This is a genomic window from Kribbella sp. NPDC050281 (genome assembly GCF_040655855.1).
GTDB lineage: Bacteria > Actinomycetota > Actinomycetes > Propionibacteriales > Kribbellaceae > Kribbella.
In genome coordinates this window covers 109809-159434 of the sequence record NZ_JBFAKS010000018.1, presented here as the reverse complement: position 1 = coordinate 159434, position 49626 = coordinate 109809, and the positions used below count along the sequence as shown (strand labels likewise).

General features: G+C 68.5%; 49 protein-coding genes (1 of these 49 cut by a window edge). 17 read left to right on the top strand and 32 right to left on the bottom strand.

What is annotated here, in order from left to right; all coding sequences use genetic code 11:
* On the top strand, nucleotides 1–86 hold an 86-nt coding region (locus AB0I34_RS21230; protein ID WP_360447391.1), incomplete at its 5' end, for an integrase core domain-containing protein.
* Nucleotides 87–256: 170 nt separating this feature from the next.
* Here AB0I34_RS21230 and recO read toward each other — a convergent pair.
* From recO to AB0I34_RS21215, 3 genes are read right to left on the bottom strand one after another with little or no spacing between them, the layout of a single operon-like run.
* The gene (gene recO, locus AB0I34_RS21225; protein WP_360447381.1) at nucleotides 257–1024 is read right to left on the bottom strand and encodes a DNA repair protein RecO; all 768 of its coding nucleotides are present in this window, start codon (nucleotides 1022–1024) and stop codon (nucleotides 257–259) included.
* A gap of 12 nt (nucleotides 1025–1036) precedes the next feature.
* Nucleotides 1037–1864, bottom strand: coding sequence for an SDR family oxidoreductase (locus AB0I34_RS21220; RefSeq protein WP_360447379.1), 828 nt, complete (start codon nucleotides 1862–1864; stop codon nucleotides 1037–1039).
* Nucleotides 1861–2850, bottom strand: a complete 990-nt coding sequence (locus tag AB0I34_RS21215) for an aldo/keto reductase (protein ID WP_360447377.1) — start codon at nucleotides 2848–2850, stop codon at nucleotides 1861–1863. The genes AB0I34_RS21220 and AB0I34_RS21215 overlap by 4 nt, the downstream gene beginning before the upstream one ends.
* 188 nt (nucleotides 2851–3038) lie before the next feature.
* Between AB0I34_RS21215 and AB0I34_RS21210 the strand changes: the two genes are divergently transcribed.
* Genes AB0I34_RS21210 through AB0I34_RS21200 form a run of 3 tightly spaced genes read left to right on the top strand, consistent with a single transcriptional unit; the run spans nucleotide 3039 to nucleotide 7632 of the window.
* Nucleotides 3039–6140 carry an FtsX-like permease family protein gene (locus AB0I34_RS21210; protein WP_360447375.1) on the top strand — a complete coding sequence of 1034 codons (3102 nt, stop codon included), beginning with the start codon at nucleotides 3039–3041 and terminating at the stop codon, nucleotides 6138–6140.
* Nucleotides 6137–6973 (top strand): ATP-binding cassette domain-containing protein, encoded by an 837-nt coding sequence (locus AB0I34_RS21205; RefSeq protein ID WP_360447373.1) that lies wholly within the window; start codon nucleotides 6137–6139, stop codon nucleotides 6971–6973. Before AB0I34_RS21210 ends, AB0I34_RS21205 begins: the two co-directional genes overlap by 4 nt.
* Complete coding sequence (locus AB0I34_RS21200; RefSeq protein WP_360447371.1) at nucleotides 6970–7632, top strand: ATP-binding cassette domain-containing protein; 663 nt, start codon at nucleotides 6970–6972, stop codon at nucleotides 7630–7632. The genes AB0I34_RS21205 and AB0I34_RS21200 overlap by 4 nt, the downstream gene beginning before the upstream one ends.
* Here AB0I34_RS21200 and AB0I34_RS21195 read toward each other — a convergent pair.
* The 9 genes from AB0I34_RS21195 to leuA form a co-directional block, all read right to left on the bottom strand.
* Nucleotides 7591–7845: an SAV_915 family protein gene (locus AB0I34_RS21195; protein WP_360447369.1), complete on the bottom strand. Its 255-nt coding sequence runs from the start codon at nucleotides 7843–7845 to the stop codon at nucleotides 7591–7593. The two genes, AB0I34_RS21200 and AB0I34_RS21195, sit on opposite strands and share 42 nt — an antisense overlap.
* A gap of 120 nt (nucleotides 7846–7965) precedes the next feature.
* A complete protein-coding gene (locus AB0I34_RS21190; protein ID WP_360447367.1) occupies nucleotides 7966–9423 on the bottom strand; it encodes a GNAT family N-acetyltransferase in 1458 nt (485 codons plus the stop codon).
* Between the two features lie 49 nt (nucleotides 9424–9472).
* Nucleotides 9473–11329 carry an ABC transporter substrate-binding protein gene (locus AB0I34_RS21185; protein ID WP_360447365.1) on the bottom strand — a complete coding sequence of 619 codons (1857 nt, stop codon included), beginning with the start codon at nucleotides 11327–11329 and terminating at the stop codon, nucleotides 9473–9475.
* Between the two features lie 64 nt (nucleotides 11330–11393).
* Complete coding sequence (locus AB0I34_RS21180) at nucleotides 11394–11597, bottom strand: hypothetical protein (protein WP_360447363.1); 204 nt, start codon at nucleotides 11595–11597, stop codon at nucleotides 11394–11396.
* A complete protein-coding gene (locus AB0I34_RS21175) occupies nucleotides 11597–12655 on the bottom strand; it encodes an ABC transporter ATP-binding protein (RefSeq protein WP_360447361.1) in 1059 nt (352 codons plus the stop codon). Before AB0I34_RS21175 ends, AB0I34_RS21180 begins: the two co-directional genes overlap by 1 nt.
* On the bottom strand, nucleotides 12652–13785 hold the full coding sequence (locus tag AB0I34_RS21170; RefSeq protein WP_360447359.1) for an ABC transporter ATP-binding protein: 1134 nt from the start codon (nucleotides 13783–13785) through the stop codon (nucleotides 12652–12654). The genes AB0I34_RS21175 and AB0I34_RS21170 overlap by 4 nt, the downstream gene beginning before the upstream one ends.
* A 2-nt stretch (nucleotides 13786–13787) precedes the next feature.
* On the bottom strand, nucleotides 13788–14693 hold the full coding sequence (locus tag AB0I34_RS21165) for an ABC transporter permease (RefSeq protein ID WP_360447357.1): 906 nt from the start codon (nucleotides 14691–14693) through the stop codon (nucleotides 13788–13790).
* Nucleotides 14694–14695: 2 nt separating this feature from the next.
* The gene (locus AB0I34_RS21160; protein WP_360447355.1) at nucleotides 14696–15796 is read right to left on the bottom strand and encodes an ABC transporter permease; all 1101 of its coding nucleotides are present in this window, start codon (nucleotides 15794–15796) and stop codon (nucleotides 14696–14698) included.
* Nucleotides 15797–16127: 331 nt separating this feature from the next.
* On the bottom strand, nucleotides 16128–17801 hold the full coding sequence (leuA, locus tag AB0I34_RS21155; RefSeq protein WP_360447389.1) for a 2-isopropylmalate synthase: 1674 nt from the start codon (nucleotides 17799–17801) through the stop codon (nucleotides 16128–16130).
* A 343-nt stretch (nucleotides 17802–18144) separates the two neighbouring features.
* On the opposite strand from leuA, the gene AB0I34_RS21150 reads away from it, so the two are divergent.
* Nucleotides 18145–18813, top strand: coding sequence for a response regulator transcription factor (locus tag AB0I34_RS21150; protein WP_360447353.1), 669 nt, complete (start codon nucleotides 18145–18147; stop codon nucleotides 18811–18813).
* A complete protein-coding gene (locus tag AB0I34_RS21145; protein WP_360447351.1) occupies nucleotides 18810–20102 on the top strand; it encodes a HAMP domain-containing sensor histidine kinase in 1293 nt (430 codons plus the stop codon). The genes AB0I34_RS21150 and AB0I34_RS21145 overlap by 4 nt, the downstream gene beginning before the upstream one ends.
* Here AB0I34_RS21145 and AB0I34_RS21140 read toward each other — a convergent pair.
* The gene (locus tag AB0I34_RS21140) at nucleotides 20088–21338 is read right to left on the bottom strand and encodes a DUF1501 domain-containing protein (protein WP_360447349.1); all 1251 of its coding nucleotides are present in this window, start codon (nucleotides 21336–21338) and stop codon (nucleotides 20088–20090) included. The two genes, AB0I34_RS21145 and AB0I34_RS21140, sit on opposite strands and share 15 nt — an antisense overlap.
* A gap of 17 nt (nucleotides 21339–21355) precedes the next feature.
* Nucleotides 21356–22666 (bottom strand): DUF1800 domain-containing protein, encoded by a 1311-nt coding sequence (locus AB0I34_RS21135; protein ID WP_360447347.1) that lies wholly within the window; start codon nucleotides 22664–22666, stop codon nucleotides 21356–21358.
* Nucleotides 22667–22779: 113 nt separating this feature from the next.
* On the opposite strand from AB0I34_RS21135, the gene AB0I34_RS21130 reads away from it, so the two are divergent.
* From AB0I34_RS21130 to AB0I34_RS21120, 3 genes are all read left to right on the top strand, one after another.
* Nucleotides 22780–23610, top strand: coding sequence for an EamA family transporter (locus tag AB0I34_RS21130; RefSeq protein ID WP_360447345.1), 831 nt, complete (start codon nucleotides 22780–22782; stop codon nucleotides 23608–23610).
* A gap of 54 nt (nucleotides 23611–23664) precedes the next feature.
* A complete protein-coding gene (locus AB0I34_RS21125) occupies nucleotides 23665–24081 on the top strand; it encodes a PPOX class F420-dependent oxidoreductase (RefSeq protein ID WP_360447343.1) in 417 nt (138 codons plus the stop codon).
* Nucleotides 24082–24147: 66 nt separating this feature from the next.
* A complete protein-coding gene (locus tag AB0I34_RS21120; protein WP_360447341.1) occupies nucleotides 24148–25137 on the top strand; it encodes a GNAT family N-acetyltransferase in 990 nt (329 codons plus the stop codon).
* Between the two features lies 1 nt (nucleotide 25138).
* Here the strand turns inward: AB0I34_RS21120 and AB0I34_RS21115 are convergent, their stop codons facing one another.
* The 7 genes from AB0I34_RS21115 to AB0I34_RS21085 are packed head-to-tail and all read right to left on the bottom strand — an operon-like array spanning nucleotide 25139 to nucleotide 30127.
* Nucleotides 25139–25441, bottom strand: a complete 303-nt coding sequence (locus AB0I34_RS21115; protein ID WP_360447339.1) for a hypothetical protein — start codon at nucleotides 25439–25441, stop codon at nucleotides 25139–25141.
* Nucleotides 25438–26103, bottom strand: a complete 666-nt coding sequence (locus AB0I34_RS21110; protein WP_360447337.1) for a GNAT family N-acetyltransferase — start codon at nucleotides 26101–26103, stop codon at nucleotides 25438–25440. Before AB0I34_RS21110 ends, AB0I34_RS21115 begins: the two co-directional genes overlap by 4 nt.
* A 25-nt stretch (nucleotides 26104–26128) precedes the next feature.
* On the bottom strand, nucleotides 26129–27058 hold the full coding sequence (era, locus tag AB0I34_RS21105) for a GTPase Era (protein ID WP_360447335.1): 930 nt from the start codon (nucleotides 27056–27058) through the stop codon (nucleotides 26129–26131).
* Complete coding sequence (locus AB0I34_RS21100) at nucleotides 27042–27377, bottom strand: cytidine deaminase (protein ID WP_131350068.1); 336 nt, start codon at nucleotides 27375–27377, stop codon at nucleotides 27042–27044. Before AB0I34_RS21100 ends, era begins: the two co-directional genes overlap by 17 nt.
* 29 nt (nucleotides 27378–27406) lie before the next feature.
* Nucleotides 27407–28711 (bottom strand): hemolysin family protein, encoded by a 1305-nt coding sequence (locus AB0I34_RS21095; RefSeq protein ID WP_360447333.1) that lies wholly within the window; start codon nucleotides 28709–28711, stop codon nucleotides 27407–27409.
* A 7-nt stretch (nucleotides 28712–28718) separates the two neighbouring features.
* Complete coding sequence (gene ybeY, locus AB0I34_RS21090) at nucleotides 28719–29204, bottom strand: rRNA maturation RNase YbeY (protein ID WP_360447331.1); 486 nt, start codon at nucleotides 29202–29204, stop codon at nucleotides 28719–28721.
* A complete protein-coding gene (locus tag AB0I34_RS21085; protein WP_360447387.1) occupies nucleotides 29201–30127 on the bottom strand; it encodes a PhoH family protein in 927 nt (308 codons plus the stop codon). The genes ybeY and AB0I34_RS21085 overlap by 4 nt, the downstream gene beginning before the upstream one ends.
* Here AB0I34_RS21085 and AB0I34_RS21080 point away from each other — a divergent pair.
* The 3 genes from AB0I34_RS21080 to AB0I34_RS21070 all read left to right on the top strand — a co-directional run bounded on the left by AB0I34_RS21080 (nucleotide 30126) and on the right by AB0I34_RS21070 (nucleotide 32108).
* The gene (locus tag AB0I34_RS21080; RefSeq protein WP_360447329.1) at nucleotides 30126–30290 is read left to right on the top strand and encodes a hypothetical protein; all 165 of its coding nucleotides are present in this window, start codon (nucleotides 30126–30128) and stop codon (nucleotides 30288–30290) included. The genes AB0I34_RS21085 and AB0I34_RS21080 overlap by 2 nt on opposite strands.
* A 172-nt stretch (nucleotides 30291–30462) precedes the next feature.
* Nucleotides 30463–30972, top strand: coding sequence for a SigE family RNA polymerase sigma factor (locus AB0I34_RS21075; protein ID WP_360447327.1), 510 nt, complete (start codon nucleotides 30463–30465; stop codon nucleotides 30970–30972).
* Nucleotides 30969–32108 (top strand): Gmad2 immunoglobulin-like domain-containing protein, encoded by a 1140-nt coding sequence (locus AB0I34_RS21070; RefSeq protein WP_360447325.1) that lies wholly within the window; start codon nucleotides 30969–30971, stop codon nucleotides 32106–32108. The genes AB0I34_RS21075 and AB0I34_RS21070 overlap by 4 nt, the downstream gene beginning before the upstream one ends.
* 71 nt (nucleotides 32109–32179) lie before the next feature.
* On the opposite strand, the gene AB0I34_RS21065 is transcribed toward AB0I34_RS21070, so the two are convergent.
* The 5 genes from AB0I34_RS21065 to AB0I34_RS21045 all read right to left on the bottom strand — a co-directional run bounded on the left by AB0I34_RS21065 (nucleotide 32180) and on the right by AB0I34_RS21045 (nucleotide 36987).
* Complete coding sequence (locus AB0I34_RS21065; RefSeq protein WP_360447323.1) at nucleotides 32180–32896, bottom strand: 16S rRNA (uracil(1498)-N(3))-methyltransferase; 717 nt, start codon at nucleotides 32894–32896, stop codon at nucleotides 32180–32182.
* A 47-nt stretch (nucleotides 32897–32943) separates the two neighbouring features.
* Nucleotides 32944–34086 (bottom strand): molecular chaperone DnaJ, encoded by a 1143-nt coding sequence (dnaJ, locus tag AB0I34_RS21060; RefSeq protein WP_360447321.1) that lies wholly within the window; start codon nucleotides 34084–34086, stop codon nucleotides 32944–32946.
* A 29-nt stretch (nucleotides 34087–34115) separates the two neighbouring features.
* Nucleotides 34116–35138, bottom strand: a complete 1023-nt coding sequence (hrcA, locus tag AB0I34_RS21055) for a heat-inducible transcriptional repressor HrcA (protein WP_360447385.1) — start codon at nucleotides 35136–35138, stop codon at nucleotides 34116–34118.
* A gap of 119 nt (nucleotides 35139–35257) precedes the next feature.
* Nucleotides 35258–36361: a Gfo/Idh/MocA family oxidoreductase gene (locus tag AB0I34_RS21050; protein ID WP_360447319.1), complete on the bottom strand. Its 1104-nt coding sequence runs from the start codon at nucleotides 36359–36361 to the stop codon at nucleotides 35258–35260.
* Nucleotides 36346–36987 carry a ThuA domain-containing protein gene (locus AB0I34_RS21045; protein WP_360447317.1) on the bottom strand — a complete coding sequence of 214 codons (642 nt, stop codon included), beginning with the start codon at nucleotides 36985–36987 and terminating at the stop codon, nucleotides 36346–36348. Before AB0I34_RS21045 ends, AB0I34_RS21050 begins: the two co-directional genes overlap by 16 nt.
* A 162-nt stretch (nucleotides 36988–37149) precedes the next feature.
* Here AB0I34_RS21045 and AB0I34_RS21040 point away from each other — a divergent pair, with 162 nt between their 5' ends.
* From AB0I34_RS21040 to AB0I34_RS21030, 3 genes are all read left to right on the top strand, one after another.
* On the top strand, nucleotides 37150–37920 hold the full coding sequence (locus AB0I34_RS21040; protein ID WP_360447315.1) for an MBL fold metallo-hydrolase: 771 nt from the start codon (nucleotides 37150–37152) through the stop codon (nucleotides 37918–37920).
* 117 nt (nucleotides 37921–38037) lie between these two features.
* Complete coding sequence (locus AB0I34_RS21035) at nucleotides 38038–39573, top strand: NCS1 family nucleobase:cation symporter-1 (protein WP_360447313.1); 1536 nt, start codon at nucleotides 38038–38040, stop codon at nucleotides 39571–39573.
* Between the two features lie 304 nt (nucleotides 39574–39877).
* Nucleotides 39878–40702 (top strand): DUF3097 domain-containing protein, encoded by an 825-nt coding sequence (locus AB0I34_RS21030; protein WP_360447311.1) that lies wholly within the window; start codon nucleotides 39878–39880, stop codon nucleotides 40700–40702.
* Here AB0I34_RS21030 and AB0I34_RS21025 read toward each other — a convergent pair.
* From AB0I34_RS21025 to hemW, 4 genes are all read right to left on the bottom strand, one after another.
* On the bottom strand, nucleotides 40677–43259 hold the full coding sequence (locus AB0I34_RS21025; protein WP_360447309.1) for a DUF3376 domain-containing protein: 2583 nt from the start codon (nucleotides 43257–43259) through the stop codon (nucleotides 40677–40679). The two genes, AB0I34_RS21030 and AB0I34_RS21025, sit on opposite strands and share 26 nt — an antisense overlap.
* 102 nt (nucleotides 43260–43361) lie before the next feature.
* A complete protein-coding gene (locus AB0I34_RS21020) occupies nucleotides 43362–44369 on the bottom strand; it encodes a LacI family DNA-binding transcriptional regulator (RefSeq protein WP_360447307.1) in 1008 nt (335 codons plus the stop codon).
* Nucleotides 44370–44450: 81 nt separating this feature from the next.
* On the bottom strand, nucleotides 44451–45779 hold the full coding sequence (locus tag AB0I34_RS21015) for an extracellular solute-binding protein (RefSeq protein WP_360447305.1): 1329 nt from the start codon (nucleotides 45777–45779) through the stop codon (nucleotides 44451–44453).
* A gap of 207 nt (nucleotides 45780–45986) precedes the next feature.
* Nucleotides 45987–47192 carry a radical SAM family heme chaperone HemW gene (hemW, locus tag AB0I34_RS21010; RefSeq protein ID WP_360447303.1) on the bottom strand — a complete coding sequence of 402 codons (1206 nt, stop codon included), beginning with the start codon at nucleotides 47190–47192 and terminating at the stop codon, nucleotides 45987–45989.
* Between the two features lie 83 nt (nucleotides 47193–47275).
* Between hemW and AB0I34_RS21005 the strand changes: the two genes are divergently transcribed.
* Nucleotides 47276–47431, top strand: coding sequence for a hypothetical protein (locus tag AB0I34_RS21005; protein WP_360447301.1), 156 nt, complete (start codon nucleotides 47276–47278; stop codon nucleotides 47429–47431).
* Here the strand turns inward: AB0I34_RS21005 and AB0I34_RS21000 are convergent.
* On the bottom strand, nucleotides 47422–48177 hold the full coding sequence (locus tag AB0I34_RS21000) for an inositol monophosphatase (protein ID WP_360447299.1): 756 nt from the start codon (nucleotides 48175–48177) through the stop codon (nucleotides 47422–47424). The genes AB0I34_RS21005 and AB0I34_RS21000 overlap by 10 nt on opposite strands.
* Nucleotides 48178–48418: 241 nt before the next feature.
* On the opposite strand from AB0I34_RS21000, the gene AB0I34_RS20995 reads away from it, so the two are divergent.
* Complete coding sequence (locus tag AB0I34_RS20995) at nucleotides 48419–49225, top strand: hypothetical protein (RefSeq protein ID WP_360447297.1); 807 nt, start codon at nucleotides 48419–48421, stop codon at nucleotides 49223–49225.
* Here the strand turns inward: AB0I34_RS20995 and AB0I34_RS20990 are convergent.
* A protein-coding gene (locus AB0I34_RS20990) for a SulP family inorganic anion transporter (RefSeq protein ID WP_360447295.1) crosses the window boundary here: on the bottom strand, nucleotides 49222–49626 show its end. The gene runs 1122 nt beyond the window's last position; only the last 405 of its 1527 coding nucleotides appear in the window; its start codon lies off the right edge, out of view; it ends in the stop codon at nucleotides 49222–49224. The two genes, AB0I34_RS20995 and AB0I34_RS20990, sit on opposite strands and share 4 nt — an antisense overlap.

The window sequence follows — 49626 nt, the reverse complement described above, 5'->3', positions numbered from 1 at the left end:
CCTGGCTCAACCACTACAACACTCAACGCCCACACACCGCACTCGGCGGCCGACCACCCATCACCAGACTGCAACCAACCTCATGACCGGGTACAGCTAGACCGGCAGGCGGAGTTGGATGTCAAGCGGGCCATTGCTCATGCGTGGGCCGGGCAGCAGCCGTTGAGGAGTTCGCGGCCGCTTGGCGTTGGCGGGCGGAGGAGCGGTTCTCCAAGCGAGGCGCCGGGCCGGCGGCCGATCGGGGCGCGGAGTGGGCCTACTGGGTGGCCGGGGTGGGAGCGCTAGGGCGGTTAGGGGTGAGGTCTAGGTGGGGGAGGGAGCGGAGTTGGTGGTCTTGGTGGTAGGTGAAGAAGGCGGCTATGAGGCCGGTGGCTTCTCGGCGGGTTCGCGGGTCGGCTTGGAGGGCGGTGGGCCAGTCGCCGGTGAGAAGGGCGGACAGGTGGGTGACGGTGGTGGGGGCCGGCATGGCTGAGGCCGGCGGGCGGCAGGAGGAGCAGACCATGCCGCCGGAGGCTGGGTTGAAGGCTCGGTGGGGCCCTGGTTCGCCGCAGCGGGCGCAGTCGGCGAAGGACGGCGCGTAGCCGGAGATCGCCAGGGAGCGGAGGAGGAAGGAGTCGAGGACGAGGCCTGGTTCGCGTTCGCCGGTGGAGAGGACGCGGAGGGCGCCGGCGAGCAGCAGGTGCTGCTGAGTGGCGGGTTCCTTCTCCTCGACCACGAGGCGGTCGGCGGTCTCAAGGAGGACGGTGCCGGTGGTGTACCGGGCGTAGTCGCCGACGATTCCCTCGCCGTACGCCGCGATCGAGACGGCCTGGGTGACGACGTCGAGGGTGCGGCCGGTGGCGAGTTGGAGGTCGACGTGGCTGAACGGTTCAAGGCGGGCACCGAAGCGGGAGGAGGTACGGCGGACTCCCTTGGCGACCGCGCGGATCTTGCCGCGGCCGCGAGTCAGCAGCGTCGCGATCCGGTCCGCCTCACCCAGTTTCTGGGTGCGCAGCACGATCGCCTCATCCCGATAGAGCGGCACGCGGTCAGTGTCTCATCCGGGGGCGACAATCTCCTCGAGGCCCATGGGTGCCCGCCCGGTGATGTCTTGGACGGCGGTGGAGACGTGACTGAGTTCGCCGCTGGCGATAGCGGCGTACGACGTGACCCAGCCGGCTACCTCCCAGGCGGGGGCGCCGTAGCACTCGCGTGAGCGGTAGGCCTCGTCCAAGGTCTCGGGCTCATAGCGGACCTTCCGGCCCAGCGCATCGGACAGTACGCCCGCTGCCTCGGCCAGCGTGAAGGCGGAAGGCCCCGTCAGCTCGTACGTCGCCCCAGCATGCGCCGAGTCCGCAAGGACCCGGGCCGCAACAGCAGCCACGTCGTCGCGGGCGACCGCCGCGACCCGGCCGTCCCCCGCCGGCCCCCGGATCACTCCGTCCTCACCGACGAACCCCGGCACGAAGTCCAGGTACAGGTTGTCCCGCAGGAACGTGAACTCCACGTCCAGCGACCGGATGTGCTGCTCGGTGTGCCAGTGGTCGCGGGCGAAGGTGAACGTCGCCCCCGGTGCGGCTCCGGCGAACGACGTGTACACGATCCGTCGTACGCCGGCCGCCACCGCCGCATCGACCGTTGCCTTGTGCAACGCCACCCGGTCCGCCGACTCCGTTGCGCTGAGCAACATCAGGGTGTCGACCCCGTCCAGCGCGTTCAGCAGTGCCGCGTGCTCGCCGTACGCCGCCTGCGCCACCTCGGCACCGGGCAGCGAAGGAGCCCGCGCCGGATCCCGCACGAGCAGCCGCTGGGGTACGCCGGAATCCGCCAGCAGCCCGGCGATCCGGGAACCGAGCTGCCCGGTGGATCCGGTGACGCCGATCACTTGCCCACCAGGTCCATCCCGCCGTCGGTATAACGCTGCCCGGTCGCCGCATCAGCCGGGAACGCCGCGTCCAGCGCGGCGAGCTCATCAGCCGTCAGCGTGATGTCGGCGGCACCGAGGTTCTCGGCCAGGTACTTGCGCCGCTTCGTCCCCGGGATCGGCGCAACGTTGTTGCCCTGAGCAAGCAGCCACGCCAGCGCGAGCTGACCGGCGGTCACACCCTTGGCCGCCGCCAGCTCCCGGACCTTCTCCACCAGGTCCAGGTTGCGCTGGAAGTTCTCGCCCATGAACCGCGGCAGCCCCCGCCGCATGTCGTCCGGCTCGAAGTCGTCCGGCGACTTCAGTTGCCCGGTGAGGAATCCTCGCCCGAGCGGGCTGAACGGCACGAACCCGATCCCGAGCTCGCGCAGCGTCGGCAGTACGACGGTCTCCGGGTCGCGCGTCCACAGCGACCACTCGCTCTGGACGGCGCTGATCGGGTGCACCGCGTGCGCGGCCCGCACCGTGTCGCCGTTGACCTCGGACAGGCCGAGGTACCGCACCTTGCCCGCCTCCACCATCGAGGCCATCGCGCCGACGGTCTCCTCGATCGGGATCTGCGGGTCCTTGCGGTGCAGGTACCAGAGGTCGACGTGGTCCACGCCGAGCCGCCGCAGCGACGCATCGATCGCCTGCCGCGCGTACTCGGGCGACCCGTCGACGACGTTCGGGAGAGCCGTGCCGCTCGCGGGCTTCTTGAAGCCGAACTTGGTCGCCAGCACCACCTGGTCGCGGCGGCCGGCCAGCCCGCGGCCGACGAGTTCCTCGTTCGCGCCGTCGCCGTACACGTCGGCGGTGTCGATGAAGGTGCAGCCGGCGTCGACGGCGGCGTGCAGGGTAGCGATGGACTCCGCCTCGTCCGTGGTCGCACCGTAGGACTGGGACATCCCCATGCAGCCGAGGCCGAGGCAGGAAACGGTCAGGTCACCGAGCTGGGATTCACGCATGTGCCGAACCTACCGTCGTCACCGGTTGCGTAGGGCAACACCCTCGGGCGATCACCGTCCGTGATCGCGTTCCTGCCTAGACAACAACTCTGTGACATTTCGCCACGGTCAGGCACACCCGCCGCCGCGTTCCGTATCTTCGGGCGCGAGCGAGGCGGGCGAGCGAAACACTGGGGGTGGCTGAACACATGTTTCTCCGGAGGGCGCTGCGGTATCGCTGGTCCCAGGCGCTGGTGCTGGCCGGCGTCAGCCTGCTGATCGGGACCTGCGCCGTGTTCGCGCCCTGGTACGCCCGGGCCGTCGAGCAGACCGTGACGACCGAGACCCTGACCGCGCAGCGCCTGACCGCGGCGTGGCAGATCGAGGGAGCCCCCCGCGGCCGGGCCCAAGGCCCCGGCACCGACCGGCCGGAGAGCCTCGACCAGTTGGTTCCGTCCGACCTCAAGCCGCTGTTCTCGCCGCCCGTGCACGGCATCCACACCGACATCGGCTGGCGAGTCCAGCCGGCCGACGACGCGGTCGCGGGCCGGCTGATCTGGCGCGACGGGTACTGCGAGCAGCTCGTGCTGGCCGAGGGCGGCTGCCCGACCGCCCCTAACGAGGTGATCGCCTCGACCGCGGACACCGGCACCTGGCAGTTCAAGGTCGGCACCGTTCTCACCGGCAAGTCGTCGGACGCCGGAGCCGAAGGGGACCAGAAACTCACAGTCGTCGGCCTGTACAAGCCGAAGCAACCTCGGGGCGACTACTGGTTCGGCGCCTACCCGACCGGGCACTCCCGCAAGCCCGGCACCAAGGATCCGGGCTCCTCGGACTTCCTGTTCACTCCGCGTACGACGTTCGACGGGGACCAATGGTCGCCGCGGATGACCGCCGACACCGCGCCGATCCCCGGCGTGGCGCGGATCAACGACCTGCCCCGATTGCAGAACGCCACGGCCACGGTGAACGGCAACGCGGTGGAGCAAGGCGTCTACGCGGAAACCACGTCCGGACTCGCCTCACTGGTCGACCGGATCCAGAGTGAACGGAAACAGGCCACCACGATCATTCCGCTGATCATGGTGCAGGTCGCCCTGTTCGGTGTGGTGGTGCTGGCGCTGGCGCTCGGGGCTGTGGTCGACCAGCGGCGGCCGGAAATCGCTCTCGCACGTCTGCGAGGGTCGTCTGCCCGCCGTACTGCACGCTCGTTGTCCGCCGAGCTTGGGCTGCCTGTGCTGGTCGGCGGGCTAACAGGTGCTCTCGGTGGTTTCGGACTGCTGCTGATCGTCCGGGCGACCTGGCTGCGCCACGGCTCCCCTCTCGAGTTGCCGTGGACAGTGCCGGTGGCGCTGGCCGTTGCCGTCGTCCTCTCGCTGATCGTGGTGGCGCTGCAGGTTCGCGGCGGCGTACGGCAGCCGATCTCGAGCCTGCTGCGTCGAGTGGTCCCGCGACGGCGTGGCAGGGCGATCGGGGTGCTCGACCTGTGCGTCATCGTCTTCGCGGTGGCTGGTCTGGCGGCCGCGCTTACCGGAGACGGCCGTGGGCCGCTACCCGTTCTTACTCCTGCCCTGCTGGCGCTGGCGGTCGGGCTGACGTTCGCTCACCTCCTGCTGCCGATGGCAGGTCTGATCAGTCGGCAAGCCGCGCGACGCGGACGGCTGGGACTCGCACTCGGCGCACTGCAGGTCTCCCGTCGGCCCGCGGTCACTCGCATCGTCGCAGCGGTCGCGGTGGCCGGCGGACTGGTCGCGTTCGCCGGCCAGGCCGCGTCGGTCGGCGACCACAACCGGGACACCCGGGCGGGCTACGAGACCGGGGCCGAAGCGGTACTGCGGATGAATGCCTTGTACCTGAACGAGTTCACCCGAGCGGTCGACCAGATCGATCCGGACCGGCACTGGATGACCCCGGTGGTCACGTCGCGACCGCCCGCACCCGACTCGCTGAAGTCGATGATGATCGAGCCGGACAGCTTCCGGCGGATCGCGTTCCGCGGCGATCTGATGACCGATGCGGAGGGCTGGCAGACGCTGAAGGCACCCGCCGGGCTGAAGCCGATCGAGTTCCGCAGCTCTCAGCTCACCGTCACCGCCTCGACCGGTCCGATGAAGCCGCTCGCCGCGCAGACAGCGAACGGCACGCAGACGGCGACCGAGCCGCCGAAGTCGGTCGTTCTGCGGGCGAATGTGGTGAGTCTGCGCAACGGGGGCCGCTACCTGGTCACCTTCCCGCCGATGCCGCTGGTCCCGGGCAAACCGCTCCGGTTGCGTGCGGCGGTCGACTGCCTGGGTGGCTGCCAGTTGCTCCAGCTCGGCATTGGTCGCGAACCACTCGACCAGGCCGGCGTCCAGGGCGTCGTGACCATCAGCAACATCTCCAGCGACGACCACCCGTCCATCCCGATCGGATCGCCGGACACCTGGCAACCGGTCCGGCAACTCGGCTCCGACCAAGGATCCGTCACCGCCAAGGCAGGCGGATTGTTGACAATCGCCGTGAAGAGTCTGGGCAACGACCAGTTCCTGCAGTACGCGACGGTGCCCCCGGTGATCCCGGCGCTGGTGACGTCGGAGTTCCCGTTCGACGACGGCGCGAGCACGAGCCCCGCGATCGACGGCACACCGCTGACACTGGCCAAGGTCGACCGGCTGACGGGCCCGGTGGATCGCTACCCCGATCGCACCGCGGTGGTCGATCTCGAGACGGTACGGCGGCTGGCCGGGAGCGTCGACGAGGGCGGGACGGACTACGAGCTCTGGCTGAACGCGGACGGCCTGGCGAACGTCGACACGATCACTCAGAAGCTCAGCCAGGCAGGGTTCGCGGCCGAACTCGTCGACCGCCGGGCCGACCGGATCGCCTCGTACGGGCGGTCGGCGAGTGCACTCGCGCTGCAACTGACGCCGGTTGTCGGCATCGCGGGGTGGGCGCTGGCGCTCGTCGTACTGCTGCTGACCGTGGTGACGTCGTGGCGGTCGCGGGCGCAGGATTACGCGAGCCTGCGGATCACCGGCGTACCGTCCAACACCACAGGTCGAGCTGCCAGGTGGGAGCAAACCGGTCCGGTCGCACTGGCTGTACTGCTCGGGTCGTTGTGTGGAGTGGTCGGCGCGCAGATCGCACTGCCGCTCATACCCCTGTTCGCTGACACCGGTGGGCCGATACCTCTGGAGCTCGCGACCAACTGGCCCGTCGCGCTGGTGCTGTGGATCGCCGGTACCGCAGTCCTCGCCGCAGCCACCCTTCTGCTCGGCACCGGGGTCAACCGACGCGCCGGCTACAGCCGGATCCGGGAGGAGTTGACGTGACAGGTCTGGCGATCAGTACGACGGGCTTGGTGCACATCTACCGTGCGCACGGGCATGACGTCGCGGCGTTGTCCGGCATCGGGATCACGGTCCGCCCTGGTGAGCTGGTGGGACTCCTCGGCCCGTCTGGTGCCGGCAAGTCGACGCTGCTGCAACTGTGCGGCGGTCTGCTGACTCCGAGCGCCGGCCGGCTACAGATCGGTGAGCACAACGTCGCCACGATGACCGAGACCGAGCTGGACCGGATGCGCGCCGCCGACGTCGGCATCGTGCTGCAAGGCGCCGGCCGGAACCTCATCCCCTACCTGACGCCCACCGACAACATCCGCTACGCACAACGCGCCGCACCGCGCGGCCACGAGCTGCCGCAGCCGGACGACGTACTGCACATGGTGGGACTGCGCGACCACGCCAGTACGCCGTTGACGTCGCTGACTCCTGGGCAGATCCAGCTGTGCGCGGTCGCGGTCGGGATCGCGACGATGCCCGGCCTGCTGCTGGCCGACGAGCCGACCAGCCAGCTGGATCACCAAGCCCGCGACGAGGTGCTCGCGGCGATCCGGACGATCAACGCCGAGACCGGGATGACCGTGCTGCTGATCACGCACGACCCGGAGGTGGCGGCGACGCTGCCGCGGACCATCACGATCCGGGACGGGCGGATCGCGTCCGAAGGCCGGTCCGGTGAGGAGTACGCCGTGGTGGCAACCGACGGCTCGCTGCCACTCCCCCCGCACGTGGCCGAACTGCTGCCGGCCGGGACGCTGGTGCAGGTGACCACCGATGACGGCGAGATCCGCCTCACCCCGATCGAGCAGGAGGGCCCACGGTGATCAACGTCGACAATGTGACAGTCGCGTACGGCGACTTGGTCGCGGTGGTGGACGTGTCGTTCACGGTTCCGCCCGGGTTCGTGCTCGCCGTCAGCGGGCCGTCCGGCGCCGGCAAGAGCTCGTTGCTGTGGGCAATCGCCGGCGCGGTGCCGGTGAAGTCCGGCCAGGTCGAGGTCGACGGGCTCGTCATCACCGACCGGCCGAAGGCTGCCGCGCACGGCGTCGTACTGATCCCGCAGGGCAACGGGCTCGCGCGGGTGCTGACCGCGCGCGAGAACCTGACCATCCCACTGCTGGCCGACCGCAAGCCGAGCGGCGACGCGGAGCTCGAGGAGGTCGACCGGGCGATCACGTCCGCACTCGAGTCCGTCGGGCTCGCGGACAGCGGTGATCACCTGGTCGAGGAGCTGTCCGGTGGCGAGCAGCAGCGGGTCGCGGTTGCGCGCGGGATCGCCCAGCAGGGCAAGGTGATCCTGGCCGACGAGTCCACCAGCGAGCTGGACAGCACCAACCGCGAACGCGTCCTCGACCTGCTACGGGCTCAGGCCGACCGCGGCGCCGCCGTCATCATCGCCACCCACGACCCGAGTGTCGCCGACAGCGCCGACGGCCACGCGCTAATGGACGAAGGCCGACTGAGCTGGGTACGACGGCTGTGAGCTCCCGACGTCGGGACCGACGAGTACCGGGTCGAGCTGGATCCTGGTGACACCGAGCGGCGCGAGCACCTCGTGCAGCGTCTCCTCGTCCATCCGCAGCCACTCCTGCCGCGGTCCGGTCGCGGCCCGCAGTTGCGCCAGCGTCGTGAACGCGATGCCCACCCGCGGCCCCTCCGGCAACCGGCCGGTCTGCAGCGTCGCCGCCGCGCCCACCGACCGAACAGGAACAAACCAGTCATCACTATGTCGAGACTTCACACCTAGAAACTAGGCCGACCACAACCCCCGAATCCCGTGTCCTCACACGCTTCCCACAACTTCCGAACGTCGCTCTCACACGCCGAGCGCCAGCGGGATGGTGGGCGGGCCGTTGCGCAACACCGACTCCACCAGGCTGGGGAGTGATCGGGGGGCGAAGCGGTCCTCGGCGGACTGGAGTTCGGAGAGGGTCCACCAGCGGTGGCCGTGGAGATTCTCGGCCTGGAGCTCGGCTTCGGTGAGGGTCCCGCCAACTGTGAACGGTCCGGTGCGGATCAGGAAGACGTCATTGAGGACACCGTCGTACCCGGTAGCGTGGCCCTCGGCAACTACCTCCTGGTGCCAGAGATGCGGCGGGTCGTCCGGAGTCTCGAGACCGATCTCCTCCCGCAGCTCGCGGCGCAGCCCTTCGATGAGCGTCTCGTCCGCCTCGAGGCCACCGCCGGGGGTCGCCCACAACGGCCCGTCGTCGAACTCGAAGCGGACCAGGAGGATGCGGTCGTCCGGGTCGACGACGAGAGCGCGGGCGGCCGGTCGCAGCCGCGGACAGGTGAGCTCGAGCTCGCGGTGCTGCTCGACCGAGCGGAAACCGAAGCGCGCGTTGACCTTCTGCATGGGGGCGTTCGACACTGCCGTCCATGTGTGCAGGAAGCGCTGGGTGGTGCGATGTTTCGCCAGCTGGTCGAGGTTCGCCAGCTTCAGGTGCGTGCCCAGATTGTGCCCGCGGTGCTCCCGCAGTACCAGGGTGTCGTCCTGCTGGGCATGCTCGGCATCGGCCCGCGGCAGGTACATGAGCGTGTAGCCGGCCGGCGCACCGGACAGCGTGTGCGCCATCGTCACCAGCGCCAGGTAGCTCCGATCGACCCGCTGCTCGCTTGTCTGCAGCTTCTCGACCGTCCACGGCACGACCTCGCGCGTCATCCCGCCGGTCGGCACGTCCTCGTCCATCGCGGTGTGCAGATCGGCGTACGCCTGCTGATGTTCCGGCGGGCACACTCCCGCCCACGAGGTGAGCCGATAGCCGTCCAGCGTCCCGGCGGACCACCGCAGCTCGTCCAGGCGGGCCTCGTCGTACGGCAGCGGTACGACGAGATGGTCCTCGACATGCTCGACGGTGAACCCGAGTCGGTCGGCGAACGCGCTGCCCGGCGACGACTCGCCCGGCACCCCGATCTCGGACTGGAAGATGGTCCGCCCGAGCTGCGCCGCGCGCGTCACGGCCCACTGCCACAGGGCCGTCCCGATCCCCCGCCGCCGATGCTGCGGCGGTACGTCGATCTCGACCTCGACGATGTCGAGGTTGTCGGTCAACCGGTACTCGAACAGCATCGCGCCGAGCACCCGGTCGTCCTCGAAGGCGCCGACCGCGATCCGGCGCTTCAGCGGGCCCGGAGTGCGCAGCGAGAAGCCGAGCGCCTCCTGCCCGACCACGAGCGCGGCCTCGCGTCCCGCGACCACACCGGCCCGCAGGGCGTCGTACCACTCGTCGAACAGTGCCAGGTCGGCCGGGTCGATCTCGCGAACGATGATCACCCGGCCGACCCAACCAAACGAACGGGTCAGGCGCTAGTCATTAACCGACTCAGACCGGGGCGACCTTGCCCTGGTACATGTACATGATCACGAAGTTGTCGGCGTACGGCGCGTTCTTCAGGATCGGGTCGTCGTCCGCCGGGAACTTGGCGACCCGGGTTCCCTCCAGCGCCGGGTTGTTACCGTAGCGCTCCCACAGCGGGATGATCGGGAGCAGTTCGTTGAACGCCATCGCCGCGGCGGTGATGTTCTTCTTCTGCTCGTCGACGTTCAGGCCCTGGGCCGACTTGTCCACCACGGCCTGCAGGTCGATCGGACCCGCCGACGTGGTCTGCTTGAGCGGGAAGTTCATTCCCTTGCCGCCCTGGTTCGCCGCGATCACGTAGTTGAACGTGTACAGGTCCTGGACGAACGCGAAGTACGGGTGCGGGTGGTTCGAGGCGCCCCAGCCCTGGATGGCGATGTCGAACTTGCCGGCCAGGACGTCGGGGTTCAGCTGGGTGAAGGTGATGCCCCGCTTGGTGATGTTGAACCCGAACTTGTTCAGCTGGTCGGCCGCGTTGGTGGCGGCCGGGTTCCAGTCGGCGAACTCGGTCGGGAACTTGATGTCGTACGCGGCCGGCTTGCCGGCCGGCGTCTGCCACTTGTCACCGGACTTCTTCCAGCCGGCCTGCTGGAGCAGCTGGGTGGCCTTGTCGAGGTCCTTCTCGTAGGCCTGGAGCTTCTGCTGGTCGGCGTCGGTGATCCAGTCGGGGACGAGGATGTCGGAGAACCCGGCCATGAACTTGCAGGGCTTGCCCGAGTCGCCGAGCGCGACGGTGCCGTTCTCGTTGCGGTCGAGGACGTAGGCGATCGCCTGCCGGACCCGGGCGTCGGAGAACTCCGGGCGAGTGGTGTAGTTGAACACCAGCGAGGGACCCGAGTACACCGGCGGGCGGAGGATCCGGAAGCCGTTCTGCTGGAACGTCTTCTCGCTGGCCACGGCGAAACCGTGGGTGGCGTAGTCGACGTCCTTGTTCATCACGACCGGAGTGATGTCGGAGGTCTCACCGTTGTACAGGACGACCTTGCTGAACCCGATCTTGTCGGCGAACAGGCCCTTGTCGTTCTTCACCAACGTCATCTGGGCGTTGGTCATGGTCTTCGGGTCGTAGTTGAACGGTCCCGACACGACCGGGTTCTCCGGCCGGAACTTCTGGAAGTCGGCGTTGACCTGCTTGCCCTCGCCGCTGTCCAGGCTGCCGTTGGCCTTGCGGAGCGTCTCGGCCTTGGACGCCCAGTCCTTGTAGACCGAGTCCGGCAGGATCGGCGCGCGGAGGATGAAGCGCTCGAGGACCGTGGACGGCGTGCCGATGGTGAACACGACGGTGGTGTCGTCCTGCGCCTTGACGTCGGACAGGAACGTCCAGTCCTGCTGACGCATCAGCCAGCGCAGGTTGAACGTCGAGACGACGTCCTTGGCGGTGAGCGGCGAGCCGTCGCTCCAGGTCAGGCCGGACCGGAGCTTCATCGTGTAGGTCTTGGCCGTTTCGTCCAGCGTGTTGGACTCGGCCAGCAGGTACTCCCACTTCTTGTCGGCCCAGTAGTACATGCCGGCACTCGGGTAGATCAGGTCGAGGTACGGGCTCTGCTGCTGGATGCCGTCGAGGACGCCGGCGCCGAGGTTGAAGTGGCCCTTGGGCGGCAACTGGTAGGGGTACGCGCCGTGGAACTCCCCGGACTTCTTGGCGTCGTTTCCAGCGTCGTCCGGACTGCTCGGCGAACACGCCTCCAGCGACCCGATGCCGGCGATGCCGACCCCGGCGATGCCGAACAGCTGGAGCACATGCCGGCGGGAGACTGCGTTGGTCACGGCGCGCGCGCCGGACTCGTTGGTGCCGGGATCGTTGGTGCCGGTGGGACTCATCCTTCGTCCTTTCTGATCTGACCGCACGCCCATGTGGGTCAGGCACTACTGGTTTGGGGTACTGCTAACCGTCCTCGCGTTTTTCCCGTCGCCGCAGCAGAAGGACCGCGGCGACGACGATGAGGCCCAGTAGCAGGCCCAAACACAAGGTGAACAGGGTGACGACGAACTCCGGTGTACCGGGCGTCAGCGTGAGTAACAGAACCGCACTGGCCAGTACCAGGAACGCCGCCCAGCCGAGCGCCAGCCGGCCGATCTGCGGTGCCATCAGGCCACCGGCTCATCGCGGACCTCGGCATCTCCGGCTCCGTCGCGCGCCACCACGTGGCACGCGGTCGACTGACCGGGACGTACGGCGACCAGCTGGGGTACCGCACCGTCGCACAGGCCGCTCTCGAACTGCGGGCAGCGCGGATGGAACGAACACCCGACCGGCAGGTGGGCGAGACTCGGAATCTCCAGGCTGCGCAGCAATCCTGCGCCCTTGGTCTTGGTCAGGTCCGGATCCGGCTCGGGGATCGCGTCGATGAGCGCGCGGGTGTACGGATGCGTCGGAGCGTTGATGATCTGCGGTGTCGGGCCGAACTCGACGATCCGGCCCAGGTACATCACGGCGGTCTTGCCGTGCCAGCCGAAGTACTTCGCGATCGCCAGGTCGTGGGTGATGAACAGGAACCCGACTCCGAGGTCGTCGCGCAGCCGGCCGAGCATCGCCAGCACGCTGATCCGGATCGACACATCCAGCATCGACGTGGACTCGTCCGCGATGATGATCTTCGGGTCCAGGGTCAGCGCCCGGGCCACCGAGATCCGCTGCCGCTGACCACCGGACAACTGGTGCGGGTACTTCGGCAGGAAGCTCTCCGGTGGGGTCATGTCGACCTTGGCCAGCAGCTCGGCGGCTCGCTCGGCGGCGGCCTTCGCTCCCTTGACCACGCCGTGCTTGAGCAGCGGCGCCGTCATCGTCTGCTGAATGGTCCGGGTCGGGTTCAGCGAGGCGTACGGATCCTGGTGGACGTACTGCACGCTGCGCCGGAAGTCACGGAAGCCGTTCCGGTTCATCGACCAGATGTCGGTGCCGTCGAAGGCCACCCGGCCGTCGGTCGGCCTGGACAGGCCGGCCGCCATCCGCGCCGCGGTGGTCTTGCCGGAGCCGCTCTCGCCGACCAGGCAGAGCACCTCGCCAGGGTTGATCGACAGGTTGACCTGGTCGACCGCGCGGATCGGCCCGGCCTTGGTGTTGAACACCTGGCTGACCCCGTCCAGCGTCATCAACGGCGTACGCCCCTCGGCCGTCGCCGGCCGGCTTGTCTCCGTCGCGGTCATGACGCTGTCCCCAAGTCGTCCTGCACTCTGTTGTCCTGCACTCTGTCGTCCTGCACTCTGCGTTCGAGATGCACGTCTTTGGAATGGATGCAGGCGACCTCGTGCCCTGAGCCCGGCTCATCGGTCACCGGGATCAGTGGCGGGTCGGCCTCCTTGCACTCCGCGGTGACGAACCCGCACCGCGGGTTGAACTTGCAGCCCGGCGGCAGGTCGGCCAGGCTCGGCGGTCCGCCCGGGATCGACTCGAGATCCGGCAGGTCGCCGACGATCGGCGGCACCGCCTTGATCAGGCCGAGCGTGTACGGATGCCGCGGCCGGTAGAACATGTCCCGGACGCCACCGGTCTCGACGATGCGACCGGCGTACATGGTGGCGACCCGGTCGGCGAGCTCGGCGGCCAGCGACAGGTCGTGGGAGATGAAGATCATCGAGAAGCCGAGCCGTTCGCGGACCTCGTGCAGTACGTCGACGATCGAGCGCTGGGTGAGGATGTCGAGTGCCGTGGTCGGCTCGTCCAGGATCAGGACCTCCGGCTCGAGCAGCAGGCTCATCGCGATCAGCACCCGCTGCCGCATTCCGCCGGACAGCTCGTGCGGGTAGGAGTCCATCACCCGATCCGGCTCCAGCCGCACCAGCCGCAGCAGTTCGGCGGCTCGCTCCTCGATCTCCCGTTTGGTGGCCTTGGTGTGCGCCCGCATCGTGTCGTACATGTGGCCGCGGATCTTCATCACCGGGTTGAACGCGTTCATCGCGCCCTGGAAGACCATCGCCGCGTCCCGCCAGCGGAACTGCCGCAGATCGCGCCCGTCCAGACCGAGGATGTCGATCTCGGTCCCGTCACCGCGGTTGAAGGTGACCTTGCCGGAAGCATGTCCCAGCCGTGGCAGCAGCCGCAGCAGGCCGAGCCCGAAGGTGGTCTTCCCGCAGCCGCTCTCGCCTACCAGCGCGAGGCTTTCGCCGGGGTACAGGTCGAGGTCGATACCGCGGACGGCGCGCACGGTGGCGCCGGAACCGGTCCGGTACTCGACGTTGAAGTCGCGGACCGACAGCAGTGGCTTGCCCTGGCCGCCGCGCGCCGCGCGGGTCTTACCCGCCGCGCTGGCTGTTCCGGGAGGCGTCGAAGTCACCATGCTCACCGGTCCCGGAGACGCGGGTTGAGGATCTCTTCGAGTGATCTCGTCATCATCACCAATCCGAGCAGCAGCAGGATGATCGCGACGATCGGGCTCAGGATGAATGGCAGGCTGTCGTCGTTGAAGATGGCGCCCGCGATCCAGGCGCGGTTGAGCATGATGCCCCAGTTGGAGCCGGTCAGCGGCGCCAGCCCGAGCAGGTAGAGGCCGACCAGCGCGTAGATCGCGTTCGTCACGCCGATGATGAAGTTCATCAGGATGAAGCTGGCCATGTTCGGCAGGATCTCGACGAAGACGATCCGGATCGTGCCGAGGTCGAGCAACTTGGCCGCCTCGACGAACTCGCGTTCCTTCAGCGAAAGCACCTGGGACCGCACTGCCCGGGTCAGCACCGGCCAGCTCAGGACACCGACGAGGATGGCGAGCAGGATCGGCGAGTCCAGCTTGAACATCGCACCGAGCACCGCGAGCAGGACGATCGTCGGGACCGTGAGTACGACGTCTGCCGCCGTCGTGACCACGGAGTCGGTGCTGGCGCCCAGGTAGGCGGCCAGGGAACCGAGGACGATCGCGATGAAGGTCGAGATCGCGGCGGCGAAGAACCCGATGAAGATGACGGACCGGCCGCCGTCGATCATCTGGATCAGCACGTCCTTGCCCTCGTTGTCGGTCCCGAGAAAGTGCCCGGGCGACGCGAACGGCAGCAGGATCTCCTTGACGTTGGGCTCCACCTCGGGGGTGAAGAACGGCCCGATCGCGGTGATCAGCACCAGCAGCGCCACGATGATGAAGCCGATGAAGCCGGCCGGGCTGCGTCGCAACCCATGCATGATGCCGGCGAAGCGGGAGACGCTTGTCGTCCCGATCGCGGCGGTCGAGCCGGCGGTGGTCACAGTCTCGGCCATCGTTACTCCCCTCCCCCTGCTGCGTCTCCTCCGCCGTCGGCCCCGCCCGCCGCGCGCGCTTTGTCGGACCTCACGCGGATCCGTGGATCCAGCCGGCTGTAGAGAATGTCGGCGAGCAGGTTGGCCACCACCACGGAGATCGTGATGACGAGGAAGATCCCCTGCAGCACCGGGTAGTCGCGGCCCGAGATCGCGTTGTAGAGGCTGAACCCGATGCCCTGGTAGCCGAAGATCCGCTCCACGAAGATCGACCCGCCGACGACGAACCCGAGCGAGATGGCCAGCACGCTGAACAGGGGCAGTACGGCGTTGCGCCCGACGTACCCGGATCGGATCCGCGAGTCGGTCAGGCCGCGCGCGCGGGCGACCGTGACATAGTCCTCGCCGAGGGTCTCCACCGTGGAGGACTTCATCACCAGCGCCCAGGATCCGACCGTGGTCAGCAGGTACGCCAGGATCGGCAGCATCGCGTGGTAGAAGATGTCGTTCAGGAACGCCAGGCTGAACGACGGTTCCACCCCCGGTGTGTACGAGCCACGGGCCTCGGTCAGGTTGAAGACCTGCAGCTTCACCCCGAGGAAGACCACGATCAGGATCGCGAGGATGTAGTTCGGGATCGCGTGCAGGAAGGATCCGATCGAGCTCAGCAGGTGGTCGATCCAGCTTTCGCGGCGGTAGGCCATGATCATGCCGGCCACGATGCCGATCATGAAGCTGAGGATGGTGGCGACGCCGACGGAGAACAGCGTCCAGGGCAGGTAGGTCTTGATCACCTGCGCCACGGTGGTCCCCGGCGAGAGCAGCGAGTTGCCGAAGTCGCCGTGCAGCAGGTTGAGCATGTAGGTGACGTACTGCTGGATCAGCGGTTGGTCCGGGTCCAGCGAGAACAGGTTCTTGGCCTGTGCGGCAGCAGCCTCGTACGAGATACCTGTCTGAGCGATCTGGGTCTGGATGTAGGTGTCGACCGGGTTACCGGGCAGCAGCCTGACCAGGAAGAACGTTCCCGTCGTCACGATGAAGACAGTCAGCACCGCCTTGGCTAGTCTTCGCACCAGCCAGGAGTTGAAGAATCTCTTGGGGGCCGTGGGTTTCGGTTCCTCCACCGGCCTCTCTATCAGCTTCGAGGCCGGAGTCTCGACCGCACCACTCACAGCTCACCTCCACGCGGGGGTACCGACGGCGTGTCAACGCAGAAGCCGAATGCAGCCGTACTAACGCATGCTGTCTTGCATTCATCTGCGCGCAGTGTCGCTAGTTTGCGCAACCACATACACCGAGTCAACGGTTTCTACGTACCCGAGGCCACGGTCACCGAATCGTGAGTATTCGGTTGCTCTGCGCACCGATTCTGACACCCTCAGTGCCGAAATGCGGTACGCCGCAACGCAAACGTCGCCCGCCACCTCTAGCGGTGGCGGGCGAACGTTTGATAAGTCAGCGAGTTGCGCGGTTGATCGCGGAGACGACGGCCTTCAGCGAGGCGGTGAGAATGTTGGCGTCGCGGCCGACACCCCAGTAGACCTCGTCACCGACCTCGCACTCGACGTACGCCGCGGCGAGCGCGTCGCCGCCCGCGGAGAGCGCGTGCTCGTGGTAGTCCAGCACCCGTACGTCGTACTTCAGCGGCTGGATCGCGTCGACGAACGCCGACACCGGGCCGTTGCCCTCGCCGGACAGCTCGTGCGGAACACCATTGGAATAGACCTGAACGCGGAGCTGATCGCCCTGCCCCTCACCGGACGACGAGTTGACGCTCAGCAGCGACAGCTTGCCGGGCGAGAGGTACTCGGTCGCGAAGATGTCCCACATCTGCTGCGGACCGACCTCGCCGCCCTCGGAGTCGGTGTGCTGCTGGATCACCCGGCTGAACTCGATCTGCAGCCGGCGCGGCAGGTCGAGCCGGTGCTCCGACTTCATGATGTACGCGACGCCGCCCTTGCCGGACTGCGAGTTCACCCGGATCACGGCCTCGTACGACCGGCCGACGTCCTTCGGGTCGATCGGCAGGTACGGCGCCTCCCAGGTGATCTCGGACACCGGCCGGCCCTCGGCCGCGGCCTGCTTGTCCAGCGCCTCGAGGCCCTTCTTGATCGCGTCCTGGTGCGAGCCGGAGAAAGCGGTGTAGACCAGGTCACCGGCGTACGGCTGCCGCTCGGGCACGCGCATCTGGGTGCAGTACTCGACCGTGCGGCGGATCTCGTCGATGTCGGAGAAGTCGATCTGCGGGTCGATGCCCTGGCTGAAGAGGTTCATGCCCAGCGTCACCAGGTCGACGTTGCCGGTCCGCTCGCCATGGCCGAACAGGCAGCCCTCGACGCGGTCCGCGCCGGCCATCAGAGCCAGCTCCGTCGCCGCCACCGCCGTACCGCGGTCGTTGTGCGGGTGCAGGCTGATCGTGCTGTGCTCGCGCCGGGTCAGGCCCCGGCTGAACCACTCGATCTGGTCGGCGTACACGTTCGGGGTCGACATCTCGACGGTGGCCGGCAGGTTCAGGATGATCTCCCGCCCCTCCGCCGGCTGCCACTGGTCGCTGACCGCCTCGCACACCTCGAGCGCGAACTCCAGCTCGGTGCCGGTGAAGATCTCCGGGCTGTACTGGTACCCGAACTGGCAGTCGCCCAGCATGTCGTCGGCGTACTTCATCACCGTCTCGGTACCGCGGACGGCGATGTTGAGGCACTCGGCCTTGTCCACGTTGAAGACGACCCGGCGGAACAGCGGCGCGGTCGCGTTGTAGAGGTGGATGGTCGCCTTCGGCGAGCCCTGCAGTGACTGCACGGTCCGCTCGATCAGCTCGTCCCGGGCCTGGGTCAGCACCGAGATCGTGACGTCGTCGGGGATGACGTCGTCCTCGATCAGGCTGCGGACGAAGTCGAAGTCGTACTGGCTGGCGCTCGGGAAACCGACCTCGATCTCCTTGTAGCCCATCTTCACCAGCAGGTCGAACATCCGCCGCTTGCGGGCCGGCGACATCGGCTCGACCAGGGCCTGGTTGCCGTCACGGAGGTCGGTGGACAGCCAGCGCGGAGTGCGGTCGACCGACCTGGTCGGCCAGGTGCGGTCCGGCAGGTCGATCGGCGGGAACGCCCGGTAGCGCCGGATCGGCATACCGGAGGTTTGCTGGACGGGCTTGGGCTGATTCTGCGGTGCCACGGGGGTTCTCCTCGGGAAGGTGTACTGCGGGGGTCGTGAGGGACGACCGGCGTACGACCGAACTCCGCGGCGAGGGAACCGGCCTTGTCAGGCCTCGCCGCGGCAGCGAAGGAGGAGAAGCTGGTGCCGCATGATGCCAGTGAGTCTATGCACAACCACGCTCGGCCGTCGAACCGGGGGTCTCGATCGGCGAGACACGGAGCGTGACCGCCTTGTGCCGGACAGAGTGCTGAAGAAGTGCTGAAGATGTGCGTTCTGCGGTCCTTGGCGGGAGCCGTGGCGATGCAAGGATGGCCGGATGGCAGCGCGGGTGCTGGTGGTCGAGGACGCGGAACCGATCCGCACCGGCGTCGGTATCGCGCTGACCGAGGCGGGCCACACGGTGCGGACGCAGGCGGACGGCGATGGCTTCGAGCGGGAGCTGGCGGAGTGGCAGCCGGACCTGGTGCTACTCGATGTGATGCTGCCCGGCCGGGACGGGTTCGAGCTACTGACGGTCGCTCGGGAGACGTCGAACGCGGGTGTGATTCTGCTGACCGCGCGTGATGGAGTCGAGGACCGGCTGCGTGGGCTGCGGACCGGGGCTGACGACTATGTGGTGAAGCCGTTCGTTCTTGCTGAGCTGATCGCGCGGGTCGAGGCGCTGCTGCGGAGGATGGGCCGGCTCCGGACTGTCCTGGAGATCGGCGACCTGGCGGTCGACGTCGAGGCCGGGTTGGTACGACGGGCCGGACAGGAGATCGAGCTGACGGCGACGGAGTACAAGCTGCTCGCGTTCCTCGCGGGACGCAGCGGCAAGGTGGTCGGCAAGACTCAACTGCTGACCGCGGTCTGGGGGTACGACGACTACGCGGCCAACCTGGTCGAGGTGCACGTGAGCGCACTCCGCCGGAAGCTGGAGGCACACGGGCCACGGTTGCTGCACACCGTCCGCGGTTCGGGCTACGTCCTGCGGCCGCCGTCATGAGGCCGCTGCGTACGGCGTCCTTACGGGTCCGCGTGACGCTGACGGCGATCGCCGTACTGCTCATCGTGCTGCCGGTGACAGGGCTGGTGGTGAAGGCGGTCTTCGACGCGCAGGCCGAGCGCAGTCTCGACTCGCTGCTGACCGGGCGGGCGCAGCTGGCTCAGCAGCTCGCCCGGCAGAACGTTGCCCCGAGCAACCTCGTACGGCGGATCGACGCGGACGGGGTCCGGGTTACGCTGATCCTCCGGTCGGGTCAGCAACTCGGTGCGCCACCGGTCGACCCGGGTGGGACGGTCCGCCAGGTGCGTGCGACGTTGCAGACGGGACAGCGGACGCGCGGCGCGACGTTGCTGTTGTCGGCGGACACGGCGTTGCTGTCGGACGCGAGCGCGCGGCTCCGGACGGTGCTGCTGGTGTCGGGGGCGGCGGCGATCCTGATCACTGCTCTGGCGTTGATCATCGGGATGAGGTTCGCGCTGGCGCCGCTGGATGCGATGACAGGACTGGCGCGGTCGATCGTGGCGGGGCGGCGAGGTGAGCGGCTGCAGCCGGAGCGGGCCGACACCGAGCTCGGGCGTACGGCGGCCGCCTTCGACGAGATGCTGGACGCGCTCGAAGGTGCCGAGGGCTCGGCGCGCCGGTCGGAGGACCGGATGCGCGAGTTCGTCGCCGATGCCGCGCACGAGTTGCGTACGCCGGTCGCCGGCTTGCAGACCGCTGCGGAGACGTTGATCCAGCTAGGCCCCGAGGCCCCGGCCGAACGCCGCGAAGAGCTCGAGCTCCTGCTGGTCCGCGAGTCCCGGCGCGCCGGCACTCTCGTCGCCGACCTCCTGGAACTCAGCCGCATCGACGCCGGCCTCCAGCTCAACCTCGCCCAGGTCGACCTCCGCCACCTCGCCGAGGCCCAGGCCGCCCGCATCCGGTTGGTCGCGCCCGATGTCGCTGTCCAGGTAACCGGGTCCGCCACGGTCAGCGGCGATCCGGAACGCCTGGCCCAGCTCCTCGCCAACCTCCTCGATAACGCCCGCCAGGCCGGTGCGCACTCCCTGCACATCGCGGTCGCGCCGACCGGCCTCCTGGTGGAGGACGACGGCCCCGGAGTCCCGCCCGAAGTCCGCGAACGCATCTTCCAACGCCTCGTCCACGGCCCCCAGAGCAAGGGCGCCGGCCTGGGCCTCGCAATCGCCCGAGGAGTCGCCCGAGCACATGGTGGTGATCTGACGGTTGGCGACCGCGCCGACGGTCGGCGCGGTGCCTGCTTCAAGCTCGTGCTCTCACACCCTCAGTAGGCCGTCGATGGTGCTCTTGTGGTCGGCGAGGATCTTGGCGGGTTCTGTGCCGAGCACGTCGCGGAGGACGGTGGCGTAAACGTCGCGGAAGTCGGTGGTCGCCTTCAGGTCGCCGTTGGAGAGGTCGGTCAGACTCGGCTGCTCGCCGAAGAAACCGCCCGACACCTTGTCACCGACCACAAACACCGGACCCGCCGTACCGTGATCCGTCCCGTCGCTCCCGTTCGCCTGGACGCGCCGGCCGAACTCGGAGTACACGAGCACCACCGCGTTCTTCCCCCGGTCCGTCTTCCGCAGCCGTTGCACGAACGGCGTCACCGCCATGTCGAGCTCAGTCAGCAACCGCTGCTGCGTCCCGCGCTCGTCAGCGTGTGTGTCAAAGCCGCCGAGCGAGGCCGAGTAGGCCCGCGTCGGTACACCGGCCTCGATCAATCCCGCAATCAGTTCGAGCTGGGCTCCAAGTTGCGACGTACCGCCCGCCGATGCTCCCTGCGTGCGCTGCTCGTCCTCGTCCTCGTCCTTCTCGTGACCGGTGCGCACCGCGTTGCCGAGCACCTTCGTCGCGTCCTGCAAGTCCTGCACTGCCTTGGCCGCCCGCGCCTGCCAGTGCCCCTCCCCCGGACTCGGCTTGCCCAGCGCCGCGTACGCCGTACCGAGTGCACCCTTGGGGAGCGCCAGCCCACGCAATGGCAGCGACGCAGCCGCTGTGGTCTCGCCGGCGAGCAGCGGCGGAAGAGTGGGTTCGACCGACACGGCCCGGAGCGGATCGGCACCGGTCGCATCAAGCCAGCGGCCGAGCCATCCGGTCGGTACCGGCGACTTCGGTGACGCCGTCTGCCAGATCGCCATCGACCGGAAGTGGCTGCGGTCCGGCTCGGGGTATCCGACGCCACGCACGATCGCCAGCCGCTTCTCGTCCCACAGACCCTTCAGGCCCTTCAGGCCCGGGTTCAGCCCGAGCCCGTCACCCAGATCCAGCACCTCGTTCTGCTCGTACGCCAGATCCGGACGCGCCTTCTGGTACGCCGGATCGCTAGCAGGCACGACCGTGTTGAGTCCGTCGTTGCCGCCGTACAAGGTGATGACCACCAGCACGGACTGGTCGCTCGGCAATGGATTGTCGACCGCCGCGGCCATCAGGTCGGACCAGTTCACCTGCGTCGCGCCGACAGCCAGCGCTCCGGCTGCCGTCACCCCGCTGAGCGCCAGGAACCGCCTTCTCGTCAGGTTGTCCATCAGTCCTCCTCGGCCGCTCATCCGCTGACCACGTACTCGGGTGCGCAGGCGGCGAGTGCCGTCAGCTGCTTGGGGTCCTTCACGCCGGCCAGTGCCGTCTTGGTCCGCTCGGTCCAGGCATCGACACCGAGCAGGGTCGCGACCGCGGCCACTTTGTCCTTGGCGCCTTCCACTGTGGGGATCTCGGCCTGCTTGACCAGGTGCTGGGCGAGCTGCAGCCGGGTCACCCCGGCCGACGTCGTCAGCCAACTCGCACCAGCCGGCCAGCCCCCGACGCTCGGCGGACGGAACGGCAACTGCCCCATGCCGCGGAGTCCGGCGAGCAGCTTGGTCTGCTCCTTCTCGGCGAGCTTCCCCGGCTGGATCCGCAAGGCCCGCAGCAAGCCGGCCGCCCACTCCACCGGCTGCTTCACCAGCGCGGACTCCGGATCCCGGAACGCCGCCTCGGCAACCATTGCCGTCAGCAACGACCGTACATTGCGCTCGGCGCCGTACGCCGTGGTCAGCCGAGCGATCGTCGCCGCATCCGGTGGCGTCGCCGACACCAGCCGGAACCACAGCCGCCCGATCACGAAGCCGGCCGAGGCGGGTTGCGCCAGCGCCAGCCCGGCAAACCCTTTGGCGTCGAAGTTCCCGGTCTTGCCGAGCAGCGTCTTCGAGCCCGAGTCGAACCGCCTCCGCTGGAACGTCGCGCCCTTCCCGTCGCGGGCGAGCACCCACCCGGTGAGGCAGCGCGCACCCTGGGCGACGTCGGTCTCCTGATAGTGGCCGATGCCGAGCGTGAAGAGTTCCAGGTACTCGCGGGCCAGGTTCTCGTTCGGCGTACCTTTGCGGTTCTTCTGGCCGTCGAGCCAGCGGATCATCGCCGTGTCGACGACCATCGCCTGGGCCAGGTCGCCGAACCGGCCGAGCGCATGCGTGCGCTGCGTCTGGTTCTGCCCCAGCATCCACGCGGCGTTGCGGACCTTCTGGTTGCTGGTCGCGAAGTGCCCGTGCCAGAACCAGGTCAGCCGCTCACTGGCCGTCCGGCTCGCGACCATCCGGTCCAGCCACCACACGGTCAGCTTCCGCTCCTGCGCCACCCGCGCTTTCGCGGCCGCCTTCTTCGCGTCCTTGTCCTTCTTGGCGTCCGGATCCTTCTTGCCCATCGGCGGCGGTGGCGCCAGCCCGGTCGGCGGCGGAAGGGCGGCGGCCGCCGCGTCCGTCGCCGGACCCAGCAATCGCCGCAGCGTCGCGTCGAACCCGGCCGTCAGGTCCCCGGCTGCCGGCCCGAATCCGAGCCGGTCGTTCAGCCGCCGTACCGCGGCCCGCTCGCTGATCTCGGTCATACCCCCGATCGTTTCCAGCCGGGTCCGCCCGGACCAGTCTCCGGCGGCTTTCTTCAGCCAACCCACAGGTGTGGGTAGACAGTGTCTATCCTGATCCTGTAGACACTGTCTACGTGATCGCTCTCGGCCTCCTGACCGCATCCGCCTGCTGCCACGCGACGTGGAACCTCCTGGTGAAGAAGACTTCCCAGACCGGGCCGGCGTTCGTCTGGTTGTGCGGTCTCGTCACCCTCCCGCTCTCGGCCGCACTCCTCATCTGGTCAGGCCTGCGCGGCAGCGTGGGGACGGCCTGGTGGTCCGGTCTGGTGAGCATGCTCTTGCACACGACGTACGCCGTCACCCTGCAGAAGGCGTACGGCGCAGGAGAGTTCTCGACGGTCTACCCGGTCAGCCGGGGTGTGGCTCCCGTTCTCGTGACGGTGGCAGCAATCCCATGGCAGGGATGGCCGGCAGCGAAGGCGTGGGGTGGCGTCTTACTGGTGATGTGCGGCGTGCTCGTGATGGACGGACTACGCCGCCACCGAAGGATGGCGCTCGGTCTCGGGCTGGGTCTCGCGGTCGCGACCTGCACTGCCGCCTACACGCTGTGGGACGGCTTCGCGATGACCTCGCTCGGCGCGAACCTCGTGCCGTACCTCGCGATAGCCAACGTGGCGCAGATCGTCGTGTTGTCGACAATCCTCGCGCCGCGCCGCGACGAACTGCGTGCGGTGCTCGGTCAGTGGCGGCAGGCGATACCGATCGCGATCCTGACGCCGGCGAGTTATGGGCTGGTGCTGCTCGCCCTGTCCTTCGCGTCTGTCGGCACCGTCGCGATCGGCCGCACCCTCAACGTCGTACTCGGAGCGATGGCCGGTCTCGTCGTACTCCGCGAGCGACTCAGCCTCACTCGCATCGCGGGTCTGACCACCGTCGTCGCCGGCGTCCTGATCGTCACCACCTGAGACGGAACAGTCCGAGTTGCCTTCAAGTGTGCTTGAAATCTTAAGCTCCCTGGTATGACACGAACTCTCGCGGACCGGATCGGCACTCACGGGCTGGGCGTCCTGGTCACGCTCAAACGCGACGGGCGACCGCAGTTGTCGAACGTCACCTATGTGTTCGACGGCGAACGGATCCGGGTCTCGCTGACCGACGGCCGGGCCAAGACGAAGAACCTGCGCCGCGATCCGCGCGCCAGCCTGTACGTCGACGGACCCGGCGGCCGCTCGTACGTCGTACTCGAGGGCAAGGCCGAGCTCAGTGCGGTGGCGGCAGACCCCCACGACGCGGTCGTCGAGGACCTGGTCGACTACTACCGCACCGCGTCCGGTGAGCACCCGGATTGGGACGACTACCGCCGCGCGATGATCGGGGAGATGCGCCTGATGTTCTCGATGGTCGTCGACCACGCCTACGGCATGCCACAGCCCTGAGCGGGGAACTTCTCCACGGCGGATAAACCACTCGCGGTAACCGACGGCGTGGTGGACTCTGTGGGCGTGGAGATCACGAGACTGTCACCCGACGACGAGGCCGGGTGTATCGATGCCGTAGCCGTGCAGAACGCCGGCACGAAGCTGGACTGTCCGGAGATGCTGGACCTGACCCCACGAGGGTTCGCCAACATGCTGCGGTACGGCTGGGACATGAACCCCGAGCAGGCGTTTCTGGCCCGGGAGACCGACGGCACCGCGATCGGACTGGTGCTCGTGTCGGCTCCGTCGTACGACAACCTGAACCAGGTCTGGATCGACGTCAACGTCCATCCGGACCACCGCGGTCGCGGGGTCGGGTCCGCCCTGGTCGAGTACGCCGAGCAGGTGACCCGCGAGCTGGGCCGGAGCGTGGTCGGGTTCGGCGGGTACGACCTGCCGAAGGCGCAAGCGTTCGCCCAGCGGCACGGCTACGAGCAGAAGGCGATCGAGGTGAACCGACGGCAGGACCTCGACGGCCTCGACTACTCGATCGTGCAGAGCCTGTACGACGGCGCCGTCGCCCGCTCGTCGGCGTACGAGTTGGTGAAGATCACCGGGGAGCTGCCGGACGAGTTGCTCGACGGCATGGTCGCGGTGACCGAGTCGATCAACGACGCGCCGAAGGACGACCTCGACATGGAGGACGACGTCTACAGCCCGGAGCGGTTGCGGGCCTACGAACAGGCGCAGATCAAGAGCGATCGGACCATCCACCGGGTGATCGCCCGGGAGAAGGCGACCGGTGAGCTGGCCGGCCACTCGACCATCACGGTCGAGCGCGAGCGCCCGCACATCGGCATCCAGAACGACACGGCGGTGTCGCGCGACCACCGGGGCCACCGCCTCGGCGCGCTGCTCAAGTCCGCCATGCTCTTGTGGATGCGCGACGAGGAACCGGCACTGAGCCTGGTCGACACCTGGAACGCCGAGTCCAACGACCACATGATCTCGATCAACCAACAGCTGAACTACCGCATCATCGCCCGCGTCTTCGCCTACCAGAAGACGCTGTAGCTCACGCCGGGTGGCCGAGCCCGAACAACCCGGCCACCCGGACCGCGAGCTCGTCCTCGGTGCGGCTGCCATCGACCACGATGCTGGTCAGCCCGAGCCGCCGCGTCTCCATCGCGACCTGATCGGTGAACCTCCGGTCCCGCTCCAACAAGTTGCCCAGGGCACTGCGGGCAGTGTGATCCGCCATCGCACGGTCGGTGTCGTAGAGCCGGACGCCGAAGCGTTCGACCAGGTGGCGGGCGACGGTGGACTTGCCGCCGCCGCTGCCGCCGCCGAGCCAGAAGACGTGGGACAGGTCGTTCACAGGACCTGGACCAGGGTGACCTTCATGCGGTTGGTGAGGGTGAAGCCGAGGGAGCTGTAGAGCCGGATGGCATTGGTATTACCGCCGCCGGTGTGGAGCATCGGGGTGCGGCCGGTCGCGGTGATGTGGGCGGCAACGGCGCGGATGAGGCGGGTGGCGAGGCCCTGGCCCTGGTACGACGGATGGGTGCAGACGGCACTGATCTCGGTGTGGTCCGGCAATGCGAAGCGGGTGCCGGCCATCGCGATCAACTCGCCGCCGCGGCGGATCCCGAGGTAGGTGCCGAGCTCGATCGTGCGGGTGCGGAACGGCCCAGGATCGGTGAGAGCTACGAGCGCGAGCATCTCGGGCACGTCGTCCGGACCGAGCAGGACCGCCTCCGGGTCCTCGGCCGGGAGGTCTGCCGGCGCGACGAACTGCACCAGGTCGATATGCAGGTCCAGCTTGAAGCCGTCAGGGATGGGGAACTCCGGGCGCATCAGCGCAGCCGTGGTTCCCGGGCCGAGCAGGACCGCCGCGTCGGCCCAGTCCTGCGGCGTCGGGTCGTCCGGCAGAGCGAGGAACGGCGCGACCGCGGGCGGATACCGACGGGCGTTGCCTCGGACCTCGGCGAAGCCGGCATGCGGTCCGGTCAGAGCGGCGTACACAGGATTGGTCAGCACTCGGTCTTCCCCCACGACAGATTGATCAGAATCCCAGTTTGCGCAAGTGCTTCGCGTCTGTCTGCCAGTTTTTGGCGATCTTGACATGCAGGTCGAGGTACACCGGCGTACCGAGCAACGTCTCGATCTGGCGGCGGGCGGCGGCACCGACCTCGCGCAGGCGGGCACCCTTGTGGCCGATCACGATGCCCTTCTGGCTGTCCCGCTCGAGGTAGATGTTCGCGTAGATGTCGAGCAGCGGCTTGTCCTCCGGCCGGTCCTCGCGCAGGCCCATCTCGTCGATGGTGACCGCGATCGAGTGCGGCAGCTCGTCCCGGACGCCTTCGAGCGCGGCCTCGCGAATGAGCTCCGCGACCAGCGTCTCCTCGGGCTCGTCGGTGATGTCGCCATCCGGGTAGAGCGCGAAGCCCTCCGGCAGCAGCTTCACCAGTTCGTCCGCGACCACGTCGACCTGGAAGCCCGACGTCGCCGACACCGGGACGATCGAGGCCCACTCGATGCCGGCCGATTCCCCCAGCGCGGCGATCTCGGCCAGGTGCTCGACCATCCGGTCCGGCTCGACCAGGTCGGCCTTGGTGGCCACCGCGACCTTCGGGGTCTTGGCGACCTTGGCCGCCTCGGTCACCAGGAACCGGTCGCCGGGCCCGATCTTCTCACTGGCCGGCAGGCAGACGGCGATCACGTCGACCTCGGCCCAGGTGGCCTTCACCAGGTCGTTGAGCCGCTCGCCGAGCAGTGTGCGCGGCTTGTGCAGACCGGGCGTGTCCACCAGCACGAGCTGGGCGTCAGGCCGGTGCACGATGCCCCGGACCGCATGCCGGGTCGTCTGGGGCTTGGACGACGTGATGACGATCTTCTGGCCCACCAGGGCGTTGGTGAGCGTGGACTTCCCGGCGTTGGGACGGCCGACGAAACAGGCGAAACCGGACTTGAACGGCTCAGGTGTGGACGACATCGCGGACCTCTCCGGTGCCTTGGGCAACTACTACGGGGATGGCGGCGCCGGCGAAGTGGCGGACCACGTTGACGTCGACGGACTCCGCGTCGGTGACCACCGCGGCGGCCTCGAGACCCTTCACACCGGACGACAAGGCCATCGCGACCGCGAGTTGCAGCGCGGTCAGCTCGACCGTGTCGAGCGCCACCGTGCAGGCGGCGTACGTCCGCCCGTCGGAGTCGCGCACGGCCGCACCCTCGGCCGCCCGGGTCCGGGCGCGGGTGGCGCGGGCGAGCGTGACGAGTTTGGCGTCCTCGGCCGAAAGGTCTGACAACACGTACTCCAAAGAAATGGGGGCGATCCGGGTCAGGCGGGCTGGTGGTTCTGGTCCTGCGGCCGGGTCGCGGTCTCGACCCGTCGCACCAGCACAGTACCGACCTGGTTGCGGCGCCCCGACGGCCGCTCCGCCGTCAGCGACAATCCCTCGATCTCCACCTCGGCGCCGGGGATCGGCACCTTGCCGAGCAGTTTCGCCATCAGGCCGCCGACCGTGTCGACGTCGTCGTCGTCCAGCGGTACGCCGAACAGCTCGCCGAGCTCGTCGATCGGGAGCCGGCTGGAGACCCGGTACGCGCCGTCGGACAGCTCCTGCACCGAGTCCGGGTCCTCGTCGTACTCGTCGGTGATCTCGCCGACGATCTCCTCCAGGATGTCCTCGATCGTGACCAGGCCGGCTGTTCCGCCGTACTCGTCGACGACGATCGCGACGTGCATCCGGGCCGCCTGCATCTCGCGCAGCAACTCGTCGACCGGCTTGGAGTCCGGCACGTACATGCACGGCCGCATCACCGACTCGACCCGCTCGGTCGACTCGGCCTGCGCGTTGTCGTAGACGCGGCGCATCACGTCCTTGAGGTAGACGACGCCGAGGATGTCGTCCAGCGACTCACCGATCACCGGGATCCGCGAGTAGCCGGAGCGCAGCGCCAGCGAGGTGAGCTGACGCAGCTTCTTGTGCCGCTCGATGTAGACCATGTCGGTGCGCGGCACCATCACCTCGCGGACGATGGTGTCGCCGAGCTCGAACACCGAGTGGATCATCTGCCGCTCGCCGGACTCGATCACCGCGGACTTCTCGGCGTAGTCGACCAGCGCCCGCAACTCCGCCTCGGTCGCGAACGGGCCCTCGGCGAAACCCTTGCCCGGGGTGAGCGCGTTGCCGAGCAGGATCAGCACCTTCGGCAGCGGGCCGAGCACCCGGGTCAGCGCCATCACCGGACCGGCGGAGATGATCGCGAACCGGTCCGAGTGCTGCCGTCCCAGTGTCCGCGGGGCGACTCCGATGATGACGTACGAGACCAGCACCATCACCACAGCGGTGATCAGGACGTGCTCCCAGGTCACGTCGAAGACGTTCGACAGCGCCTGGGTGACCAGCACGATCGCGGTGATCTCGCAGCTCAGCCGGAGCAGCAGCAGCGAGTTCAGGTACCGCGGGGCGTCGGACAGCAGGTCCCGCAGCCGGACCGCGCGGAGGTTCCCCCGCTCGACCTGCTCGTTGGCCCGGACCTTCGAGTACGACGAGATCGCCGCCTCGGCACCGGCGAACAATCCGGCGAGCAGCACGAGCACCGCGGCCACGACCAGCAGGACGAGGTCCTGGGAGCTCACCGGAACGTCACTCCTGTCCGGCCAACTGGTTCGCCGGCGCTCGCCAGGCTTCCAGCAGGCGGCCCTGCACTTCCCACATCTCCGCCTTCTCGGCCGGCTCGGCGTGGTCGTAGCCGAGCAGATGCAGGATGCCGTGCACGGTCAGCAGCTCCAGCTCGGCCCACGTGCCGTGCCCGGCCTTGGCGCCCTGGGCGGCCGCCACGGTCGGGCAGAGCGCGATGTCTCCGAGATGACCGAGCGGAAGATCCGAGTCCTCGCCGTTGTCGGCGGACCCCGGCCGCAGTTCGTCCATCGGCCACGACATCACGTCGGTCGGACCGGGCAGGTCCAGGAACTCGACGTGGTACCGCGCCATCGTGTCCTCGTCGACCAGCTTGATCGACAGCTCACACTCCGGGTGCAGCCGCAGCGACGACATCACGAACCGGCTGAGCCGCATCAGTCCGTGCGCGTCGATCTCGACTCCGGACTCGTTGTTGACCTCGACGTTCATCTGCGCGGCTCGCCATTGCCTTCGTAGTTCTCGTAGGCGGAGACGATCCTGCCGACCAGCTTGTGCCGGACCACATCGTGGGAGGTGAGCCGGCAGAAGGTCAGGTCCTGGACGCCTTCGAGGATCTCCTGGACGACGCGCAGACCGGAGCTCGTGCCGGTCGGCAGGTCGACCTGGGTGACGTCGCCGGTGACGACCATCTTGGAGCCGAAACCGAGCCGGGTGAGGAACATCTTCATCTGCTCGGGCGAGGTGTTCTGTGCCTCGTCCAGGATGATGAAGGCGTCGTTCAGGGTCCGGCCGCGCATGTAGGCCAGCGGCGCGATCTCGATCGTGCCGGCCGTCATCAGCCGCGGGATCGACTCCGGGTCGAGCATGTCGTGCAGGGCGTCGTACAGCGGCCGCAGGTACGGGTCGATCTTCTCCGACAGCGTGCCGGGCAGGAAGCCGAGCCGCTCACCGGCCTCGACGGCCGGCCGGGTCAGGATGATCCGGTTGACCTCCTTGGCCTGCAGCGCCTGGACCGCCTTGGCCACCGCCAGGTACGTCTTGCCGGTACCGGCCGGGCCGATGCCGAACACGATCGTGTTCTTGTCGATGGCGTCGACGTACCGCTTCTGGTTCAGCGTCTTCGGCCGGATGGTGCGGCCGCGGCTGGACAGGATGTTCTGGGTCAGCACATCGGCCGGGCTCTCGGCCGTGGCGGACTTGATCATCGCGATGCTGCGCTCGACCGAGTCGGCGGTCAGCCCGTGCCCGGTCCGCACGACCGCGATCAGCTCGTCGATCAGCCGCTCGGCCAGGGCCAGCTCGGCCGGCTCGCCGTTGAGCGTGATCTCGTTGCCGCGGACCATGATGTCGGCGGCGAACTCCTTCTCGACGATGCGGAGGAACTCGTCCCGGGCTCCGAGCAGGGCCACCATGTCGATGCTGTTCGGCACGACGATCTTGTGCGACGCCTGCGCGCTGGTGGCGGTGCTCGATCGGGACAGCTCATCGCGTCCACGGCCGTTCGCGCGCGCCTCCGGTTCGATACTGCGTGGCCTGGACAGGCTCTTCCTCCTGATGCCGATGATCACTGACTGACTAACCCATGCTAGCCGTCTCCACTGACACCCTCACTTGTAATTCCCCGGAACACGCCCGAACCGCCCGAAACGGGGCCTGGTAGTTGTCAACCCGGGTGTGTTGTCAACCTGCAAGAGGGTCTCCGCGTCATCGTGTCGTGGCGCAACCAGCCGTGGTGTACGAAGAGTGCGTGACACATGAGTCCTCGTGGGATGCCGACGAGGCGTTGACGGCTGTCTACACGGCGCACTACACGTCGCTGGTCCGGCTCGGCGCCCTGCTGCTGCGCGACACCGGTACGGCGGAGGAGATCGTGCAGGACGCGTTCGTCGCGATGCACGGCCGCTGGCACCGGCTGCGCGACCCCCACAAGGCTCTCGCCTACCTGCGCACCGCGGTGGTGAACCGCTGTCGCTCCCGCCAGCGTCATCTGGTGGTCGTCGACAAGCACACGCCACGCTCGCTGCCGGACGCGCCGAGCGCCGAGCAGGCCGCGCTGCGGACGGCCGAGACCGACCGGGTGATCGAAGCGATGCGCACCCTGCCGGAGAAGCAACGCACCGTGATGGTGCTGCGGTACTACGGTGACCTCTCCGAAGCGGAGATCGCCGACTCGATGGGCATCAGCCGGGGATCGGTGAAGAGCCACGCCGCGCGGGCGACGAAGTCGCTGCGCCAGCTCCTGGAGCAGAACGTATGAACGAACATCCCAACGACTCGTTCGACGAGCTGATGCGGCGGTCCCTGCACGAGGAGGCCGACCGGGTCGAGCCGACCGACTCACTGCCCGAGATCCAGGCCCGCGCCCGGGCCCAGCGCCGTACGACGTCCCGGCGCCCGTGGGTGCTGACCGCGGGCGCTGCAATCGTCGGCACGGCGGCGGTGATCGGCGCCTTCACCGTCCTCGACGACAACACGAACACCGCAGGTGACAGCGGCGTCGCAGCCGGTCCGAGTACGTCGACCAGCGCCTCCGCACTGCCGTCGTCGACCACCCCACAGTCCAGCGCCTCGCCGAGCCAGCCGCCGCCAGAGCCGCCGACGGCACAGGCGACCTCGCTGCCGAAGGACCGCCGCGGTACGCCGGAGCCGATGGTGAAGGGAACCCTCGTCCCGGTCTACTGGCTCGGCGACAAGACCGCGGTCCGTCCCACTCCGGGAGCGACGACCAAGGCCACACCGAAGGTCCGGCTCTACCGCACCTGGGCGAAGGTGAGTGGCCGGCCCGCCGTCGAGGCGGTCCGGATCATGACGTCCAAGCAGCCCGGCGACCCTGACTACTACTCCGTGTGGCGGGGCGCCGAGATCAACACCGTCACCAGGTCCGACGGCACGGTCACCGTCGACTTCAAGCGGCTCCCGACGACGAAGCTCGACCCCGAGACCGCCGACGTGGCCGCCCAGCAGCTGATCTACACGGTGCAAGGCGCCCTCGACGACAGCAGCCAGCAGGTCCAGATCACCCAGGGCGGCCAGGTCGGTGCCCGGCTGTTCGGCCAGGTCGACACCAGTACGCCGCTCAGTCGCGCCCAGGCCGCCAACGTCCAGGCGCTGGTCTGGATCACCTCCCCGGCCCAGGGTCAGTTGACCAAGTCGATGGTCACCGTCGAAGGCACGGCCGCGGCGTACGAGGCGACGGTGAACTACGAGGCCACGAACCTGAAGACCCGCGAGGTACGGAAGGGCTACACGAACACCAAGGAGGGCCAGAAGTTCACGCCCTTCGCCTTCAACCTCAAGCTCACCCCCGGCCCCTGGCAGATCGAGGCCTTCCTCATCTCCCCCGGCGACGGCTCCACCACCGACGTCGACTCCAAGACCATCGAGGTCCGCTAGCAGGTTGTTTGCTCGCTGACCGGTTCTTTGACGCCGGCGATGAAACAACCCGCCAGCGGCAAGTCCGGATGCTAAGCCCAGCGGGAGCGCGAGAGGAGCGCGGCGGCTGCGGCTACGCCGGCGGTTGAGGTGCGGAGGACCGTGTCGCCGAGGCGGATGGGCTCGGCGGCGAAGGTGGCCAGCTCGGCCGGGGCGATGCCGCCTTCCGGGCCAATGACGATGACGATGTCGCCCTCGGTCGGGAGCTCGAGCGAGGCGAGCGGCGTCTTGGCTTCCTCGTGCAGTACGACGGGGAGTGCTGCGGCGGAAAGTAGTCGCGCGACCTCCGGCGTACTCGCGATGGGCTCCACGGTGGCGAACCAGGAACGGCGGGACTGTTTGCTCGCCTCGAACGCCCAGGCCTGCCACTTCCCGTACGTCTTCGCGGACCGCTCGGGGTTGTTGCGGAACTGACTCCGCTCCGCGTTCCACGGGACGATCACATCGACCCCGACCTCGGTCAGCATCTCCACCGCGAGCTCGGCCCGCTCCCGCTTCGGCAACGCCTGCACCACCACCAACCGAGGCAAAGCCGCCGCCTCGTGCCCACGCTGCTGCACCGACACGGTCACCCCGGCCTTGGACGCAGCCGTCACCGGGCCTTCGGCCCACGAGCCGCGACCGTCGGTCAACCGAATGCGCTCACCCGGCCCGATCCGCCGAACCACCGCCGCATGCCGGCCCTCCGGGCCGTCCAGGGTCAGTTCGTCGCCCACGAGTTCCGGCGCGAAGAAAACGGCAACGCCCACCAGCCCATCACCTTCCCGCGAGGCCGGCGGAGCCGGCCAAGCCTGTTTCAGTGGGCGCCGAAGGCGTCGCGGAGGCGGCCGAAGACGCCCTTGTGGGCGGCTTGGACCTGACCCTGGGGACGCTCCTCGCCACGAGCCTCGGCCAACTGCCGGAGCAGGTCGACCTGGGAGTCGTCCAGCCTGGTCGGAGTCTCGACGATGACCTGGACGATCAGGTCGCCGCGACCCGCGTGCCGCAGGCGCGGGACACCACGAGCCGTCAGTGTCATCGCCGTCCCGGACTGCGTGCCGGGCCGGATCTCCAGTGGCGTGGTCTCGCCCTCCAGCGTGGGCAGGTCGATCGTGGTGCCGAGCGCGGCCGCCGTCATCGGCAGCGTCACCGTGCAGTGCAGGTCGTCGCCGTTGCGGGTGAAGATGTCGTGCGGCTCGACCTCGATCTCGACGTACAGGTCGCCGGCCGGGCCGCCGCCGGGGCCGACCTCGCCCTGGCCGGACAGCTGCACCCGGGTGCCGCTGTCGACGCCACCGGGGATCTTGACCGTGACGGTCCGGCGGGACCGGACCCGGCCGTCGCCGGCGCACTCGACGCACGGGTTCGGGATCGTCGTACCGAAGCCGCGGCAGTTCGGGCACGGCCGCATGGTGCGGACCTCGCCGAGGAACGACCGCTGGGTGTGGGTGACCTCGCCCCGACCGTGGCAGATCTCGCAGGTGACCGGCTCGGAGCCGGCCGCCGCACCGGAACCCGAACAGGTCGGGCACAGTACGGCGGTGTCGACCTTCAGCTCCCGGGTGGTGCCGAATGCGGCCTCGGCCAGGTCGATCCGCAGCGGGATCAGTGCGTCCTGGCCGCGCCGGGTCCGCGGCCGCGGCCCGCGGGTGGCCCCGCCGGTCTGGCCGAAGAAGGCGTCCATGATGTCGGTGAACGTGAAGGCCTGGCCGAAGCCCGCGCCGCCCGGGCCGGCGCCCGCGGTCGCGAACGGGTCACCGCCGAGATCGTGCAGCTGCCGCTTCTGCGGGTCGCTCAGCACCTGGAAGGCGCGGCCGATCTCCTGGAACTTGTGGTGGGCGTCCTCGGAGTCGTTCACGTCCGGGTGGTACTGGCGTGCCAGCTTGCGGTACGCCTTCTTGATCTCGTCCGGCGTCGCGTCGCGGCTGACGCCCAGGACGGCGTAGTAATCGGTGCTCATACTCCAGACCAGGGGTTGGGTTCAGTCATTTAGGTGTCCGCCAAGATCTGGCTGACGTAGCGCGCGACGGCCCTCACGGCGCCCATCGTGCTCGGATAGTCCATGTGGGTCGGGCCGACGATGCCGAGCGTGGCCAGCGCCTCCGACTTGGACCCGTAGCCGGTCGCGACCACCGAGGTGGTGGCCAGTTCCTCGAACGGGTTCTCGTGCCCGATGCGGACCGTCAGGGTCTGCGGGTTGGTGGCCTCGCCGAGCAGCTTGAGCAGAATGACGTGCTCCTCCAGCGCCTCCAGCACCGGCTTCACGTTCCGCTCGAAGTCGTCGCCGTACCGGGTCAGATTGGCGGCGCCGCCGACCGCGATCCGCTGCTCGCCGACCTCGTCGGTGAACGTCTCCAGCAGCGTCGTCACGATCGCCGCGACCAGTGGCCGGTCCGCCGGGGCGAACAGGTCGGTGACCGCGGCCAGGGACGTGGTCGCCTCGGTCAGCCGCTGCCCGGAGAGTGCGGTGTTCAGCCGCGAGCGCAGGTCGGCGATCAGTTGCTCGTCGACGTCGTTCGTCTGCTCGACGATCCGCTGCTCGACCCGGCCGGTGCTGGTGATCAGCACCAGCAGCAGCCGGCGCGGGGTCATCGTGACGACCTCGATGTGCCGGACGCTGGAGCGGTTGAGCGACGGGTACTGCACGATCGCCACCTGGCGGGTGATCTGGGCCAGCAGCCGGACAGTACGGCGTACGACGTCGTCCAGGTCGACCGCGCCGGCCAGGAACGAGGTGATCGCCTTCTTCTCCGCCGGCGACAGCGTCTTGACCGTGCTCAGCTTGTCGACGAACAGCCGGTAGCCCGCGTCGGTCGGGATCCGGCCGGCGCTGGTATGCGGCTGGGTGATGTACCCCTCCTCCTCCAGCGCAGCCATGTCGTTACGCACGGTTGCCGGCGACACCCCGAGGTTGTGCCGGTCCACCAGCGTCTTCGAGCCGACCGGCTCATGGGTCGCCACGTAGTCCTCGACGATGGCGCGGAGAACATCCAGCTTGCGATCGTCCAGCACGCGCACCACCTCCCTCGCCTCGACGTACGACTCAGTGACCCTTGGCACTCAGTTGAAACGAGTGCCAGTCTACCGAGCCGTAGTAGCTCGCACCGACGCGTGACGGCGTGGGACGGGTCTCAAGCAAGCTCGGGGGACGCTCCCAACGGTACGGGCGCGGGCCGGGTGACTGTGCTCGCGACATCCACTGGCTGGTCCTGGGCTGCCGCTTCGAGCAAGGACTCGAGTACGTCGAGCACGTGGTAGGCCAGTGCACCGTCGGCCCGGTGCGGCTGACCGGTGCGGACCGCCCGGGCCATGTCCGCGACCCCGACGCCCCGGCCGGCTCCGGCGTACCCACCGGCGACCGGGACCTCTGCCCAGTCGCGGTTGGCAGCGGTAGCGATCTCGACCTTGCCATCGAACCCGTTCGGGTCGGGTACGGACAGGCTGCCCTCGGTCCCGTGCACCTCGATCCGCGGCAACCGCGTGGCCCAGATGTCGAACGACATCAGCACCGTGGTCAGCGCACCCGACTCGTGCTCCAGTACGCCGGTCACGTGCGTCGGCACCTGGACCGGGAATGTCTCGCCGGCTCGCGGACCGGTGTGGATCTTCCGCTCCTGCTTCGACTGACCGGCCCGCGCGGTGACGCGTCGTACCGGACCGAGCAGGGTCACCAGGCTCGTGACGTAGTACGGGCCCATGTCGAGGACCGGACCACCGCCGGGCTGGTAGTAGAACTCCGGCGCCGGGTGCCACAGCTCGTGCCCGGGCGTGACGAACGACGCAGTGGCAGCCGTCGGTACGCCGATGTCGCCGCGGTCAATGACAGCCCGGGCGGTCTGGGTGCCAGTGCCGAGCACAGTGTCCGGCGCGCAGCCGACACGGAGGTTGTTCGCGGCGGCGTACTTGAGCAGCGGCTCCGCCTCGGCCCGGTCCACGGCCAGCGGCTTCTCGCCGTACACGTGCTTGCCGGCTTCGAGCGCGGCCTGGTGCACCGGCGCGTGGGCGGCGGGGATGGTCAGGTTCAGCACGATCTCGACGTCGTCCGCGGCGTACAGCTCGTCCGGGGACATCGCGCGGACGGCAGGGTTGCTGTCGGCGATCGCCTGCGCGCGGCTGATGTCCAGGTCGGCGACCGCGACCACATCGACGCCAGGCAGCTTGGCCAGGTGGTCGAGGTAGGTGCCGGAGATGACGCCCGTACCGACGATGCCGATGCCCGTCACTTGCTCGCCCACAGCAGCCCCCGCTCGACGATGGTCCGCACCTCAGGTACTTCGAGGTCGTCCAGCTTGTGGCCGACGGTGCAGACGAAGACCTTGCCCGCGCCCCAGGTCCGGGTCCAGACGGCCGGCATCACGGCACCCTCGATCCACGGGTAGTCCGGATGCGAGCGGAACGTCGTCGTGGCGAGCACGGTGTTGGTCGGGTCGTAGTGCACGTAGTACTGCTCGGTGTGGACGTCGAAGTGGGTGATGCCCTCGACGATCGGGTGTTCCGCGACGACGTCGACGCGGTAGTCGGTGAAGCCGTGCGGGTGCGAGATGAACTGCCCGCCGGTGATGAAGCTGTAGTCGGCGTTGGCCCGGAACGAGTCGACGATGCCGCCGTGCCAGCCGGCGAACCCGGTACCGCGGCGGATCGCGGCCTCCAGGCCCTTGAAGTGGTCGGCGTCGATCTCGCTCATCGTGACGCACTGCAGCACCAGGTCGGTGCCGTCCAGGTCGAGGTAGCTCTCGGTGCTGTCCGAGACGGTCACCTCGTAACCGTTCTCTTCCAGGAACGGGATGAACAGGTCGGTCGCCTCGACCGGCGAGTGCCCTTCCCAGCCGCCCCGGACCACCAGTGCACGTCGTGTCGTCACGCCGACCGCCCTTCGAAAGTTTCGCTGCCGAGTTCGGAACCGTTGCGAACCGCCACCGTGACACTAGGCGCCGCCCGACCGCCCTTCAAGTGCGATTCCGTCCCCTGGATGCGACGGGACCGGTGGTCGGAGGGGATGTATTCGGCAAGTAATCTCGCTCCCATGAGTACGTGGGCCGAAGTCGGCGATCGTTGCTGGGTCCGCCGGTACGACGAATGGGACCTCAACGTCGGTCTGGTCGTCGGGGCGGACGGTGCGCTGGTGATCGACACCCGGGCGACGACCGAGCAGGCCGAGGAACTGCGGGACCACATCCGCGAACTGACCGATCAGCCGGTGCGCTGGGTCGTCAACACCCACGCGCACTTCGACCACGTCGCCGGGAACAGCGTCTTCGATCAGGCCGAGGTCATCGCCCACGAGAACGCCGCGACGGCCGCCGAACTGACGGCGCAGACCTTCGCGGTGGCGAGGGTGGTCGATCTCGGTGACCGCAGGGTCGAGTTGCTGCATCTGGGGAACGCGCACACCGATGGCGACGTGGTGGTCGTCGTACCGGATGCGGACGTGTACTTCGTCGGCGATCTGATCGAGGAGTCGGCGCCACCGTCGTACGGAGAGGACTCGTTCCCGCTGGAGTGGCCGGACACGATCGACCGGGTGATCGGGATGCTGTCCGGCTCGTCGAAGGTCGTCCCTGGTCACGGCGCGGTCGTCGACGCCGAGTTCGTGCGCGACCAGGCCGGCGACCTCGGCACCGTCGCCAACACCATCTCCGGTCTCCACCACGGCGGCACCCCGCTGGAGCAGGCTCTCGCCCACACCGACGACTGGCCGTGGCCGCTCGAGAAACTCCAGGACGCGATCAAGCGCGGCTACGAGGCACTCGGCACCCCGCGCCGCCCGACGCTGCCCCTGCTCGGCCCCGGCTGATTACCGCAAGTGCACGGGTCGGGCGATCAAGTTGTAGTTGTCCGTTGACACCGCGTCAGGTTTGCCGCACTTTGTTGCGAAGTGCGGCGCGAACCACGACCGGATGGGGTGGCAACCATGACCACGATCGAGCAGACCACTCATCCCGACGGCAGAGTCGAACTGGCTGATCCCGCCGTACTCGCGGACAGCCCGTACGCCAACGCGGAGCTCGCGCCGACCCGATTGCCCGAGCGGCACTGGACGACGTACAACTATGCGGCGCTGTGGATGGGAATGGCGCACAACATCCCCAGCTACCTGCTGGCCGCGGGTCTGGTCGCGCTCGGGATGAACTGGCTGCAGGCGTTCATCACGATCACGCTGGGGAACCTGATCGTGCTGGTCCCGCTGCTGCTGAACAGCCACGCCGGGACGAAGTACGGCATCCCGTTCCCGGTCTTCGCGCGCGCCTTCTACGGCGTCCGCGGCGCGAACTTCCCGGCCCTGTTGCGCGCGTTCATCGCGTGCGGCTGGTTCGGCATCCAGACCTGGATCGGCGGCCAGGCGATCTTCGTGATCGTCGGCGAACTGTTCGGCAACGGCTGGACGGAGGCGTCCGCGGTCGGCGGGCACCCGTGGACGATGTGGCTCAGCTTCGCGTTCTTCTGGGTGCTCCAGATGGTGCTGATCTGGCGCGGCATCGAGGGACTGCGGCGGTTCGAGAACTGGGCGGCGCCACTGGTCACGGTCGCGTTCCTGGCGCTGATGGTGGCGATCCTGGTCAAGGCCGGCGGGTTCGGCCCGATCCTGTCGCAGCCGTCGAAGCTCGGCTGGGATGCCGACTTCTGGAAGATCTTCGCGCCGTCGCTGATGGGCATGATCGCGTTCTGGGCGACGCTCAGCCTGAACATGCCGGACTTCACCCGGTTCGGTAAGGGGCAGCGCCAGCAGGTCGTCGGCCAGATCATCGGCCTGCCGACCACGATGTCGTTCATCGCGCTCGTCTCGATCATCACCACGTCCGGCACCGTGCTGGTCTACGGCACGGCGATCTGGGACCCGGTCGAGTTGACCCGCCGGTTCGAGAACCCGGTGGTCGTGACGATCGGCCTGGTGATGGCGATCCTGGCGACGATGTCGTGCAACGTGGCGGCGAACGTGGTCAGCCCGTCGTACGACTTCGCCAACGCCGTCCCGCGCTGGCTGAACTTCCGGACCGCCGGCCTGGTCACCGGCGTGATCGGCGTCGTGATCCAGCCGTGGCGGCTGATCTCCGACCCGTCGATCTACATCTTCGTCTGGCTGTCCTTCTACGGCGGCCTGCTCGCCTCGGTCGCCGGCGTACTGATCGCCGGGTACTGGCTGATCGACCGCACCAGCCTGTACCTCGCTGACCTCTACCTACCGGGCGGCCGCTACTGGTACTCGGCCGGCTGGAACTGGCGTGCGGTCGTCGCCACCGTCGTCGGTTCTGTCCTCGCCGTCGGCGGCGCGTACTCGAACCCCGGCGCCGGCCCGTTCCCGGAGGACGGCCTGATCCCCTTCCTCAAGCCGCTCTACGACTACTCCTGGGCCGTCGGCCTGGTCGCCGGCTTCCTCACCTATCTCCTGTTCACGATCGCTTCCACGTCCCGCCAACCCACCACAACCCAAGCCGCTCCCACGTTCTAACCCACCCCCTATCCCTCCCCCGTCTGCTGGGCTGACCCACCAGATGGTGGGTTGGCCACCGGCACGCGCCTGGCCCCTCCCCCGTCTGCTGGGCTGACCCACCAGATGGTGGGTTGGCCACCGGCACGCGCCTGGCCCCTCCCCCGCCTGCTGGGCTGACCCACCAGATGGTGGGTTGGCCACCGGCACGCGCCTGGCCAACCCCCCGTCTGCTGGGCTGACCCACCAGACGGCGGTAGCGGGTCTGTGGGGAAAGGGTGTGTGGCTGAGGTGGAAGGGAGGGGTGGGCGCATACGGTTGGGCGGTGGCTGACAGGTATGGGAACGACGTACTGAGTGGGGACTGGCGCAAGCCCAAGAACGGGCGGACCGTCGAGGTCGAGATCGAGAAGGGCATGGTCGTCGAGGAGCCGACCTCGGGGTTCGTCGGCGCGATCGTGCGCTGGGAACACGGTGTGGTCGATCTCGAGGACCGGTTCGGGAAGGTCCGCACGTACCCGCTCGGGCCTGGGTTCTGGCTGGACGGCAAACCGGTCAGCCTGAAGCCGCCGAAGAAGGCCGGGCCGGCGAAGAAGACGCGGACCGCGTCCGGTTCGGTGGCGGTGGACAACGTCCGGGCGAAGGTGGCCCGGGCCAGCCGGATCTACGTCGAGGGCCGGCACGACGCCGAACTGGTCGAGAAGGTGTGGGGCGACGACCTGCGGATCGAGGGCGTCGTGGTCGAGTACCTCGAAGGTGTCGACGACCTGCCCGGAATCGTCAACCGCTTCCAGCCCGGTCCGGGCCGCCGGCTCGGTGTTCTGGTGGACCACCTGGTCGAGGGGTCGAAGGAGTCGAAGATCGCGGCCCAGGTGACCAACCGGCACGTGCTGGTGGTCGGGCACCCGTTCATCGACATCTGGGAGGCGGTCAAGCCGTCGTCGGTCGGGATCAAGGCCTGGCCGCGAATCCCGCACGGGCAGGACTGGAAGAAGGGCGTGCTGCAGTCGTTCGGCTGGCCGGCCACCGATCAGGCCGATGTCGCCGCGGCCTGGAAACACATCCTGTCGAAGGTGACCAGCTTCGCCGATCTCGACCCGGCGCTGCTCGGCCGGGTCGAGGAGCTCATCGATTTCGTGACGCTGGACTGATCTCCGGCATCCGCCGTTCGACCCAGGCCTGGATCCGCCGCCGCGCACGCCGGACGTACCAGGTCACGGCACCGAGCACGGCGGTCGCCGCCAGCACCGCTCCGGCGAGAACTGCCGCGATGATCCGTACGGCGCTCTGCTCGACGAGCCCGGCGACGACCAGCAGCACCACACCAAGCACGATGCCCGCCACCGGCAACCACTGCTCGAAGACCAACGGGCGCTTGGCCGGCGTCACCTTGGCGCCACGCACCACACGGGTCCACACCGACTGCCGCGCCGGCTCGGTGAACCAGCGCGCGCACTGCAGCAACCACGAACCGGGCTTGTCCTTGCGGCCCGCCATCGCCTTCACCCAGTCGCCGACCTGCGGCCCGAGTCCGCTGGACACGTCGACCATCCGGTCCGCAAGGCCCTTCGTGGTCGCCCGGCCCTCGTCCGACTGGTTCAGCTCGTCGCGCATCGTGGTGAGCGCACCGAGACCCGCGCCCATCGGGAAGTCCTGGGCCAGCCGCTGGACGCGCTCGGCGACCGCCTCGACCTTCCAGTCCTCCGCTTTCAGGACCTGCCGTTGCGTCTCGCGAATCCAGTCCTCGTCGGCGCCGAGCATCGCGCCCAGGTGCGCGACACAGTGCAGTCGGCCCATCAGCCAGTCCCAGCGCCGCCAGTCCGCCGCACCGAACGCGCCGAAGTGCCCGACCTGCGACCCGTAGAGGATGCGGTCCTTGAGGTTGTTGGCGATCGAGCCTTCCGGCTGGTCGTCCAGCAGCGGCAGCGGGATGTCCGGCCCGAGCCGGAGGAACTGGAACGGCGCACTACGCTGCTGCGGCGTCCGCGCCGACGTACAGCGCGACACGATCTCCACCTCGAGGGCGGTCTCGACGAGGTCCCGCCCGACGGCCGCGATCAGCTCGGCGGACGTGTCGCCCAGCGCCCGCTGGATCTGCAGGTCGGTGAAGATGTCCTTCAGCCCGACCGCGACGGCCTCGGCGCCACCGGCCGGGCTGAGGTCGAGGTCGACCGCGGTCAGCCGCTCGGTGAGCGCGTCCCGCACAGCCTGCGTTTTCAGCAGAGCATCGCTGGCCGCCTTCAGTCGCCGTTCCAGCTCGGCCCGTTGCTCCTGCGGCGCCTCGCTGATCTGGTTGCGCAGCGACCGCAGGATCAGACGTACGACGCGCTCCGCCGCACCTGTCCCCCACAGCCAACTGGGGTTGCCCTCGGCATCGTTCTGCAGCGGAGCCGTCGAGCCGTCCGGATCGGGCACCCACGGGTGTTCGGTCCCGAGGATCTCGTCGACCTCCTGCTCGGACAGCGCGGTCGCCGCGTCGAGGACGGTCGACTGGTCGTGGCCGGCGATCGTCACCGCCTCCCAGACACCGCCGGCGGCGCGGCCCCGCGAGTACGTCGGCTGCAGTGCCTTGGCCGCCGCCCGCAGCCGGTCCCGCTCGACTGGTTGCTTCATGCAACGATCGAACAGCCGCTGGGTGTCGGACCAGGACGCGTCCGCCTCCAGCAGCAGCCGCTCGAGCTGCTCCACATCGGACCGGAAGTCGACCTCGCGCGGGAACTGTACGGCGGACAGCGCCGCCACCCGCCAGCTCGGCTCCTTCGCCTCCGGCAACGCCGTCGACGCACTCCCGATCCCGGCCGACGGTACGACGTACAACACGTAGCGGCTGGCTCGTCCGGCGACCGGTCGCCTGGCCACGACATCGAGGACCGGACCGAAGGGTGCGTTGTCCAGTACGCCGCCGTCCACCAGCCAGGCACCCGACTCCGCGTTCGCAGGCTGCACGCGAGGCGGTGAGTCGGCCAGATTCGGGGTCTCGAGCACCGGGCCGAACGCGGCCGGGAACGAGGCCGACGCGCGGGCCGCGCGCGCCAGCAGCTTGGTGTCGTTCAGCCCGTTCTTGTCCGCGACCGCGAAGGCCCGCTTCGATCCGTCGTACGTCGCCGCGTTCTCGCTGGTGAAGGCGAACAGGTACCGGTGGTCGGGTACGACGAATCGCTGCCCGGCGGCGTCTTTCGCCTCGAACTGCTGGACGCCCAGCCCGGACGCGGTGACGAACAGCGTGACCGGCTCCTCGGCCGCCGTCTCGCCCGCGTCGACGACGCCCTTGAGCAGACTGTCGAGCTCCTGCAGGAAGTACTTGCCGTCCAGCACCGAGGTGGACTTCTTGCCGCCCGACGGCACCAGCTTGCCGACCTCGAGCGACCCGAGCGCGACCCACTTCTGCCGCAGCCAGGGCCCGTGCTCGCCGTCCGGGTCCAGGGTCGAACCGTTCGAGATCGCTGTCGCGAGCAACGACCCGTTCAGTCCGCCGGCGCTCGTCCCCGCGATCACGTCGACGACCACGCGCCGGTTCTCGTCACCGCGCCGGCACAGCTCACGCCAGCGCTCGGCCAGGACCTCGTCGTACGGCTGTGGACCGGGCGCGCTGCTGGAGCCGGACGCACGCCGGATCAGATCCAGCTCGTGGGTCACCCCACCCATCCAGACGGCCAGGCTGACCCCGCCGTTCAGGACCAGCGCGATCCGGATCTCGTGGTCGGTCATCCGTTCCCTTTCCCTGGGGGACCTCACGGGCGTGACGCGATACGACAATCGTCGCAGCGGAGAGTGAACAACGGGGTGACATTACTCTTGGCGCGGCTCAGCTCAGGCGGAGTCGCGGACGATCAGTTCGGTCCCGTAGATCTCCGGGCTGGTGAGCTTCGCGCCGCCGATCTTGGCGAGCAGGATCTCGGCCAGCCGGGCACCCAGCTTCTCCACCGGCTGCCGCACGGTGGTCAGCCTCGGTGTGGTCGTGGTCGCGAGCACAGAGTCGTCGAACCCGACCACCGCGACGTCGTCCGGCACCCGCCGGCCGCGCTGCGACAACACCCGCAGCGCCGCGGTCGCCATCAGGTCGGAAGCGACGAACAGACCGTCCAGGTCGGGGTGCTCGTCGAGCAGCCGTATCGCTGCCTGCTCACCACCGTCGGCGGTGAAGTCCCCGAACGCGACGGCCTCGGGCAGCTTGGCTGCCTTCATCACATCCTGGTACCCGGTCAGCCGATCGAGGCCGGCGGTCATGTCGAGCGGACCGGTGATCGTCCCGAGCTTGCGGCGCCCGATCGACAGCAGGTGCTCCACCGCCGTCCGCGCGCCCGCGACGTTGTCCACGTCCACACTGGCCACCGGTACGTCGACACCGATCGGCCGGGCACTGAACACGATCGGCAAGGGCAGCTGCGTCAACTCCTGCAGCACGTTGTCGCGGCCGTGGTGGCTGACGATGATCGCCCCGTCGACGTGGCCGCCGCGCAGGTAGCGCAGCAGGCGCTGGTCGTCGGCCTCGGCCGGCTCGATCAGCAGCACCAGTTGCGACGACGTCGGCGCAAGCGTCCGGCTGACACCACGCAGGATGCCGGCGAAGAACGGGTCGGAGAAGACGCGGCTGTCCGGTTCCGGTACGACGATCGCGATCGAGTCGGTCTTGCGCGTCACCAGCGCACGGGCGGCGCGGTTCGGCACGTAGCCGAGTTCGCCGATCGCCCGCTCGACCGCGGCCACCGTCTGCGGCAGCACCTTCGGCGAGCCGTTCACCACCCGCGAAACGGTCGCCCGAGAGACACCGGCGAGCGCCGCGACCTGCTCCAGCGTGGGAGAACCCGAGTGGTCCATCGGCCCTCCCCGCCTCGGTTGATGTGCCTTCACACCGTAGTACTTCGGCCGGGCGTTCGCGCGCCGCCGGCGGCCGGGGTGTCAGCCACTCTTCCGGGTGTTCGCGGCCTTGTCGGCGAGGTCGAGCGCCTGCCTCCAGGCCGCGTCGGGAGCCTGCTTGCCGTCGTCGACCGTGGTCAGTGCGGCGCTGAACACCTGGTTGATCTCACCGTCGCGTGGTCCCTTGTGCTGCTTGAGGATCACGTTCTTCGCGCGGTTGACGAAGATCTGCCCGACCGGCGCGTTGTTGAAGTACGGGTTCACCTGCGACTTGACCTGCGGATCGTCGTACGCGTCGAGGGTCGAGGGGAACGAGCCGACCTTCTTGAACACCTTGATCTGCTGCTCGGGCGCGGTCAGCCAGGCGGCCAGCCGGGCCGCCTCGACCGGTTGCGTCGACTGCTTCGGCACGGTCAGATACGAACCGCCCCAGTTGCCGCCACCGCCGGGGAACACGTCGGCGACGTCCCACTTGCCCTTGCCGTAGCTGCCCGCGTTGCCCTGGATCACCCCGAGCAGCCAGCCGGGGCAGGCCATCGTCGCGAACCTGTCGGTGCGGAACGCCTTGTTCCACTCGTCGCTCCAGGCCGGCAGCCCGGCGGACAGGCCGTCGGCGGTGCCCTTCACCACCTGGTCCCAGGTCTTCTTCAGCAGCGGGTTCTCCGCGCCGAGGAAGCGGTCCTGGTTGGAGTAGTAGGCCTGGATCAGCTGGTTGCGCATCGCCTCCCAGGTCAGTACGGCGGAGTCGTACCAGGCCGAGCCGGGCACCTTCTGCTTGAACTTCCGGCCGGTGGCGAAGTACGACGACCAGTCGGTGAACAGCTTGGCGACCTGAGCCCGGTCCGTCGGCAGCCCGGCCTTCGCGAACAGGTCGCGGCGGTAGCAGATCGCCTCCGGCCCGATGTCGGTGCCGTACCCGATGATCTTGCCGTCCGCGGTGGTCGCGCCGGCGACCTTCCAGTCCAGCCAGCGGTCCTTCAGGTCGTTGGCGCCGTAGTCGCGCAGGTCGACGAACTGGTCCGCCTTGGCCAGGTAGTTGTAGATCCAGCTGACCTCCATCGCCTCGATGTCGGCCAGACCGGACCCGTTCGCCAGGTTGGTGTCCAGGTTCTTGATGTGCGCGTCGACGGTGGGCGCGCGGCGCTCGACGATCTTGATGTTCGGGTGCTGGGCCTCGTACTCGCGGTACAGGTCCTCGTAGCCGAACTCGTTGAAGGTGGCGATGGTCAGTTCGATCTTCGGGCCGTCGCCGGCATCGTTGCCTGAGGCATCCGATCCCCCGGGCCCACCGCAGGCGGAGGCGAGCAGGACGGCCGTACAAGCACACAGCAGTGCGATGGGGCGGAGGCCGGCACCGTTTCTGGGCCGCATCAAAAGCTCCCTGGACTGGACGGAGTTGAGAGCGCTCTCGGATCGCGAAAGTGTGCTGAGTTTCAAGCGTCGCGACTGGGTATGTCAAGCACTTCGTCGTCACGCAGCGAAACGAGACCGACCAGGTCAGTACATACTTCCGCGTGTCGTCACGCAGCGAACCGCGTCGATCACCGAACGCTGACCACAGGGAGTGATCTCAGGACGCTAGGGCAGCAGGTCCCGGACGACCGCGTCGGCGAGGAGTCGGCCCTTGCGGGTGAGGACCAGACGGTCCGCCTCCCGCGTCACCAGGTCGGGCATCCGCTCCGCCGCGGCTCTGCCTTCGTCGTCGAGTACGTCGAGTGGGAGGCCGGCGGACAACCGGATCTCGAGCAGGACACGTTCCACCCGGCGGGTTTCGGTGTCGAGGATTTCCCGTGCATACGCCGGACTGTCGCCGACGCCGAGGCGGTCGGCGTACGCGCTGGGATGCTTGACGTTCCACCAGCGAACGCCGCCGACGTGGCTGTGCGCGCCGGGGCCGATCCCCCACCAGGTGTCGCCGCGCCAGTAGAGCTCGTTGTGCCGGCAGCGGGCGTCCTCGGTGCGGGCCCAGTTGGAGACCTCGTACCAGGTCAGACCTTGGGCGGACAGCATCTCGTCGGCCAGCACGTACTTGTCGGCGAGGTCGTCGTCGTCCGGCATCGGCAGCTCGCCGCGCCGGACCCGGCGGGCCAGTTGGGTCCCGTCCTCGACGATCAGCGCGTAGGCGCTCACGTGATCAGGCTGTGCCGACAGCGCCGACTCGAGCGAGGCCCGCCAGTCGTCGAGTGACTCGCCGGGGGTGCCGTAGATCAGGTCCAGGTTGACGTGCTCGAACCCGGCCGCGGTCGCTTCCTTCACCGCGTCGAGCGCTCGGCCGGGCGTGTGCTGCCGGTCGAGAATCTTCAGCACGTGCGACGAGGCGCTCTGCATGCCGAAGCTCACCCGGGTGAACCCGGCCTCGAGCAGACCTTCGAGGTACGCCGGATCCACCGACTCCGGATTGGCCTCCGTCGTCACCTCGGCGCCCGGCGCCAGTCCGAACTCGTCGCGTACCGCGGCCAGCATCTTCCCGAGGTCCTTGGCCGGCAGGAGAGTCGGCGTACCGCCGCCGAAGAACACCGTGTCGACGGGTTGATCCAGGCTCTGGAGGACTCGCCGAGCCATCCGCACCTCGCCGATCGCGGTGTCGGCGTACGACGCCTGGGACGCGCCGCCACCGAGCTCCTTCGCGGTGTACGTGTTGAAGTCGCAGTACCCGCAGCGGGACGCGCAGAACGGCACATGGAGGTAGAACCCGAGCGGCCGCGTGGCGGCCTCGCGAACTGCGGTTTCCGGCAGCGCCCCGTCCCGGGGCGCAACCTCCCCCTCGGGCAATGTCGACGGCACCCACCCATCGTACGGACTCGATCTTGACGGGATCGCCGCGGAGTTGTGCTGGCAGAGAGTGGTCGCTTGGTTACATTCGGATCATGGAGACCGAGGCTCAGCCGGTGGGACGTGGCACGCGGAACGCCGTCGTGGTCGCGATCATGCTCGGAATGTTGCTCGCGGCCCTCGATCAGACGATCGTGGCGACCGCGCTGCCGACCATCGTCAGCGACCGGCCCGCGGTCCGTCACGGGTAGTGGAGGGTGGTGAGGAGTTGGGGGTGCAGGTTGGCGTTGGAGTAGAGGCCGCCGCCTTGGTCGCCGGTGTGGGTTCCGGTTGGGTTGGTGAAGCGGCCGCCGGCTTCTTCGACGAGGAGGATCCAGGGCGCGTGATCCCAGATGTGGTAGCGCTCCACCAGGAAGGCATCGAGCTCGCCACGAACGAACTCGATCAGCGGGAGAGGGGTGGCCGGTGGGTGGGCCACGCCCGGTGCCAGGCGGGCTCTGGACGCGGCGTCCAGAGCCTCGATCCGAGCATCAGCCAAGCTTGACGTGGTGCTGACCTCGAGGCGCTTCGGTTCGGCCGCCTCGCGTGGCCAGGAGGACTCGAAGGAACCGCCGCCGCGGGTCGCCCACCAGCAGCGTCGCAGCGCAGGCGCGGTGACGACCGCGATCTCGATGCTCCCGGCAACCTCCAGTGCAATCTGAACCCGCCAGTTCGGATCATGCCGGCTGAAGTACGACGTACCGTCGATCGGATCGATGATCCAGACCCGATCGGATTCACCGAGCCGACCGAGTTCCTCGCCGAGGAGCGCATCGTCCGGCCTCGCCGCAGACAACGTGTCGCGAACCAATCGCTCGACCGCCCGATCAGCTTCCGTGACTGGGCTGCCGTCAGCCTTCAGCGTTGCCGAAACGCCGGACTCGAAGTACCCGAGTGCAACGTCCGCCGCCAGATCCGAGGCGTCGAACGCGAGTTGCAAGTCATCAGCGCCGCCCACAATCAACGACGCTATCAGCCCGGACCGCCGGCTCGACCTGCCGTACATCATCATGGACCGGGTGAGCGATGAGTCCGTGAAGGTGCGCGTTCAGATGTCCTGATGGTTGAGAGAGAGGATGCGGTGGGTAGTGCCTGAGCTTTCTGAGTGGCCTGGGGATCGGGAAGACATTGCCGGCCTGTCGGCGTGGGTGGGCTCAGTCTTGCCGGGGGTGGTTCGGGGGCCCGTTGAGGTGCTCAGGGTGAAGCGGTGGGGAGCTACCGGGTTGTTCCAGGTGGACGGCGAGTACGTCGTCGTCAAGCACGCCTCTCCGGTCGTGTACCCGCATGCCGCCGCCGTACATCGGGCGGTTGAGCGCGCGTACCCGCAGGCAACGGCGGCGCTGCTTGCGCATGACGATGATCCTGTCTGGCAGCGCAGCGTTTTCGCGTTTGTGAGCGGCCCGACTGTGGAGAAGACGGGACCCGCTGCCCTGGTGACGCAGGCGAGGACGCTCGGTGAGGTGCAAAGCGCGATGGCCGACGCTGAGCTCAGTGGCCTGCCGCAGTACGACCTGTCCGCGATCCCGGAGACTCTACTGACGGACCTCAGCCGTGTGGCCGATCTGGACGACGACTTGGTCGCCGGGCTGCGTCGTCACCTTCCCACCCTGCAGCGCGGCATCGAGGAATTGACCGCGGTCGTGCCGAGCTCGATCGATCACCCGGATGTCCAGGGCACCAACGGTCTGGTGCGAGACGACGGGTCTGTAGTTCTGCTCGACTGGGAAGAGGCCAGAGTCGGTTGCCCGCTGCTTTCCCTGGATCGACTGCTGCAGGAGGCGGACGAGTTGGGCAACGTCCCCGACGTACTGTCGGCGTACCTGGACGCCGTACCGTGGGGAAGCGCCGCCGAGAGGCGCCGGCTGGCGGGGATCGCGCTGCAGGTCGCGCCGCTGAAACTGGCGGTCGAGGCTCGCGAGTACGCCGAAGTCCTCGACCTACCCGATCCACACACCAGATACGTAACGCGCCTCGTCACCCGAAGCCTGTCCCGCATCCCCGCCTAGTGGCCGGCGCTCAACTGCCCGGCCAGGCGCTGGTGGCGTTCCGCGCTGGAAGGGTTCAGGCCGACGATGCGGACGGTCTTGCCGTACCGCTCGTACTTCGTGGTGATCGCGTCCAGGGTCGCCACGGTCGACGCGTCCCAGATGTGGGAGTCGGTCAGGTCGATGACCACGTTCGCGGGGTCGCCCCGATAGTCGAACTGGTAGACCAGATCGTTGCTGGAGGCAAAGAAGAGCTCACCGGTGACGGCGTACGTCTTGGTGTTCTCGTCGGGGTCAGCCACCTCGCTGACGGTGGTGAAGTGGGCGACGCGGCGCGCGAACAGCACCATCGCGACGAGGACACCGACGACGACCCCGATGGCGAGGTTGTGGGTGATGACGACGATCACGACGGTCGACAG

Excerpts from the sequence above, each read along its gene's own strand:
- AB0I34_RS21215 (WP_360447377.1), bottom strand. The coding sequence starts at position 2,850 with ATGCGTGAATCCCAGCTCGGTGACCTGACCGTTTCCTGCCTCGGCCTC.
- AB0I34_RS21210 (WP_360447375.1), top strand. The coding sequence starts at position 3,039 with ATGTTTCTCCGGAGGGCGCTGCGGTATCGCTGGTCCCAGGCGCTGGTG.
- AB0I34_RS21185 (WP_360447365.1), bottom strand. The coding sequence starts at position 11,329 with ATGAGTCCCACCGGCACCAACGATCCCGGCACCAACGAGTCCGGCGCG.
- AB0I34_RS21180 (WP_360447363.1), bottom strand. The coding sequence starts at position 11,597 with ATGGCACCGCAGATCGGCCGGCTGGCGCTCGGCTGGGCGGCGTTCCTG.
- AB0I34_RS21175 (WP_360447361.1), bottom strand. The coding sequence starts at position 12,655 with ATGACCGCGACGGAGACAAGCCGGCCGGCGACGGCCGAGGGGCGTACG.
- AB0I34_RS21170 (WP_360447359.1), bottom strand. The coding sequence starts at position 13,785 with ATGGTGACTTCGACGCCTCCCGGAACAGCCAGCGCGGCGGGTAAGACC.
- AB0I34_RS21165 (WP_360447357.1), bottom strand. The coding sequence starts at position 14,693 with ATGGCCGAGACTGTGACCACCGCCGGCTCGACCGCCGCGATCGGGACG.
- leuA (WP_360447389.1), bottom strand. The coding sequence starts at position 17,801 with ATGCCGATCCGGCGCTACCGGGCGTTCCCGCCGATCGACCTGCCGGAC.
- AB0I34_RS21150 (WP_360447353.1), top strand. The coding sequence starts at position 18,145 with ATGGCAGCGCGGGTGCTGGTGGTCGAGGACGCGGAACCGATCCGCACC.
- AB0I34_RS21145 (WP_360447351.1), top strand. The coding sequence starts at position 18,810 with ATGAGGCCGCTGCGTACGGCGTCCTTACGGGTCCGCGTGACGCTGACG.
- AB0I34_RS21140 (WP_360447349.1), bottom strand. The coding sequence starts at position 21,338 with ATGGACAACCTGACGAGAAGGCGGTTCCTGGCGCTCAGCGGGGTGACG.
- AB0I34_RS21135 (WP_360447347.1), bottom strand. The coding sequence starts at position 22,666 with ATGACCGAGATCAGCGAGCGGGCCGCGGTACGGCGGCTGAACGACCGG.
- AB0I34_RS21125 (WP_360447343.1), top strand. The coding sequence starts at position 23,665 with ATGACACGAACTCTCGCGGACCGGATCGGCACTCACGGGCTGGGCGTC.
- era (WP_360447335.1), bottom strand. The coding sequence starts at position 27,058 with ATGTCGTCCACACCTGAGCCGTTCAAGTCCGGTTTCGCCTGTTTCGTC.
- ybeY (WP_360447331.1), bottom strand. The coding sequence starts at position 29,204 with ATGAACGTCGAGGTCAACAACGAGTCCGGAGTCGAGATCGACGCGCAC.
- AB0I34_RS21080 (WP_360447329.1), top strand. The coding sequence starts at position 30,126 with ATGTCGATGCTGTTCGGCACGACGATCTTGTGCGACGCCTGCGCGCTG.
- AB0I34_RS21085 (WP_360447387.1), bottom strand. The coding sequence starts at position 30,127 with ATGGTGGCCCTGCTCGGAGCCCGGGACGAGTTCCTCCGCATCGTCGAG.
- AB0I34_RS21070 (WP_360447325.1), top strand. The coding sequence starts at position 30,969 with ATGAACGAACATCCCAACGACTCGTTCGACGAGCTGATGCGGCGGTCC.
- dnaJ (WP_360447321.1), bottom strand. The coding sequence starts at position 34,086 with ATGAGCACCGATTACTACGCCGTCCTGGGCGTCAGCCGCGACGCGACG.
- AB0I34_RS21040 (WP_360447315.1), top strand. The coding sequence starts at position 37,150 with ATGAGTACGTGGGCCGAAGTCGGCGATCGTTGCTGGGTCCGCCGGTAC.
- AB0I34_RS21035 (WP_360447313.1), top strand. The coding sequence starts at position 38,038 with ATGACCACGATCGAGCAGACCACTCATCCCGACGGCAGAGTCGAACTG.
- AB0I34_RS21025 (WP_360447309.1), bottom strand. The coding sequence starts at position 43,259 with ATGACCGACCACGAGATCCGGATCGCGCTGGTCCTGAACGGCGGGGTC.
- AB0I34_RS21020 (WP_360447307.1), bottom strand. The coding sequence starts at position 44,369 with ATGGACCACTCGGGTTCTCCCACGCTGGAGCAGGTCGCGGCGCTCGCC.
- AB0I34_RS21015 (WP_360447305.1), bottom strand. The coding sequence starts at position 45,779 with ATGCGGCCCAGAAACGGTGCCGGCCTCCGCCCCATCGCACTGCTGTGT.
- AB0I34_RS21005 (WP_360447301.1), top strand. The coding sequence starts at position 47,276 with ATGGAGACCGAGGCTCAGCCGGTGGGACGTGGCACGCGGAACGCCGTC.